Here is a 57,671-nt window from a genome sequence, read left to right on the forward strand (position 1 = left end):
GCCGTCGATCCCGCAGAGCTGGCCAAGTTCCACGGAGTTGGGCTTGACAAGGTCGGGAGCTGACTCGGGAAGTTCTGCAGACAGCTCTTGCAGGGGCTCGTCCGAGGTGTCGACGGCGACCTTGACGTCGGTTTCGTGCAGGCGACGGGTCATGGTGGCGTACCAGTTTGAGGGAACGCCGGGGGGCAGGGAACCGGACAGGACGACCCACTCGGCGCCGGTTGACCTCTCGAGGATGACTTCCTCGATGGCGGTCAATTCGTCGGGCGTGAGTACGGCTCCTGGCTCATTGATCTTGGTTGTGGTGCCGTCGGGTTCGGTGATGGTGAGGTTGGTCCTCGTCGGCGCGCAGATTGGGACGGCGACGTGCGGCAGCTTGTCCGTGGCGAGGCCGGTGACCAGTCGGTCCTTGGCTCCCGCCGGTATGACCGCGCAGGTGTCGACCCCGGCCCCCCACAACACTCGGGAGATGTTGACCCCTTTGCCGGCAGGGACCTCAGTGGCGTTGCCGAGTCGGTTCACCTGGCCGCGCCGCAGCGGCCCGGGTAAGGATGCAGTGCGGTCGATGCTCGGGTTAAGCGTGACAGTGACGATCACGGGGGACTCCTTCGTCGCATCTCCCAACAGCCCCTCGGGGATGAGTAACCCTTCAATGTTGGGATGTGTGACACGGTAGTCCATAAACACAGACGTAGCAACAGGAAAACACGAAAACCGACATTTGCGGTTGCGGGTGTGCCGGGGCGCCCGGAGTGGTGGTGTTCCCAGCCGGCCAGGAAGCGGGTCGTGGTGTGGTAATCGGTCGTATGAATGGGGATGCTGCCACCTGGGGTGGCGCGTGCCAACATCAGCAACTCAAACACCACGCCCGGTGCGGGTATGCGTCGGGGCGAACCGAGAGGAGAAGGTTTGCGGGTGTTCCGAGAGGAGGGCTGCCGGTGCCCTAGGGGGAGGCGAGCTGAGGGCGGGCCGACAGGACGGGGATGCCGGGGGCCCAGGAATGGCCCGGTGACCTCAGGCGATGACGATCTCGACGCCGGACTTCTGCAGCATCTCAACCTGGCGCGGGGTTATGCCGGAATCGGTGATAATGACGTCCACGTCGCCCAACTCGGCAAACCGCATCGTTGACTCTGCCCCCATCTTTCGGGAGTCGGCCAACACGACGACGTGGTGGGCACTTGCGATCATCGCCGCTTTGGTAGCGACCTCGTCGGAATCAGGGGTGGACAGGCCTTGTTCCGAAGAGATGCCGTTGGTGCCCATGAAGGCGACGTCAACGCGCAGCCGCGAAATGGCGTCGACATTTCCGACGGTGGCCTGGGTCGTTGGGCGTAGTCTCCCTCCCAACAGGTGCACGTCGCAGGAGCTGTGAGTGGCCATTGTGCTGGCGATGGGCGATGAGTTCGTGAAAACGGTGAAGTGCCTTGTGGGGGGCATGATTGCAGCGAGGCGACCGGTCGTCGATCCAGCGTCGAGGATGATTGATCCGTTGTCGGCAGGCAAGTGGGACAACGCCGCCCTGGCGATCTGTTCCTTCTGGCTCACCGCTGAGGAATCACGGGTGTCAAGAGGCTGATCGCCCAACAGGTCGAACTCGATCGGAATGGCGCCACCATGGACACGTCGGAGCATCTTCTGGCTGCACAGGTGATCGAGGTCGCGGCGAATGGTCTCGGGAACGACCCCGAGGGCGGCGGACGCATGAGACACCGACACTCGGCCAGTTTCACGGGCGGTGTCGATGAGCCACTTGTGTCTCTCGGCGGGATACACCGGCCCTCCTCAATGAAAGCTCCCCAGTGCCAACTGGCTAAAATACCTAGTCACACAGATGATGCGGGCATGACTGCGATGGCGGGAGCATAACACGAACTCGTTGCGGTGGTCGGCCCGGATACACTGGCGGGGTATCCGCGAATCCCAAGGAGTTCAGGAATGAAAATTGCCGTCGTCGCCATGGGCAAGATCGGGCTTCCCCTGGCCGTGCAGTTCGCCGAGAAGGGTCACGACGTCATCGGCGTCGACGTGCAGCAGCGCGTCGTGGACGAGATCAACAAGGGTAACGAGCCCTTCCCCGGTGAGGCCTACCTCGACGAGAAGCTGAAGAAGCTCGTCCCGGCTGGCAAGCTCACCGCCACCACCGACTACTCCAAGGCGATTCCTGGCGCCGACGCGATCGTCCTCGTCGTCCCGCTGTTCGTCAACGATGAGACGTGGGAGCCGGACTTCGGCTGGATGGAGTCCGCAACCAAGTCGCTGGCCGAGCACCTCACCCCCGGCACCCTCATCTCTTACGAGACCACCCTGCCGGTCGGTACCACCCGCAACCGGTGGAAGCCGATGATCGAGGAGATCTCCGGCCTGACCGAGGGCAAGGACTTCCACCTCGTCTTCTCACCCGAGCGCGTCCTCACCGGCCGCGTCTTCGCCGACCTGCGTCGCTACCCGAAGCTGGTCGGTGGTCTGAGCGACGAGGGCACCGCCAAGGGCATCGAGTTCTACCAGCAGGTCCTCGACTTCGACGACCGTGACGACCTGCCGCGCGCCAACGGCGTGTGGGACATGGGCACCGCTGAGGCTGCCGAGATGGCCAAGCTCGCCGAGACCACCTACCGTGACGTCAACATCGGCCTGGCCAACCAGTTCGGCAAGTACGCTGCCGCCAACGGGATCGACGTCTACAAGGTCATCGACGCCTGTAACTCGCAGCCCTACTCCCACATCCACCGTCCGGGCATTGCCGTCGGCGGCCACTGCATCCCGGTTTACCCGCGCCTCTACCTGTGGACCGACCCGGACGCCACCATTGTCCGTACCGCCCGCGAGGCCAATATGACGATGCCGCAGTACTGCGTCGACCAGGCCGCCTCGGTGCTGGGTGACCTGTCCGGCAAGAAGGTCGTCGTCCTCGGCGCCTCCTACCGTGGCAAGGTCAAGGAGACCGCCTTCTCCGGGGTGTTCCCGACCGTCGAGATCCTGGCCAAGGCCGGTGCCGACGTCAGCGTCCACGACCCGATGTTCACCGACGAGGAGCTCGTCAAGTTCGGCTTCAAGGCCTACCACGTGGGCGACCCCGTCGACGGAGCCCTCCTGCAAGCCGATCACCCCGAGTACGCCGAATTGACCCCGGCCGATCTGCCGGGCATCAAGGTTCTCGTTGACGGCCGCCACGTTGTCGACCCGGCCAAGTGGGACGGCGTCGAGGTTGTCGTCGTCGGTGACGGGGAGGCCTGAGTATGTCCCTTGCCCGTGTCTGTCACGTCTCCACCGTCCACAACCCGCGCGACGGCCGCATTTTCCGCAAGGAGTGCGCCAGTCTCGCCAGGCGCGGTGCCGATGTCTGGTTCATCGGTGCCCAGGACGGTGAAGAGATCGTCGACGGGGTGCACGTGGTGGGAATCGGCAAGGCCACCAATCGCATCGACCGGTTGACTCGCCGTCAGGCCAAGGTGTGGAAGGCCCTCGACCGGGTGAACCCCGATCTCGTCCACATCCACGACCCCGAGCTCATCCCGCTGGTGTGGGCCTGGAAGACGTTGCGTGGGCGGGCTGCCGTGTTTGATGCCCATGAGGACCTCGTTGCCCAGATCGACGGCAAGGAGTATCTGTCGCCGAGGGTCAAGCCGGTGGCTCGCGCGGTCGCCAAGGCCCTCGTCACCATGGCTGACAAGGGGTTTGACGGTGTGGTCGCGGTGACCGACGGGGTCGCTGAGGATTTCAGCCACCGTAACCTGAAGCTGGTCCACAACTACCCGCTGCTGTCGAGCTTCGACACCACGGTGGAGGGACAGAAGGTTCCCGGCCAGATCGTCTACGTCGGAATGCTGTCCAAGGGGCGCCAGACCGACAAGATGTTCGCCATGATGGACCTGATGGACGGTGATGCTCGTCTCGTCATCGCCGGCAAGCAGGACCCCGAGGTCGCCTACCTCTTCGACGAGCTCGACAAGCATCCGCGAGTTGACTACCGCGGCTCCATTCCGGTCGACGAAGTCCCCAGCCTGCTGGGTTCCTCGGTCATCGGACTGGTGTTCCTCGAGCCCCTGCCGAACTATGTCAACTCGCTGCCCACCAAGCTCTTCGAGTACATGGCGGCCGGGATCCCGTTCATCTCGACCGACCTGCCGTTCCTGGTCAACATGCTCGAGAAGTGGGACTGCGGAGTCTTCGTCGACACGTCACGCGACGCCAAGGCTGCGGCCGAGGCTGCCAAGGAGTTGCTGGCTGATCCGCAACGCTGCAAGCGTCTCGGTGAGAACGGGCGACGCGCCATCGCCGAGGAATTCAACTTCGAGGCTGACGCTGACGCTCTCATCGCAGTCGAGCAGCGCGCTCTCAAGCGTCAGGACTCCCAGATCGTCGAGGCATGACTCGGATTCTCATCCGTGTCTTGGTGGCCCTGCTGCCGCTGACGGTGCTCTTCGGCACCTATGCGGCAGTGGGGCCCTTGACGTCCTTCCGGGCGGTCGTGGCCGTGCTGGCCGTGGTGGCCCTCGCCAAGGGGACGTCGTGGCCGCGTCAGTGGCCGCTGATCATCGTTGGTGCTGCGTGGGTGGTCGTCGGTGTGGTGTCCGGGCTTGTCGTGTCCTGGACGCCGGCCTGGGGAGATCTCGCCAACCTTGTCGTGGGGTTGGTGCTGGTGTGGGCCCTGTCTCGGGTCAGGAGCGACGACACCCTGGGTGACCTGACCGTGGGGTGGGAGGTCGCCATCCTCATCAGCCTGCCGATCGCGGTGTGGGAGCACCGGACGACGCGACACCTGCCGCAGTTCATCGACGGTCTGTGGCGTGGCCGACCTCTGGTGTATCCGTTGCCGGGCACCTTCTTCCCGAACCCGAACTACTACGCCCTGTTTCTCGTGCTTGGGCTGGGGCTCATCGTGTGGCACGCCATGGTCACAGGCGGTTGGCAACGCTGGTGCCACGTCGTCATGGCCCTCGCCAGCGTCTACCTGTTGTGGCTGACGGGGTCGAAGCTTTGCCTCATGGGTGCGTTGTTGATGGCCATTGGCGCAGCTTTGACGTGGAAATACGGTCGGATGGCCGTCGGTGTGGTTGCGGTGGTCGTCGCGGTCCTGGCGCTCGGACCAGGTCGGGCGAGGCTGCTCTCGGCGTGCAATGACGTCGTCGCCGTGGTCATGCACCACGCCAATCTCGGCTCGCACTCCTGGCCGGTCAGGCTGTCGCTGCTTGGCTTCGGCCTGCACATCATTGGGACGCACCCGCTGCTAGGGGTCGGACCGGGTGGGTTCGCTCATCTGGCCCGTCACCCTGGTGTGTATTCCCTGCACCACAAGACCAATCCCCATAACGGACTCATCCATGTGGCCTGCGACTACGGTGTTGTCGTCGCTGCTGTGCTCGTCGTGGCGTGGGTGTGGGGGATTGTCCGTGGGTTCCAACGGTGTGCGCATCACCCGGGACACACCCGCCAGATCGCCAGGCTGTACATCGCGATGATGTTTGCGGTACCGGCACTCATGATGGCCAACAGCGTCTTCGTCGGGCCCAACGTCGTCGCCCTGTGGATGGCCGTGCTCGTCCTGCTTGACACCATGGTCGGGCCGCAGGAGAACGTGAAGCCCAAAAGACCCATGACGGTGGCTGATCGGGCCACGAACCGGGTTGTCGGCGGCGGAGACGATAGGCTGGGCTGACGTACGGTACGCGGCCAGGAAGGTTCATCAATGCGCGTCGTGAGCATCGTCGGGGCTCGTCCCCAGTTCGTGAAGTTGGCCCCGGTGGCCAAGGCCTTCGCGGCCGAGGGAATCGACCACAAGATCATTCACACCGGGCAGCACTACGACGTCAACATGTCCGACTCCTTCTTCATCGAGCTCGGCATCCCGAACCCGGACCTGCACCTGGGCGTTGGTGGCGGCTCCCATGGCGTCATGACCGGCCGGATGCTCGAACAGCTCGACCCTGTGCTGGAGGAGATGAACCCGGATTGGGTGCTCGTCTACGGCGACACCAACTCGACCATCGCCGGCACGCTCTCGGCGGTCAAGATGCACCTGTCGGTGGCTCACCTTGAGGCCGGCTTGCGTTCCTTCAACCGCCGCATGCCTGAGGAGCACAACCGGGTCCTCACCGACCATGCCGCTGATGTGTGCCTGGCCCCGACCGAGGTGGCCATGAAACACCTGGCCGACGAGGGGCTGGCGGACCGTTCGGTGCTCGTCGGTGACGTCATGACCGATGTCTGCCTGCAGGTGCGCGACTCCGTCCTTGCCGACCCGCGCCCAGTGCCCGGCGTGAAGGAGGGCGAGGAGTACGTCATGGCGACGATCCATCGCGCCGACAACACCGACGATCCCGGGCGTCTGTCCCGCATCCTCGACGCCCTCGGCGGCTTGGACCGTAAGGTCATCCTGCCGGTGCACCCGCGGCTGCGCGCCCGCGCCGAGGCCGATGGCATCACCATCGCTCGCGGCAACCTCACCACCATCGACCCGCTGGCTTACCCTGACATGGTCAATGCCGTCACCCATGCCGCCGGCGTCATCACCGACTCGGGCGGCCTGCAGAAGGAGGCCTTCCTGCTCGGCACGATCTGCACGACGGTGCGTACCGAGACCGAGTGGGTGGAGACCGTCGAGAACGGCTGGAACGTGCTTGATCCCGACGCCGAGCACCTTGCCGACTACGCCACTCGTCGGCACCCGGAGGGCGATCCCGGCCACCCGTACGGTGACGGCAAGGCTGCTGCCACCGTCGCCAAGGTACTGCTTGAGGCCGGCAAGAAGAACTGATGACCGGTTCTCCCCGAACGGGCCGGGTGGTGTCCTTGTCCACGGTGCACCACGGCCATGACAACCGAGTCTTCAACAAGGAGGCCCGGGCTCTGGTCGGAGCCGGCCACGACTATCACCTCGTCATCTCCGCTGAGCATGACGGGGTCGACCAGGGTATCCCGGTCGTTGCTTTGCACCGTGAGGAGGGGCGAGTCCGTCGTCTGGTCGTCAGTCAGCGGGAGGCCTGGCGACACCTGCAGGTCCTCCAGCCCGAGGTACTTCACATCCACGATCCTGAGCTCATCCCGTTGGCGCTGCTGTGGGGCCGTCGTCACCACTGCAAGGTCATCCACGACGCTCACGAGGATCTCATCGGCCAGGTCGACACCAAGCCGTATCTGGGAAAGGTGACGCGACCGCTGGCCCGGTTGGCTGCGCGGGGTCTCGTGGGGTTGGCCGACCGTGGGGCTGATGCCGTCGTTGCGGCGACCCCGACGGTGGGCCAGAGATTCCATCACGCCCCGGTGACGGTGGTGCGCAATTACCCGTGGCTGGGCAATTACGACGTGACGCCTGACCCGGTGCCGGGGAGGCTGGTTTACGTCGGGGATCTGTCGGAGGAGCGCAAGCTCTCCTTTATGATCGAGGTGACGCGCAGGGTCCGTCAGCAGGTACCGCAGGCTCACTTGGTGCTGGCTGGGCGAGTGCTGCCGCGTTGTCAGAACACCGTCGACCGCGCTGTGGGGCAGGGCTTCGTCACGCATCTGGGGCTGGTTGGACCGACTGAGGTGCCGCAGGTGTTGGCCAGCGGTCAGGTGGGGCTCGTGTTCCTCAAACCGCTGCCGAACTACGTAGCATCCCTGCCGACGAAGCTGTTCGAGTACATGGCTGCTCAGGTGCCGTTCGCGGCGTCCGACTTCCCGGCATGGCGGGAGATGTTCGATGGTTACGGTGCCGGAGTCTTTGTTGACACCGAGAACGTCGCCGCGTCCGCCGATGCCGTTGCTGCCTTGTTGTCCGATCCGCAGCGCTGCCGCGAGATGGGTCAGGCTGGGCGTCGAGCCGTCGAGTCGGGGCTGAACTTCGAGTCCCAGGCTGAGGCATTGACAGGGCTCGTTTCTCGCCTGCTCGAGGGCTGATCTTCCGGGTTCCGATGTGGTCGTCGCATGGCCCCGCCCCGACCCGTGTGGTGGTGATCGGGGTTGTGGGTGGGGGTGTTGCCAGTTCTCGTGACAGGCTGGTGTGTCATCACCCGGATCACCACCGCGGTGACCATGACCTACCCGGCTGGCCGACTGTTCCTGTGACCACCACCGCCTACCCACCTGACTGACCACCCCCTACCTGTGTGGTGGTGATCGGGGTTGTGGGTGGGGGTGTTGCCAGTTCAGGGAGCAGGGTCCCGCGTCACGAGGCGGTTGTCCACAGGGGGTTTGATGGCCCCAACCGTGGTTGTCCACAGATGTGAGATTGCCTGGCGGAAATCGGTTGGTCTGCCGATAACTATGGTTGTGAGAACCCTTCAAGAACGACTCGATCAACGCGGCGTGGCCCGTATCCATCGTCACAGCTACATCCGAGGCCAGGCCGACCGGGCAGTAGCTCGAGGAGACGCTGTGCGTATCCTGCCTGGCGTGGTCGCCGCCACAGCCCTGGCCAGACAACCCACCACGATCATGCAGGCGTTGCTGTTATGGCACCGCGACGTCGTGATCGTTGGCAAGGCCGCCCTTGTGCTGCTGGGGATGACGGCTCCTGGCACCACCAGACCCATGGATTTTCGAACCATCGATGAGGTTGAGGCGTTTTCCTCCACGCGCCGGGTGGCCCGCCCCGGTATTCGCGTGCATCGTTGGCATGTGCCAGGCCGGTTCATCACTGAGCGGCAACGGGTCCGCATCGCCACCGCTGAAGTATCCGTCCTCGTCCTGGCGATCCAGGGGCAGTGGGAGTGGGTCTGTGAAGCCCTTCGCCAACGGATCGTCACCCCCGAGTCATGTCGGCGGGCCCGTAAAAGCCTGACGGGCCGCTATCCCAAAGCCCAGGTCGAGGCCGCGTTGGCTGATATTGATCTCAACGCGTGGTCGGTTCCGGAGTTGGAGATGGCCCGAATGTTGCGTGCGGTGGGAGTGAGGGGTCATAAACCCAACCGGAAAGTGTGGGCAGGGGACCGCTCGTATTACCTGGATCAGGCCTTCGATGCTGAGAAAGTCGCGGTGGAGATTGATGGGCGGTCTGTGCACGGCACCGTTGAGGGATTCGAGGAGACGATGATGAGGTCGGCTCACCTGGACTGTCATGGCTGGAGGGTGCTCCACGTCACCCCGACCATGATGCGCAGGAATCCAAGGTTCGTGCTGGACTGGCTGGCCTCCCACCTCCACCGACGCCACCGACCCAGAACCATGTTCACCGAACCCGTCCTACGACAGATCATGGGCGGTGCCACGCCAGCCTGAACCGCCACTCATCACCTGGTCATAGCAACACACCAGCCCACCTCATCATGGGCCATCCCACAGGTGCCGACCTCGACACCCCTGCCCGACGTTCACCACACCGCGCTATGGAAAACCAGGCGCTGATAACCCCACCAACACCAAGACACACCACCATCAACCACTAGAAACCCCAACACCACAGGAGAAGGAAAGTACCTCTCATGGTTCGAGGCGCGGGTCATGAGATGCGCGGGAGCAAGGGCCACTGCCTTGTAGCGGAGACCCACCACCGACAGTCATGGTTCGAGGTGCGGGGCACGAGACTCCGACCTGCTGGCCCACGGAAAACGGTGGGGGCAACGCTTTCGCGTCACCCCCACCGTCAGGTGTTGTCACTTGTAGGAGTAAAAGGCCGGGGCGGTCGACACACGACCGGTGCCACCCATCGGGGTGGCGTGGCCATCAGCTCGCGGATCGCGGCGGGAAGCCCTCCGGCCACCTGAAGGCGTGCGCTTGGACAGGTCCTCGAACAAGGACGGGTCGTGGGATCCCGTCTTCTTGTCCTTGGATCCCTTGCGTCCTGCGATCAGCGCGATCCCGACGATGGCGACTGCGGCCACCGCGACGGCAACCAAGGAGCCCTTGTCGGTCTGTTCAGGATTGTTCTGTGATTTCCTCGCGCGCATCACTCACTTCTTCCCGTCGATGGGCTTGGCGCCCTTCTTGTCATCGTCGCGCAGAGCGTTGTCGTTCTTGTCTTGCTTGCCTTCCTCGGTGAGGATGTCGCCGACGATCGCTCCGGCCTCACGATGGAACGCGATGTAGCGAGCACCAAGGTTGATCATGGCCTGCAGACGGTTACGTCCGCCCAACAGGGTGTAAATGTGCACCGTCACCCAGGTCAGCCATGCGCCGATACCGGTGAACTTCAGCTTCTCGGACAGCTGGACGACAGCCGAGTTGCGGCCGATCGTCGCCATGGTGCCCTTGTCGTGGTACTCGAACTTCTCCAGCGGCTCGCCGAGTTCGAGATGGACGATCTGACGGGCGACGCACTCGCCACCCTGGATGGCGGGCTGAGCCAGCTGAGGCTTCGGATCCTCGGTGTTGATGGCACCGTCGCCGACGGCGAAGATGCGATCCTGCCCGTTGACGCGGAGGGTGCCGTCGGTGGCGATACGCCCGCCGCGTCCCTGCTCGAACCCCCAGTCGGCCACGGCCTTGTGGGCGCCGACGCCGGCAGCCCAGATGACCATGTCCGCGGGAAGAGTCTGGCCGTCCTTGAGAAGCACGGAATCCTCGCGCACCTCGGCGATGGCGGTCTTGGTGCGCACATCCACGCCGCGCTTTTGCAGCTGACGACGGGTGTAATGGCGCAGAGCCGGATCGAACGGCATGAGGAGGTGGTCAGCCATCTCGACGAGGGTGACGTGGACGCGGTCAATGGACACGTCCGGGAAGATTGCCGGAATGCCGATCGACTTCATCTCAGCCAAGGTGCCGGCCATCTCGACACCGCTCGGGCCACCGCCAACGATGATGACGTCGAAGGTCTTGTCACGCTTGGTGTCGAGGTCCTCGAGGTAGGTGAAGATGGCGTCGCGTGCGCGCAGCGAAGAGGCGCGAGTGTAGATGGTGTAGGAGTGCTCGGCGGCGCCCGGCATGCCGAAGAAGTTGGCTCCAACGCCTTGGGACAAGATGAGGTAGTCGTACGGGATCGGGTCACCGTTGTCGACGTTGACAAGTCGATTCTCGGCATCGATGCCGGTCACAGAGGCGCGACGGAAGTGGGTGCGAGGACCGTTCTGAGCCGCGAAGGAACGCAAGCGGTAGGTGACGTCACCAGGGTTCAGGCCACCGGTGGCGACCTGATACAGCAGCGGCTGGAACGTGGTGTACGGGTTGCGGTCGATGAGGGTGACGTCGCACCCTGCTTCGGCAGTCTTCTTGGCGGCCGCCAAGCCACCGAAACCAGCACCAACGATCACGACTCGAGGCTTGGAGTTCGCCAGAACTGGTTTACGACCCAGGCCCGGCAGGCCAATGTCCGACAACAGGGTATTGATGTCCATCTGATCCTCCGAATGACGGTGTGACATGCCGATTGTCCCAATGATGTGCTGTATTTCGCAATAACTTGAGTTCCAGTGGTAGTTCACGACCGGGTACTTCAGCTCACAGCGTGACAGGCTTGGACCATGCCACATCTCCACACCCAGCCCCACGGACACGACGTCACGATCAGCGCGTGGATCTTGAGGCGATTCCCGGCTGACAGCTCACGTGGCTGGCAGTGGAAAGCCCTCGTGCACAAGCACCGCAAGATGAACTTGTGGATTCAGCCCGGTGGGCACGTTGAGCACACTGAGAACCCTTGGCAGGCCCTTGTCCACGAGCTTCACGAGGAAGCCGGGTACCACATCGACCAGTTGAGCGTCTTGCAACCCTGGAAACGGCTTCCTGACGGGGTCCACGATCTCATGCACCCGACGCCGGTGCTCCTCAACACCCACAGCCCGTACCCAGGCCACTTCCACTCCGACATCGTCATGGCGCTGGTGGCTGATGGTGATCCAGCGGAGAAGCCGCGTCCTGGCGAGTCTCAGGAGCTTCAATGGGTCAGCCCCGACGAATTTGCCGCACTCCCGGACGCCGAGCCCGATGCCGTCATGATCATGACCATGATCGTCGAGCGGGTGGCCGATTCCTGGATCCCGATCCGGGCGACGGAGTGGTCCCTGGAGGACGCCCCCGCCGAGGCGATGACGAACCGTACGGTTGCCGAGGCCACCGCCCCCGACCCTCTGAACGACAGGGAGACCGAGGGGTGGGGTACGGCCCAGTGACACGCAGCCTTGACCTCGACGCGATAGGGGCCGGGCTTCCAGTCGCAGCTCACGGCGACGAGATCACCACAGCGTTGGATACAGGCAGGGCCGTCATCGTCGCCCCGCCCGGCACCGGCAAGACGACCTTCGTCCCGCCCCTGGTCGCGTCGCGGTATTCGGGTCGGGTCATCGTCACTCAGCCACGACGGGTGGCAGCCAGAGCCGCCGCACGCCGACTTTCCACCCTCACCCGGACCCGCCCCGGCGACATCGCCTCCCACACCGTGCGCGGGGAATCGACGACCACCCGCGACACCAGGGTCGAGTTCGTGACAACCGGGGTCCTGCTCCGCCGTCTGATGCGCGACCCTGACCTGACAGGGGTTGATGCCGTCATCCTCGATGAGGTCCACGAACGTCACCTCGACGCCGACCTCGTCGTCGCGATGGTCTGTGAGGTGGCGAAACTACGCGACGACCTCACCGTCGTCGCGATGTCAGCCACCGTCGACAGCTCCGGGTGGGCGAGCCTGCTCGGTGGGGACGAGCTCGCACCGGTCGTCGAGGTGCCCTCGGCCCTGCATGAACTTGAGATTGAGTGGGCTCCAGCCTCCGGGTCCCCTGTGGATTCTCGGGGTGTGACTCGCGAATTCCTCCGTCACGTTGGCAATGTCACTGTTGAGGCCCTCGATCACCACCCGGATGGCTCGGCCTTGGTCTTCGTGCCAGGGGCTCGCGAGGTGGATCACGTTGTCGCCGATTTGCGCTCCCGGCTCGAAGGCGTCGAGGTCGTCGGGTTGTCAGGGTCAATGTCAGCCAGCGAGCAGGATCATGCCTTGTCAGACCCAGGTTATGTGCGCCGGGTCATCGTCTCGACGGCGGTCGCGGAGTCCTCCCTGACGGTGCCTGGGGTCAGTCTCGTCGTTGATTCCGGCCTGTCCCGGGAACCGCGCCTCGATCGTGGTCGCGGCATGACGGGCCTGGTGACCGTCCGGGAGTCCCGGGCCTCGGCAACTCAACGTGCTGGGCGTGCAGCTCGCCTCGGCCCTGGCGTCGCGGTGCGGTGCCTGCGCGCCCAAGACTGGTCGGGGATGGCCGCCGACCCCGCCCCCGAGGTTGACCACGCCGACCTTGTGGCATCGCTGTTGTCACTGGCCGTTTGGGGCTGTCCACGTGGCGAAGGTATGGCTCTACCAACCCCGTTACCACAGGATCGGGTGGCTGAGGCCGAGGAGGAACTTCGTGAGCTGGGTGCCGTTGATTCTCAAGGAAGGGTCACCGAGAGAGGGCGTCAGTTAGCGACGGTTCCGGTCGACCCTCGGCTGGCAAGGGCTTTGGCCGACGGTGCGCCGATTGTCGGGTCCCGTCGGTGCGCCGAGATCGTGGCCATGCTCGGCCTCGACGACGGGCAGGTCGACCTGGTTGGGCAGTGGCGCCAGTTGCGGACCGGTCGTCACCCCGATGCGAAGACATGGCGTCGCGAGGCCGATCGACTCGCGCGCCTCACCGACGATCTGCCCGCCACCGACATCACCGACGACGATGCCGTCGCCACTGTCGTCTCCTTGGCCCGCCCAGGTTGGATCGCTCGCAGTCGGGGTGAGGGGTCGTCGTCCTATCTGTTGGCAGGTGGCACCGGGGTTGACCTGCCGCGTGACTGCCCACCTGGGTTGCTCGGACAACCGTGGTTGGCTGTCGCCCGGACCTCGCGCATCACGAGCGGTGCCCTCATTCGAGCAGCGGTCCCGCTGTCGGAGTCAGCGGCTCTGGACGCCGGGGCAGCAATGCTTGCGACCGAGACAACGGTTACCTGGGATGGTGGCAAGGCTCGCGGCCGGCGGGTTTCACGGCTTGGCGCCATTGAGTTGTCGTCCACCCCGGTTCAGCCTGGGCGCGCCGAGGCCCGCCGCGCGGTGCTGGAAACCGTGAGGTCGCGCGGGCTGAAGGTCGTAGGGCTGTCGAAGGACGCTGAGTACCTGAGGTGTCGGCTCGCCCTGGCCCACCGGGTACTCGGCGATCCCTGGCCCGATGTCAGCGAGGAGGCCCTGCTCTCCCGCGCCGAGGAATGGCTCGACCTGGACAGCCTGGCCGCAGGGCGGGGAAGTGACGCCACCTCTGGCCTTCGCGGCCTGCTGGGGTGGCAGGAATCGGCCCGCCTTGATGAGGTCCTCCCCGAGAGAATCACGGTCCCCAGCGGGTCGCGAATCCGCATTGACTACCCAGAACCCGGCAGTGACGCCGCCCCCGTGCTCGCGGTGAAGCTCCAGGAGTGTTTCGGCTGGACTGACGGCCCGACGATCTGTGATGGCCGTGTGAGGGTGGTGCTCCATCTCTTGTCCCCGGCTCGACGCCCCCTTGCCGTCACCGACGATCTCGCCAGTTTCTGGGCCAACGCCTACCCAATGGTGCGGGCGGAGAACCGCGGGCGATACTCCAAACATCCCTGGCCTGAAGATCCTTTGACAGCCATTCCCACGAAGCGCACCAATCGGGCGGTGGGGAACAGCTGACGACGGCCCCGGGCTCACTCCGAGTCGAATTTTCCAGCGCCTTCAGCCAGCAGACCCCCTGTGTCTACGCAAATGCGTGTGGTGATTGGGGTCCTGATGGCGGATGCTGCTGTGTGAGGTGGCACGACGCGGGTTCGTCACCCCGATTTCCACCAGGCGGGGGAGTACTCGACATTGCCGCAGCCCCCGCGACAGGCCCCCGCGCGTCGCAGCCCGCGCGCGACAGGCCCCCGCGTGACGGACCCTGCCTGAGGATTTGCGCACCTCTCACCAGGATCGCCGAACGCGTTGTGGGTGGAGACTTCCCGCCAACCGCGACTAAGATGGCCCTCAACGACAGGGGAGCATCACCAGGATGCTGAGAGTGGGCACCGCCCAGACCCTCGAACCTGAACCGGTTAGGACCGGCGTAGGGAGTCGGGCTCTTTGCGCATGCGCGCCCCCTTCCGAACGAACGGAAGGACTTCCATGACCAACGACAAACCCGCCATGCGGTACCGCACCATCGACATCGTCACCCCAGTCATGATCGCGGTGGCCTTCGGCGTCATCTTCCTCGGCTACAGCGCTCTTTACAGCCTTCTCAAACCAGTGACGTCCGTGTATCTGCCAGCTGAAGGCAGTCTCAGCGGCATCTGGTTCCTGCCTGCCCTCATCGCGGGTCTCATCGTCCGTAAGCCCGGTGCCCCCCTCCTCGCGGAGCTCCTCGCCGCATCCATCGAGGCTGCCCTCGGGGGCCAGTGGGGAGTCGGAACCCTCATCTCGGGCGTCCTGCAGAGTCTGCCGATGGAGCTGTGCCTGCTCGCCGTCGCCTACCGCAAGGCCGGACCCAAACTCGCCATCGTCGCTGGTGCCCTCACCGGTCTTGTCGAAGGTGTCTACGAGCGCATCTCCTACTATCCGATGTTTCGTTTCGGCGACACCGTCGTCTACGCCGTCCTCATGATTATCTCCGGCGCTCTGCTCGGCGGTCTGGTGGCCTGGGGAATCGTCCGTGGGTTGGCTGCAGCCGGCGCCCTCAACACCTTCGCCGTCTCCCGTGACCTGCGCGGCACCAAGACCGTCAAGGGTGCGACATCCCCGCGGAACCTGTCATGACTGACGTTTTGACCCGAGACGTCCGGGCTGATGAGTCTTCTGGTCCTCGCGCGATTCCGGTCGACGTCGAGGGGCTGATCGTCGGCGTCCCGGACCGTGAGGCTCCCATTCTCGGGCCCATCGACCTTCACCTGCCCGCCGGTGCAAGGGTGCTTGTCACAGGACCTTCAGGGGCTGGCAAGACGACCTTGGTGCACGCCATCGGCGGGTTGCTGGACAAGGAGAGTCACGACCTGTCGGGCCGAGTGAGCACATGGGATGGCGATGTCAGCGTTGGTCTCCTGCAGCAGGAACCGATTCATTCCGTCGTTGCTGCGACGTGTGGACGTGATATCGCTTTCGGGCCGGAGAATTATCGCGTCCCGCGTGAGGAAATCTGGCCGATCGTCGAGGATTCCCGACGCCGCTCCCGATTCACCATCCCGATCGACCACCCCACCACGAAGATGTCGGGCGGGCAGATGCAGCGCCTCGCCATCGCAGGCATCCTGGCCACCGATCCCGGGCTGCTCCTCCTCGACGAGCCGATCTCGATGCTTGACGAGGAATCAGCCACCGCTATCCGCGACGAGGTCGCCCGCATGGCCCATGACCGAACGGTGTTCGTCGTCGATCACCATCCTGAGCAGTGGCGCGGCATCCTCGACCAGGTCGTCGAGCTGACCGATCACGGCACCCTCAGCCAGATGTGGGATTTCGAGGACTACCTCGATTCGCGTGAGCCCATCGAAGTGCCGCCGCACGCTGACACTCCCGGCGGCACGGTCGCTCGTGCTGTCGCCCTCGACGTCCACCGTCCCGAGTCCGACGCGATGCTGCTTCGTGGTGTCGAGATGTCGGCCCGACGTGGTTGTGTCACCGTCCTGTCGGGCCCCAGCGGGGTGGGCAAGTCCACTCTCCTGAGGCTGCTGGCCGGCCTCGACGATCCCGCCGCCGGTGAGCTCACCCTCCCCGACCCAGGACATACCGCCTGGGTGCCGCAGAACCCGGAGAACTACCTCGTCGCCCGCACAGCTGCCGACGAACTCTTCGCATCCCCGCTGGTTCCCGAGGACGCCGACCTGCGCGACCTCGTCACGACCTTTGGCCTCACACCGATTCTCGACTCCCACCCCATGACCTGCTCGGGCGGGGAGAAGAGACGCCTGGCCATCGCAACCGCGCTCGCCCAGAACCCCGACCTGCTGCTTCTCGACGAGCCGACCGTCGGCCTCGACGACGACCGTGGTGCCAGCCTGCTGGCGGCCATCCGCGCCGCGGCGGATTCCGGGGCTGCCGTGGTCGTCTCTTCCCACGACCCCCAGGTCATTGAGATGGCTGACGAGGAGGTCGACGTCTCGTTGTATCGCCTCCCGGATCCTGCCCCCGACACGACGCAACAGCACACGCCGGCCTTCCTGACGACAATCAACCCCCTCGTCGTCCTGCTCATTGCCGTCGCGGGCATTGTCGGGTCCCTCTTCGTGAGGTCCACGCTCGTTGGAGCCATCGGTCTCATCCCGGCCGTCGTCATGGCCCCGATGTGCTCTCGCCGGGTCAAACCCCTGGTGGTTCGGACGGTTCCGGTTCTCATCGCCGCAGTGATGCTGGTGTGGACGACCTTGCTGCTCCACAACGGCTTCACCGACCCTGCGGTGTGGGGTGAGGCGGCCCGTCAAGGGCTGCGGATTCTCGTCTTCGTGCTGCCCGGGGCGCTGGCCTCGGCTGCGGTCGACCCCACCCGTCTCGGTGACGCCTTGGCCCAGCAGACCCGCCTTCCGCAACGCCCGGTGGTGGCGTCGGTGGCAGGTGTGGTTCGGATGGGGCACCTGGGAGACCAGTGGCGTATCCAGTCCGATGTACGCGCCCTGCGCGGGATGGGGCCGAAGCGGTCCCTGTCCTCCCGAGTCAGGTATCTGTCCTCGATGACCTTTGCGATGATGCTTTACGCCATGAGGTCATCGGAGGTGCTCAGCCGGGCAATGGACTCCCGCGGCTTTGCGACGGCGACTCGCCGGACCTACGCCGTCGAGTCGCGCTGGCTTAGACGAGACCTGTGGGGAGTCGCACTCGCTGCCCTGGTCGTCGCGGTCCCCGCCGTTGCGGCTGTGCTGGCCTGACGGTCCCTGGTAATGCACGAGCGGCCGGGGTTTCCCAGCCGCCCGGTCAGTGTCGTCAGCGGTACAGCGCCTTCTCCAACACGGTTTCGAGCTTGTCGACCGATGCCTGTAGGGAGTACTTGTTCGTCATGAGCTCGCGGGCCCGGTCGTGCCAGCGCTTCATGGTGGCCTCGTCGGCGTCACGCACCCGTTCGATGCCCGCGACGAGCTCGGTCGGGTCAACACAGGCGCCCACCTCGTCGTCACTGATGACGTCACGGATCGGCACCTTGGCATTCGAGACGACGGCCAGCCCGGCCGCCATGTAGTCGTACAGCTTGTTGGGGCTCATCCCCTTGTCAAAGACCGACTGCGGGGAAACGGTGTGCAAACCGACGTCACAGGCCGACAGGATGCGCACCAGCTCGGACTTGGGCACCTGGTCGTGGAAGGTGACGTTCGTCAGGCCCAGCTTCTTGACCTCATCGATGGCCCACTGCTTGCGAGCCCCGGCGCCGACGAGGAGGAAGTTGACGTCGGGCAGACGACGGGCAGCGTCGACGATGAGGTCCAGACCGACATAGTTGGCGTGGGTGCCGGAGAACACCGCGGTGAACCCCTCGATGCCGAACTCCTTGCGTAGGTCCTCGCGGGACTCATGCACCTCGTACTCGGCCAGGTCGGCGCCATTGGGGACGACGGTGACCTTGTCGACGTTGATGCCCAGTTCGCGGAAGTGGTCCTCCCAGCCCTTCGTCACGACGACGATCTGTCGGGCGTGGGCGTAGATGGTCTTCTCCAACCCCTGAAGGACCTTGTGGAGGGCCGATCCCTCCTTGAGGGCGCCGCCGGAGACCAAGGACTCGGGCCACAGGTCCCGCACCTCGACGACGAAGGGCTTGCGACGCAGACCGGCGACGACCATGCCTGCGGCCGGGGCCAGGATCTGTGGGGAGGAGGCGAAGATGACGTCGGCCGGACGCACCAGGGCGCGGGCACCGGCACCGGCGGCGAAGGCGATCCAGCCGAGGACACGCTTGACCCCGTTGCCCTTGTACTGGGGGATCGGGACGAGGGTGTAGCGCGGGTCGTCGACGGTCATCTGCTCGCCAGAGGTGTGGTTGATGTTGGCGGCGTAGAAGTGGGGCTGCCAGCCGCGCAACCGCGAGAACATGTCGAAGTTGCGGGTGATGCCACCCGACCCCGGCGGGAAGGCGTAGTGGTTGATCACGCTGACCTTGCGTTGGGGCATCGTTCCTCCTGGACGTCTCGTGCCGACAATCCTATCGGGCATTCCTCCCAGTTCCTTGTCATGCTTGTTCCACCCTGACAGGTGGACGATCGCGGCCGGTGGCTGATGTCGCCGGCCACGATCATGTCACGACGATGGTCTCGGTGGATGGGTTTGATGGCACCAACGGCGACGCCCAGCGTCTGTGTGGTGATTGCGGTCATGAACCGGGGTGGTGCTACCTGAGGTGGCAGCCGGCCCTTTCATCACCCCGATCACCACACGAGTGGGGGTAGTGAATGAGGGGAGGGGGAACCACCTGTGCGGCCGCGATGTATGCGGGGGTAGTGATGGGTGGGTACTCGCGTGGGGGTAGCGATGGGTGTGAGTAGTCACGACTGCGGGTGGCGACGACGACCGATGACACACAATGAGGGGCCGGTGGACATCGCCACCGGCCCCTCAGCCGTGAATTCGCAAATCAAGATCCGTAGGTCATCTTGGCCTTCTCGAGGGCCGCGACGTACCCGTTGCGCTCGTACTCCGCGGTCGAGGCATCGGCCGGGATGGTGAGCATGCCGCGCAGCGTGTCGAGGTCAAGCTCCTTGCGCTGCAGGTAGGACTCCAGACCCTTCTGCAGCTCGGCCGCATACCCGGCACCATGGCGCACCAACGCCGAGGTGGTCATGACGACGTCGGCACCGGCAAGCAGGTACTTGACGACATCGTCGGCGGTCTCAACACCCGAGGACGCAGCCAGCGAGGCATCGATACGACCCGACAGGGCGGCGATCCACGTCAGTGGCAGGCGGGCATCGGCCGGGGAGGACAACCACACACCAGGCTCGACCTGCATCTTCTCAATGTTGATGTCAGGCTGCAGGAAGCGGTTGAACATCACCAGCGCATCGGCTCCGGCGGCGTCCAGACGGGTGGCCATGTTGCCCAGGGCCGAGAAGAACGGCGAGACCTTGACGGCCACCGGGACGGTCACCGCATCCTTGACGGCCTGGATGATCTCGACGTGACGGTCCTCGACCTCCTCGGCGGACTGTTCGAGGTCACCGGGCACCATGTAGATGTTGCACTCGATGCCCGCAGCACCGGCATTCTCCATCCGTTTGGCGGTGTCGACCCAGCCGCCGTTCGTCGCCCCGTTCAGTGAGGCGATGACGGGGATGTCGACGGCCTTGGCGCTGGCCTCCAGATGGCTGAGGTAGCGCTCGGTGATACCGCCCTCGTTGCTGGCCACGGTCGGGAAGAAGGACAGTGACTCGGCGAACGAGTCCATGTACTCCAACTCGATCTCGGCTTGACGGGCCTCCTCATGCCTCACCTGCTCCTCGAACAGGGAGTACATGACGATGGCTCCGACTCCGGCGTCGGCGAGGGCCTTGACCCCGTCGACCTTCTGCTGGATGGGGCCGGCGGAGGCTACCAGCGGTGACCTCAGGGCGAGCCCCATGTACCTGGTGTGAAGATCAGTCATGACACGTCATTCCTTCGTGGGCTGTCAGGCGCGGTTGGATGAAGCGGCGAACTGGGACATGCGGGCGTCGACGGCGAAGTCCTCGGCAGTCCGGGAGGCCATCTCGGCGTACTCGGCGTAGCGACGCTCCACCTGGCGTTGACCCAGATCCAGCATACGTTCTGCCTCCTCCGGGTGAGCCTTGGCCAGCATCCGGTAGCGCAGCTCGAGCTTGGTGTACTCCCGCCACGTCTTGTCGGGCTTGGGGGAGTCGAGGAGGAACGGGTTTCGTCCCTCGTCGGCCAGCACCGGGTTGTACCTCATCAGCGGCCAGTGCCCACAGTGAACCGCCTTGTACTGCTGGTCGAGACCGTTGCGCAGGTCGTAGCCGTGGGCGATGCAGTGGCTGTAGGCGATGATGAGGCTCGGGCCCGGGTAGGCCTCGGCCTCGCGGAAGGCCCGCAGGGTCTGCTGTGGATCGGCTCCCAGGGCGACGCGAGCCACGTACACCGACCCGTAGGCGATGGCCTGCATGGCCATGTCCTTCTTGGCGGTCGGCTTGCCGGCTGACGCGAACTTCGCGACGGCGCCCAGCGGGGTCGACTTCGACGCCTGGCCGCCGGTGTTGGAGTACACCTCGGTGTCGAGCACGAGGACGTTGACGTCGCGTCCGGATGCGAGTACGTGGTCGACTCCGCCTGAACCGATGTCGTAGGCCCAACCGTCACCACCGATGATCCACACCGAGCGGCGCAGCAGGTGATCGGCGACGCTCATGAGGTCGCGCACCGCCGGGGTCTGCTCCAGGTCGGCGAGCCTGGCTTGCAGTTCCTTGACCCGACGCTGCTGGCTCTGCAGGTCGTGCTCGGTGAGCTGGGGGGAGTGCAGCAGGTCGTCGACGAGCTCGGGGTCGAGTTGGTCGGAAACCTCCTCGAGACGACGCTTGGCCAGGTCGGTCTGGACGTTGGCGGCCATTCGCATGCCCAGGCCAAACTCGGCGTTGTCCTCAAACAGGGAGTTCGACCATGCCGGGCCACGGCCCTCGGCGTTCTTGCCCCACGGCGTGGTCGGCAGGTTGCCGCCGTAGATCGAGGAGCATCCAGTGGCGTTGGCCACTTCGGCGCGGTCACCGAAGAGCTGGGTGATGAGCTTGACATACGGCGTCTCGCCACAGCCCGAGCAGGCCCCGGAGAACTCGAACAGCGGCTCCAGGAACTGGGTGCCGCGCACGGTGGCGAAGTCGACGCGGGAGCGGTCGTTGACCGGGATGGTCTCGAAGAACTCCACGTTCTCGCGCTGGACCGTCTTGTCGAGGTGCTCCTCGAGGTTGATGGCCTTGCGGTCGGGTTCGCCCACCGGGTGGGCCGGGCAGGCCTCGACGCACAGGCCGCACCCGGTGCACTGGTCGGGGACGACCTGCAGGGTGTAGCAGGATTCCGGCAGACCGGCGGCATTGAGCTCGGCGGACTGGAAGGATTCCGGGGCCCCTTCGAGCTGGGACTGCGGGTAGTACTTGGCGCGGATGACGCCGTGCGGGCACACGAAGGCACAGTTGCCGCACTGGATACAGGCCTTGGGGTCCCATGTTGCGATGACGTCGGACAACGTCCGCTGCTCGTACTTCGTGGTGCCTGCGGGGTAGGTGCCGTCGTCGGGTAGGGCCGAGACGGGCAGCAGGTCACCGAATCCCTCGATCATGCGAGCCGTGACGTTCTTGACGAACTCCGGGGAGTCCTCGCGCACGGCCGGGATGAGGCTGTGATCGGCGGTCATCTGTTCGGGCACCGTGACATGGTGCAGGTGCTCCAGGGATGCGTCGACGGCTGCGTGGTTCATTTCGACGATCTGCTGGGACTTCTTGCCGTAGGTCTTCTGGATCGAGTCCTTGATCTTGGCGATGGCCTCGTCCTTGGGCAGCACACCCGAGATCGCGAAGAAGCAGGTCTGCAGGATGGTGTTGGTGCGGTTGCGCAGACCCACTTTGCGGGCCACGGACAGGGCGTCGATGGTCCACAGGTCGAGGTGCTTGTCGAGGATCTGACGCTGCATGGTGTCTGGCAGCTTGTCCCACACCTCGTCGGCGTCGTAGGGGGAGTTCACCAGGACGGTGGTGCCCTCGCGGGCCATCGTCAGCACGTCGATGGACTCCAGGATTCCCCAGGCATGGATGCCGATGAATCCCGCCTGGCTGATGAGGTACGGGGCCTCGATCGGTTCAGGCCCGAACCTCAGGTGGGAGGTCGTCCTGGATCCGGATTTCTTGGAGTCGTAGACGAAGTAGCCCTGGGCGTAGGTGTTGGGGTCGGAGCCGAGGATCTTGATGGTGTTCTTGTTGGCGCCGACGGTACCGTCAGAACCCATGCCGTAGAACACGGCGCGGATGGTCTTGGGGTCCTCGATGTCGAGGGGCTCCCACGGCAGGGACAGGCCGGTGACGTCGTCATCGATGCCAATGGTGAAGCGGGGACGCGGACGCTCCAGCTCCAGTTCGGCGGCGATGCCGGCGACCATACCGGGGGTGAACTCCTTGGAGGAGATGCCGTAGCGGCCCCCCGAGACGATCGGCATGGTGGCGCGGGTGCCACGGGAGTGGGCCTCTGACAGGGCGGACAGCACGTCGAGGAAGAGGGGTTCGCCGTTGGAACCAGGCTCCTTGGTGCGGTCCAGCACGGCGACGGTGCGGGCGGTCTGCGGGATGGCCTTGACGATCTCGGCGGCTGGGAAGGGACGGAACAGGTGCAGTTCGACGAGGCCGAGCTTGTGCCCTTGGGAGTTGAGGTGGTTGATGGTGTGCTCGATGGTGCGGGCGCCAGAACCCATGCAGACCATGACCTCGGTGGCCTCGGGGTCGCCGTGGTACTCGACGAGGTGGTACTGACGACCGACAACCTGGGCGAACTCGTCCATGAGCGACTGGACGATGCCTGGCACCTTCTCGTAGTAGCTGTTGGCGGCCTCGCGGGCCTGGAAGTGGGTGTCGGGGTTCTGGGCGGTGCCGCGGATGAACGGGTGGGCCGGGGACAGGGCGCGCTCCCGGTGGGCGTGGACGAGGTCGTCAGTGATGAAGTGACGGATGTCGTCGTCGGACAGCATCTCGAGAACGTTGAGTTCGTGGGAGGTGCGGAAGCCTTCGAAGAAGTGCATGAACGGCACCCGGGAGTGCATCGTCGCAGCCTGGCTGATGAGGGCCAGGTCGTGGCATTCCTGCACCGTCGAGGAGCACAGCATGGCGAATCCGGTCTGACGGCAGGCCATGACGTCCTGATGATCACCAAAGATCGACAAACCCTGTGCGGCCAACGACCGGGCAGCCACGTGGAAGACCGTGCTGGTGAGCTCACCGGCGATCTTGTACATGTTCGGGATCATGAGGAGCAGGCCTTGGGAGGCCGTGAATGTGGTGCTCAGGGCGCCACCCTGCAGGGCGCCGTGCATGGCGCCGGCCGCACCGCCCTCGGACTGCATCTCCATGACGGTGGGGATGTCGCCCCAGATGTTCTTCCGTCCGGCGGCAGACCACTCGTCGGCGGTCTCGGCCATCGGGGAGGACGGGGTAATCGGGTAGATCGAGCACAGTTCGTTGCAGCGATAGGCGACCGAGGCGGCGGCGGTGTTGCCGTCGGCAATGGTGCGGAGGCGGGAGTCGGAGCTCGTTGCCATGGTCAGTCCTCCTTCTCAGTTCTCGGAATCGACGGTGAACTTCAGCGAAGCTGACCGTTGTGGATTGGGTTCAGGGCGCACGGCCCAGCCGGGGGTCGGGTTGCCCGATCCCTGCACGGTGGCCGGATCGGTGTCCTCGGGGATCATCTCGATGGCGTGGACCGGGCACTGGTCGAAGCAGGTGGCGCATCCAGTGCACTTGTCGTAGTCGAACTCGTAGCGGTGGCCCTTACCGAGCTTGATGATGGCGTCCTCGGGGCAGGAGCCGTAGCAGCCGTCACACTCGAAGCAGTTACCGCAGGACAGGCATCGTCCCGCCTCGAAGTGGGCCTGCTCCTCGTCGAGTCCTCCGACGACCTCGTCGAAGCCGAGGCGCTGGGTCGGGTCGAGCTCGGGTTGGTGACGACGCAGGTGGTCGCCGAAGTACCACAGGTTGAGGTCGTTGAAACCGACTGTGGTGTTCTTGGCAGTCGGATAGCCGGACTGACGGTGGAGCCACAGGTCAATCTGGCGGGCGGCACGCTTACCGTGGCCCACACCGATCGTCACAGTGCGCTCGGAGGGGACGGTGTCGCCACCGGCGAAGATGCCGGGAACGTCGGTCATGAGGGTCGAGGGGTTGACGTCGACGACGTCGTTGCGGAATCGCATGCCGGGCATCTTGTGCAGGAAGCCGGTGTCGGCGTCCTGTCCGACGGCCAGGATGACGGTGTCGGCCTCGAGCTTCTCGTACCGTCCGGTGCCGCGCGGCTTGCCGTTCTCGTCGAGTTCCATGACCTCGACGGTGAGGTCGTCACCAACGTCGGTGATGGTGCGCAGCCAGTTCATCTGGACGCCCTCGCGCTCGGCCTCCTCGCGCTCCTCCTCGTGGGCCGGCATCTGCTCGGCGGTGCGTCGGTAGACGACGATGGATTCCTCAGCACCCAGCCGCTTGGCCACGCGAGCAGCGTCCATGGCGGTGTTGCCACCACCGTAGACGGCCACGCGACGACCGATGAGAGGCTTTTCGCCGGCGGCGACGTTGTGCAGGAAGCTCACAGCGTCAACCATGCGGGATGCGTCGACGGTCGGGATGTCGACCCGCTTCGACAGGTGGGCGCCGATGGCCACGAAGACGGCGTCGAAACGTCCCTTGGCCTTCTCCTCCATGAGGTCGTTGACGGGGTGGTTGAGGACGATCTTGATGCCCAGATCGGTGAGACGCTCGACCTCGGCGTCGAGGACTTCGCGGGGCAGGCGGTATTCCGGGATGCCGTAGCGCATCATGCCGCCGACCTTGTCTCCGGCGTCGTGGATCTCGACGTCGTGTCCGAGCATGGCCAGGTGGTAGGCGGCGGACAGACCGGCTGGGCCAGCACCGATGATCAGGACGCGGTGTCCAGAGGCCTGGGCGGGTTTGATGAACTTCCAGCCCTTCTCGATGGCGAGGTCACCCAGGTAGCGCTCGACGGAGTGGATGGACACGGCCCCGTCGAGGTCGGCACGGTTGCAGGCCACCTCGCAGGGGTGGTAGCAGACGCGGCCGTGGATGGCAGGGAAGGGGTTGTCGGCAGTGAGCTGACGCCATGCCTTCTCCTCCTCGTGGGCCTTGATGAGACGCAACCATTCCTGGATGTTCTCGCCCGCTGGGCATCCGGCATTACACGGAGGAAGCATGTCGAGGTAGACGGGTTTACGGGTGCGGGTTGGGGTGACGCGACCCGTCGTGCGGGCGAGATCGGGACGGGGGGTGATGTCCTGGTTCTCCCTGATGACGTACCCGTTGTGGTCGGTTGTGTCACTCGTCGTGGTGTCGGTGCTCATACCTGGCTCTTCCTGTTGGAAATGCGGCATTTCGGTTTGTGAATGTGGGGTTCGCAAGCCGACTGCAATCGATGTTAGACCACATGTGAAAGGTCGTGCAGAGGAGGGTGGGGCGAGTGAAATATGGTGCAGGAACGTTTTCCTAAACCGCTTCCGCAATGACGTAATTACGCACCTTTTGTGTATCGAAAATCAAGGGTGGCGACGTTTCGCCTTGGTCGGTGGGTGCTGGTCGTTGGGGCCTGGTCTGTGGTGGGGTGTTCGCGAGTGGGTCAGCAGGGGCGTCGCCAGACGGTGCAAGACTGGGAGCATGATCGTTGCCTTCAGCCTTGTTCCCAGCGGTGGCCGAGTCTCCCGGGAGGACGGTGGCGTGGTTGACGCCGTCGCTGCCGCCGTGCGGGTCGTGCGCGAGTCTGGCCTGCCCAACCGCACTTCGTCCATGTTCACCGAGATCGAGGGTTCCTGGGATGAGGTCATGGACGTCGTCAAGAAAGCCACTGAAGCCGTGGGGGAGTACGGCTCGCGGGTGTCGCTGGTGCTCAAGGCTGACATCCGCCCCGGACGCACCGGTGAGATGGACGCCAAGCTTGAGCGGTTGGAGGCCGAGCTCGACAAGGAGCTGGGCTGAGCGAACGGGCCTGAGGTTGGCTCGTCGTCAGTCCCGTCCAACCAGGAGGGTCTTGTAGGCGTTGCGAATGTGAGCCTCGGTGGCCTCGGCTGCCCGCTCCGGGTCGCCGTTCTCGATCGCGGTGAGCATCTCCTCGTGATCGCAGACCAGCCCGTCACGCCAGCTCTCCCATCCGATGAGGGAGTGCTCGGCCTCCAGAATCGGGCGGTGCACGGCCTTGCGGATGGCCACCGTCAGGTTGCTCATGAGGCGGTTGTCCCCGGCCTCGGCGAGGGCGACGTGGAAAGCGGTGTCGAGGGCGTTGAAGGAGTCCGGCTGCATCGCGTCATGCATCTGGCCGAGGAGATCGGTGGCTCGCGCCAGGGGTCCTGGGGCGCGCACCTTTGCTGCCGCCGCGCAGGCAGCCTTCTCCAGGGCTACTCGGGTCTCAGTGAGGTCGGCAAAGGAGACGACGTCGAGGGCTAGCTGCAGGCGCAGGATGCGTCCCATGGCATCGGAAGGATGGGCATCGACGCGGGTCCCGTTGCCTCGTCCAGTGCCCGAGGTGAGAATGCCCTGGGCCTCGAGGGCGCGGATGGCTTCCCGGACGGCCCCCCGGCTGACGCCCAGGGAGGCGGCGAGCTCTCGTTCCGGGGGGAGGCGCGAACCATTCACCCATGTCCCAGCGAGGATCTCTTCATCAATGTGACGCATGACGACCGAGAATCCGCCGGATTTCGTAGCGGTGTCAGCGCCTTCGTCTGGCTGTGATTCCGGCGCCCAGCCTGGGGAGTGTGCGTCTGGCTGGGTGGAGTCCGCGTCGCGCGTCTGTGTCATGGCTGGGATCCTCGTTGGTGAGTGGCTTCATTGTCACCGAACATGCATCGTATGTCCAACGGTGACGTGACGTAGATCGTGCGTTGAAAGAGGGCCGCAAAAAGGCGAAAAAATTAGGTGACCCTTATTTCTTGCACAGACGTTTGATCGTTCGTTCAGCAATTGAACGGAAGTTCTTGACGCTTGCTGGAAATGGTCCTACCATACTAATGGTCGGACCAAATCGGCCCGGTCTTGCCAATGGTTCGCCGACCTGAGGCAATGGTTGAACAACGGAGTTCTTCGATGGTTCTTTTACAGACCTTCACCCCATCGGCCAACCCGCTCGGCACGCAGTGGCTCTCGGCCCTCCTTGCCGTGCTGCCAGTGCTGGCCATGCTCATCACCCTTGGTGCGCTGCGCTGGAAGGCGCATCTGGCTGGCCTCTTCTCGTGGGGCGTCGCCCTCGTCGTGGCAGTCACCGCATTTCACATGCCGATCGGTATGGCACTCTCCTCCAGCGTCCAGGGATTCCTCTACGGCTTGTTCCCGATCTCGTGGATTCTGCTGGGCGCCATCTGGATGTACCAGGTGACGGTCATCTCCGGTCGATTCGACGACCTGCGCCGCACCTTCTTCCTCATCAGTGACGACCCGCGAGTCCTCGGCATCCTCATTGCCTTCTGCTTCGGCGGTCTACTCGAGGCCCTCGCTGGATTCGGTGCCCCGGTCGCCATCGCCGCTGCCATGTTGATCGCCATTGGCTTCGGTAAGTTGCGCGGTGCCGTCACCGCCCTGGTCGCCAATACCGTCCCGGTGGCCTTCGGCGCCGTCGGTCTGCCGGTCCTCATGGCCGCCAAGACTGGTGGTCTGGACGTCGCGATGGTCGCCCCGGTGACCGCCCGTATCTGCGCCGTCCTGTGCCTCGTCGTCCCCTTCCTCATGCTGGCGATCATGGATGGCCGCAAGGGTGTTCGCGAGTGCTGGCCGTTCGGGCTGTTCGTCGGCGTCGTCTTCGGCGTCACCAAGGTCATCGTCGGTGGCACCCCGGTCTACAACCTCACCGAGATCTTCGCTGCCGTCGTCACCGTCGCCCTGTCCCTGCTCTTCCTCAAGGTCTGGAAGCCCAAGGGCGGCCGTGAGGCTGCTGAGCGCATCGGCATCCCGATGGACCCGGCCGTCGAGACCGAGCCCATCGAGGCTCAGGCGGTCGACACCTCCGATCTCACCGGCAATCGCATCTTCATGGCCCTGGTGCCCTACATCCTCGTCATCGTGGTATTCGGCATCGCCGCCATCCCGGCTGTCAAGGAGGGTCTGGCGGCCGCAGACACCAAGATGGCGTGGCCCGGCCTGTCTGGCCTCATGACCACGGGTGGAAAGGCCGCGGCCCACCAGTCCTACACCTGGCAGTGGCTGTCCCAGCCGGGCTTCCTGCTGGCCGTCGTCGCCATCATCGTCGGCCTCATATACAAGGTGTCCCTCTCCGACGTCTTCAAGGAGCTGTGGGTCAACGCCAAGAAGATGAAGTTCTCGATGCTGACCATCGGCCTGGTCGTCGCCCTGGCCTATGTCATGGGTGACTCCGGCCAGACCCTGGCTCTCGGCATGTTCATTGCTGGCGCTGGTGCGGTCTATCCGTTCCTCGCCCCGATCCTGGGCTGGATCGGCACCTACGTCACCGGATCTGACACCTCCGCCAACATCCTGTTCTCCGGCCTGCAGAGCGGCGTCGGTCAGCAGATCGGTGCCGGATCTCACCTCGGTGTCGAGGGCATGCGTCACCTGCTCGTCGGTGCCGGTGCTTCTGGTGGCGTCGTCGGCAAGATGATTTCCCCGCAGTCGCTGACCGTCGCGGCCACCGCGATCGGCTTGGCTGGCGGCGAGTCGGTCATCCTGCGCAAGGTCTTCAAGTTCTCGGTCATCCTGCTCGTCCTGATGTGCATCATCGTCGGCCTCATGTCGACCCCGGTGCTCGGATGGATGGTCCCCTGATTTTGCTGACGGTTGACACCGCCTGGCATCCGTTCATTACCAATGGAGGTCACCATGACAACCACTACGAGCCCTGGTACCAGGGCCGCCTCGCCCGGCTTGCCGGGGGCGGGCATGACCGTCGGGCTGTTCATCACGTGTATCAATGACGTGATGTTCCCCCAGACTGGCGTGGCCGTCACCACCCTGTTGGAGCGTCTGGGCTGCAAGGTTGAGTTCCCGCGGGAGCAGACCTGTTGCGGCCAGATGACGACCAATACCGGATATTTCGACGAGGGTGTTCCCACCGTCCGTCAATACGTGCGGGCCTTCGGGGACTACGACTACGTGGTCGCCCCGTCGGGATCCTGTGTCGCGGCCGTCCGCGATCAGCACCCGATGCTTGCCGAACACGCCGGGGACACCGGACTGCTCAAGGAGATCGAGCACACCAGCAAGACCATCTACGATCTGCCGGAGTTCCTCGTCGACATCCTCGGGGTCACCGACGTTGGCGCCTACTTCCCGCACCGAGTGACGTACCACCCGTCGTGCCACGGCAAGCGTCTGCTGGGTCTGGGAGATCGTCCCTACGAACTGCTCAAGAACGTCCGCGGCATGACCCTGGTCGACCTGCCGATGGCCGAGCAGTGCTGCGGGTTCGGCGGAACCTTCTGCATCAAGAACCCTGACATGAGCGCGGCCATGGCCAACGACAAGGCCCGCCACGTTCGTGAGACCGAGGCGGAGTACGTCGTCGCCGGCGACAACTCCTGCCTCATGAACATTGGTGGTGTGCTGTCTCGCCAGAACTCGGGCGTCAAACCGATTCACATCGCCGAAATCCTCGCCAACACTGAGGAGGACTGACCCATGAGCACGGAACTGCGTCGAGTCACCTACGGAAACCACGGCGTCGCCCGGCTGACCCCGGCCCCCGACAAGCCTGGCCCGTACATGGGTATGCCGAAGTTCTCGAAGGCCGTCAAGGATGAGCTGAACCTGTCGGTGCAGCGCAAGAACATGCGCAATGCCACCACGACGATTCGTAACAAGCGCGCCCTGCGCGTCTCCGAGTCCCCGGACTGGGACGATCTGCGCGACGCCGCCGAAGCCATCAAGAACCGTGTCGGCCGCCACCTGGACCACTACCTGGTCGAGGCCGAGAAGAACCTCACCGCCAACGGTGTCCACGTCCACTGGGCCCGTGACGGCGAGGAGGCCAACCGCATCGTCGCCCAGATCGCCAAGGACAAGGGGGCTGACGAGGTCGTCAAGATCAAGTCGATCACCAGCCAGGAGACCGACCTCAACGAGTACCTCGAGGAGCAGGGCATCGCGGCATGGGAGACCGACCTGGCCGAGCTCATCGTGCAGCTCGGACATGATCGTCCCTCCCACATCGTGGTGCCGGCCATCCACCGCAACCGTGCCGAGGTCCGCGAGATTTTCCTCCACGAGATGAAGAACTATGGCCGTCCGGCACCCGAGGACATCTCGGAGAACCCGCCGGAGCTGACCAACGCGGCCCGGCTGCACCTGCGCGAGAAGTTCCTGCGCGCCAAGATGGCGGTTTCGGGTGGCAATTTCGTTCTCGCCGACACCGGTTCCCTGGTGATCGTCGAGTCCGAGGGCAATGGCCGTATGTGCCTGACCCTGCCCGACACCCTGGTGTCCATCGTCGGCATCGAGAAGGTGCTGCCAACCTTCGACGACCTCGAGGTCTTCCTCAAGCTGCTGCCCCGCTCGGCCACCGGTGAGCGGATGAACCCGTACAACTCGGTGTGGAGCGGCGTGACCGACGGTGATGGCCCGCAGGAGCAGCACGTCATCTTCCTCGACAACGGTCGTACTGACGTGCTGGCCGACACCCTTGGCCGTGAGGCGCTGCGCTGCATTCGTTGCGCGTCGTGCATCAATATTTGCCCGGTTTACGAGCGCGCCGGTGGTCATGCCTACGGTTCGGTGTACCCCGGCCCGATTGGGGCGGTGCTTACTCCGCAACTGCGTGGCGTCGATCACCCGGTTGACCGTGGTCTGCCCTACGCCTGCTCGCTGTGTGGCGCCTGTAACGAGGTCTGCCCGGTGAAGATCCCCTTCACCGACATCCTCATCAAACTGCGCAACAAGGTTGTCGAGTCCGAGAAGTCCGACAAGATTCCCCAGGACTACGAGATTGCCGGCGAGATGGGGCTCATGAAGACCGCATCGTGGGCGTTCAGCGATTACAAGCACTTCGAGGCGATCCAGGTTGGTTCGCGTGGTATGGGACGTGTCCTGCGCGGCAAGAAGGTGGGGCCGGTTCCGGTGCCGGTGGCGCAGCGGTGGCTCAAGTACCGCGACGTCGATGCGCCCCCGAGCGACACGTTCCGCACCTGGTGGGAGAAGAATAGGGAGGAAAAGCGATGACCACCATCAGCACTGATCCTGTGGCGCGTACTGAGATCCTTGCCCGGATTCGCCGTGCCAGCACCGACATCACCAACCCCGATCCGGTCACCGATGTGCCGGTCGAGTGGAAGTACGGCACTGGCATCGAGATGGACGACGTCGTCGGAACCTTTGTCCAGAAGGTCACCGACTACAAGGCCACCGTCGTGCGAGTCAAGGCGGCTGACGTTCCCAAGGCCATCGTCGAGGGGCTCAAGGCCACCGGTGCACAGCGCAGCGCAGTCGTCCCGGTTGGGCTGGACAAGTCCTGGGTCGAGGCGATCAAGGGTGCCGGTATCGACGCCCGGGCCGACGAGCCCCAGTTGTCCAAGGAGGAGCTCAATGGCACTGACGCCGTTGTCACTGCATCGGCGGTCGGCATTGCTGACACCGGTTCGATCGTCCTGACCCATGTCGAGGACCAGGGGCGGCGGGCCATCACCCTCGTCCCGGACCGCCACGTCTGCGTCATCAAGGCCAGTCAGGTCGTCTCCGACGTCCCGGAGGCCATCCAGATCGTCAAGCCGTCGGTGCACGATGGTCACCCGTTGACCTTCATCTCGGGTGGTTCGGCAACCTCCGACATCGAGTTGGCACGTGTCGATGGCGTCCATGGGCCCCGCAAGCTCTACGTCATCGTCGTGGACGATCAGTGATTCGGACCCTGGCGTGATGAGGCACGCCAGGTAGTTCACACGCGTCCAGGCCAGGCGGTCCCCGGTTTGACCGGGGCCGCCTGGTCGTGTGTCGGTGTGTGGTGATGCGGGTTCTGCGTGCCGGTGGTGCCATCTCTCGTGGCACGGGTCCGTGTCAGGAGCGCGAATACCACACGGGGGTGGGAACAGGGCAGGGCCGTGGGGTGGGGGCGTATTGCGTGCGGGGCTGGCGGGAGGCGCTTGCGTCAATGAGAGTCCGAGCTTCCACTACGTGCGGTGGCAACATCAATGACCCCTGACGCGAGGCCGATCACAGCGAACGGGATGTAGATCCACCAGTGCGTGCCGTGGGTGAGCGCATCGGTGATTTTGACGACGAAGAAACCGGCGACAAGCCAGCCGACGAAGGTCAGGAAGGCGTCGCGCAAAGTGTGTTGAGACATGGTTAGAACCCCTTTAACTAGTGTAGACAGCCGCTGACAGCGTCACCAACGCGGACCCAGCCTTGTGCGTCGGAGCGGCACCAAGCCCAGGCGGTCCCGGTTTACCCGGGCCGCCTGGTCGTGTGTCGGCGTGTGGTGATGCGGGTTCTGCGTGCCGGTGGTGCCATCTCTCGTGGCACGGGTCCGTGTCAGAAGCGGGAATACCACACGGGTGTGGGAGCAGGACAGGACCGTGGGGTGGGGGCGCGCGAGGCGGGAGGAGGAAGACGGCGGCCCGTTAGACTTCCCACACCCGGTCACATCGGGCCATGACAGCGGGGTCGTGGGTGATGACGAGCTTGGCGGCATGGGGGGTCGAGGCCCACAGGTCGTCCATGATGGCGGTGGCCGTCTCGACGTCGAGGTGCTCGCTGGGTTCGTCGAGGATGAGCACATCATGGGCCGAAGGGTCTTCGGATGTGTCGTGGTTGACGAGCACCCGGGCGAGGGAGAGCCGTTGTGCCTCGCCACCGGACAATGTTCCACCGTCCTCGGCCACCATACGGTCGGGGGACATGACGAGTCCGGCTCGCTCCAGCGCGGTGACGACCTCGGCCTCGGTGGCCTCCTTGCAGCCGATGCGCACGTTCTCACTGATTGATGTTGCGAAGACGTGGGCATCCTGGGCCAGGTACCTCACCCGTCCGGTCGTCGTAACCCTCCCGGCGACCGGGGGAATGAGGCCCATGACGGTCGCGGCCAGGGTCGTCTTGCCAATCCCCGACCGTCCGACGACGGCCACCGACTCCCCGGCAGCGACCGTCAGGTTGACGTCCTCCAGCACCGGGCGACCGCCAGGCCACCCGACGGTCAAACCCTCGATGACCAGGGACGGCTCGTCTTCAGATGCTCCGGCGGTGGGAGAGTCTCCTGTCCCGACCTGGGGGGCATCCAACACCTCGACGACCCGCAGCAGGGCTGCCTTGGCCCGGGTATGGGTCTGGGCAGCTCCGGTGAAGGCACCGAACACCTCGTGGAGGGCCAGTGGGGTCAGGACCAGCACGGCCAGGGTGCGCCCACCAATGCGTCCATCAGCAACCGCATTGCCACCGATCCACAGGGCCGAGACGACGGCCACTCCGGCTGCCAGGATCTGTCCGGCGGTGCCGAGACCGCGTCCCCAGGCTGCTTTGCGCTCTGCGGCTCGCAGCCGGGAGTCGACCTCCAGCACGGAGCCCAGGATGGCATCCTGGGCTCCGTAAGCGACCAGGTCAGGGGCACAGTGAGCCAGTTCACGGGTGCGGGATGCGAGCTCACCGCGTAGCGGCACCACAGCAGAGTCGGCGGAGTGGGACACACGCTTGGTGATGGCCGGCATGACGACGGCGGCCAGCAGCGCCGACAGCAGCAGCACCGCAGCCGAGGCCAGCGAGAACTGGGCCAGCAGCGCCGTCGTCGCAATGATGACAAGGCTTGACGCACACGCCGGCACGATGACCCGCACGACCATGTCAAGCACCGCGTCGACGTCCGCCGTCACTCGAACCAGCAGGTCGCCACGGCGTCGTCCCACCAAGGTCGTGCGTGACAGCCGGTCGTAGACCCGCATTCGCAGCGCCCCTTGCATCCGCAGGGCCAGATCGTGGCCGACCAGGCGCTCGGCGTAGCGGAACACTCCTCGGGAGATGCCGAAGAATCGCACCCCGACAGCGGCGGCTTCCAGGTACAACACCGGCGGTAGTTCTGCGGCTCGCGACAACAACCATGCCGAGACACCCATGAGGGCCACCGATGCGCCGGATGCACATGCGGCCAGCAGGGTGGACAGGACGAGCAACCAACGGCCGCGTGGTACGTCCTTGAGCAGAGTTTTCAGCAACTGGGCGGTCCGCGCGTTCATGCGGCCACCCCCGTTGCGAGGTCGACAACAGTGTCAGCCGCCTCGAGGACATTGTGACGATGGGTCACGACCAGCACCGAGGCTCCCGACGCCCGCACGGCCTGCAACACGGCTGCCTCGGTGGTGGCATCCAGACCTGCGGTCGGCTCGTCGAGGACCAGCAGACCGGCACCGGCCTGTTCGACTCGCACCAGGGCGCGTGCCAGAGCGACACGGCGTCTCTCCCCGGCAGACAGTCCTTCGGCGTCGTCGTCGACTCTCTTGTCCAACGGGATGGACGCGCCGCCACACCGGTCCAGGGACTCACGTAACACGGCGTCAGGGGCTTCCGGGTAGCCCAGCCGCACATTCTGGGCCACCGTCCCGGCCATCATCGCCGGTACTTGGGGCACGTAGGCCAGTTGACGACGCCACGCCTGCCACACCGACTCGTCAGCCCCGACGAGTTCTCGGTCACCCACGAGGATGGACCCGGCGTCGGGGTCGATGAATCCCAACAGGCACGACAGGGTGGTCGTTTTGCCGCCGCCGGAATGTCCAGCCAGGGCGACGAGGTGCCCCGGGTCGATACGTAGGGAAAGGTTGTCGGGGGCGGGCCGATCAGCCCCGTCATAGGTGTGAGTCAGCCCACTGACGACCACCGGCGCATTCCTTGGGGAGGGCATCTCGACGTCGCCGGTCGAGGCCACCGGCCGTCCTGACTCGATGAGTCCGAAGGACACCTCGGCGGCAGCCATCCCGTCGGCGGCGTCGTGGAAGAGGGTGCCCACCTGTCGCACCGGCAGGAACACCTCGGGGGCGAGGATGAGGATGAACAGGGATGTGCGCAGGTCCATGCCGCCTGCGGCCACCCGGAATCCGATGGTGACCGCGACGAGGGCCACTGACAGGGTGGCCAGCAGTTCCAGGACGAAGGAGGACAGGAAGCTGATGCGCAGGGTGCGCATGGTCTCGTCGCGGTTGGCAGCCTCGGTGCGGCGCAGTCCCTCGAGCTGGGCGCGGGCCCGTCCGAAGACCTGCAGGGTCGGCAGGCCGGCGACAAGATCGGAGAAGTGATTGGCCAGCCGGGTGGCGACCTTGAACCGCTTGGCCACGGCCGCCTCGGTGCGCCACCCGATGAGGGCCATGAAGATGGGGATGAGCGGGATCGTCACGACGACGATGATGAGGCTCGTGATGTCCTCAAATCCGATCGCGGTCGCGAGTACCACCGGCACGATGACGGCCAGCACGAGCTGGGGAAGGTACTTCGAGTAGTACCCGTCCAGGGCGTCAAGGCCCGTCGTCACCACGTTGATGAGGGTTCCCGATGGCATCGTTGCCTCGGTGGGGCGAGACAACCTGGCGCTCAAGATGTCGCGTCGCAACTGGGACTTGACCGACGCTGACGCCCGATGGGCCAGGGACTCCTGCAGCCACGCCAGACCGGCGCGGCCACCGAACACCGCAGCGAGCAGTCCGCACCAGCCTGCGATGCCGTCGAGACGGTGGGTGGTGAAGACCGAGGAGATGCCACGGGACAACAACCAGGCCTGTGCGAGGATGAGCACGGCTGTCGCCACGCCCACCACGCACAGACCTGCGAGGAAGACAAGAGTGGCCCGCGCCCGGCGAACCAGGCGCGGGTCAAGTGGAGCTGCCACGGATCAGGCGGCCACCGCAGTGTCCGGGATGGCTTCACGGGTGAGGCGCTTGCGGAACACCCAGTAGCTCCAGATCTGGTAGGCCAGCACGATCGGCACGAAGACACAGGCGCTGATGGTCATGATCTTCAGGGTGTACGGCGTCGACGAGGCGATCCACATGTCGAAGGCGATCCCCGACGGGCGGTAACCGAGGTTGCCGTACATGGCGATCATGCAGGCAACGATCATGAGGGCGATACCCACACCGGTGCACAGGAAGGCCAGACCCTCGCGTCCCTTGGCGACGACTGTCGAACCGCCGGCCAGCAGCACGACGACGAGCAGGCAGAGGATCCAGGTCAGCACCTGGCGCCCGTCATTGGTGACGTACATGATGTTGAACATCAGGGCCCACACCAGAGCAACGGCGGTGGCGATCCAGCCCAGCTTGGCCGAGGTCTTGCGAGCCCGGTCGTGCATGTCACCCATCGTCTTGAGAGCGACGAAATTGGCCCCGTGGGCGCAGAAGAGCACCACGAACAGGATGCCGCCGATGAGGGCGAACGGGGTGAACAGCCCCCAGAAGGAGGTCGTCACCAGCGGGGCGACCTCGCCGTCAGGGGTCGGGTGCGGGCCGACGGCCAGGCCGCGGACGAAGTTCGCGAAGCCGACGCCAAGCACCAGGGTGGGCAGGAAGGACCCGATGGTGGCCATCCAGTCGAAGGTGTTGCGCCATGTCGAGGACGGGTGCTTCGAGCGGTACTCGAAGGAGACACCACGGATGATGAGGCCGAGCAGCACCAGCAGCAGCGGCAGGTAGAGGCCGGAGAACATCGTCGCGTACCAGCCGGGGAAGGCCGCGAAGGTGGCGCCACCAGCGGTGAGCAGCCACACCTCGTTGCCGTCCCAAGTCGGGCCGATGGTGTTGACCATGAGGCGACGGTCCTTGTCGTCACGTCCCATGAAGGGAAGTAGCATCGCGACGCCGAAGTCGAAGCCTTCGAGGAAGAAGAATCCAACCCACAGGACGGTGATGAGGATGAACCACACGATCGTCAGGGGCGAATGAGCAGCAGTTTCAAGCACAGGAAACATGTCGGTGACCTCCTCAGTATGCGAAGGACAGCGGAGTGTCCTCGCCCTCGACAGCAGGTTGACGACTCGAGGGCAGTTCGGGCAGGCCCTTCTTGAGGGTCTTCCAGAACAGGCTCACCTCGACGACGGCCAAGATGCCGTACACCGCCGTGTAGACGATGGTCGAGAAGAGCACGCTGCCGGCAGAAACACCGGGTGAGACAGCCGCCGTGGTGGGCAGCACACCGGCGACGATCCAGGGCTGACGTCCCATTTCGGAGAAGATCCAGCCGATGGAGTTGCCGAACAGCGGCAGCAGTGGCAGGCAGATCATGAAGAAGGTCAGCCAGCCGTGCCGCTTCGGGTTACGGTCACCGCGCATCGAGATGAGCATGATGAGACCGATGAGCCCGCCGATCAAACCGAGGGCGATCATCATTCGGAAGGTCCAGTAGGAGACCGGGATGTTCGGCTCCAGTTCGATGCCATTGGCGTCAATCTTCTGGCGCAGCACCTCCTGGTAGGAGGACTGCAGGGAGGTCTGCGAGCCGTCCTTGCGGTGGTAGGTGTACTCGTGAACTTGGTAGTTGCTGAGCTCGTTGATGCCCTTGATCGTTGACCCCCACTCGCCATTGCTGAGGAAGCCGAGCATGCCGGGGATCTTGATGGCCCACACCTCTTCGTCACCGTTCTTGTCGCCGATGGTCAGCAGCGAGAAGTCCGAGGTTGTGTCGAAGGCGCCTTCAGCGGCGGCCATCTTCATGGGCTGGGCGTCGGTCATGACCTTGCCCTGGTAGTCACCGCTGAGCACGATGCCGACGCAGGCGACGACGAGCACCCAGGCTCCGAACTTGGAAGCCCAACGCCAGGTGCGCACGGTCTCGGCCTCCTCGGCGTCAGAAATCTGGGAGGTGCGACGTCCCTTGGCGACCTTGGCCAGGTGCCAGAAGGCGATTGCGGCGATGAGGGCTCCTGCGACCATGTAGCACGCGGAAATCTGGTGCAGGAAGGTTGCCTTGAAGACCGGATTGGTGAGAACGGCACCGAAATCGGTCAACTCAGCCCGGTGAGTGGTGGGGTTGTACGTGGCACCTACGGGGTTTTGCATCCACGAGTTGGCCGCCAGGATGAACACCGCGGAAATCATGGTGCCAACGGCGGCCAGATAGATGCACGCCAGGTGCACTCCCTTGGGAAGCTTCTCCCATCCGAAGATCCACAGGCCGATGAAGGTTGACTCCATGAAGAAGGCAAGCAGAGCCTCGAGGGCCAGCGGGGCGCCGAAGATGTCTCCGACGAATCGGGAGTACTCCGACCAGTTCATGCCGAACTGGAACTCCTGCACGATGCCGGTGACGACGCCAAGGGCGAAGTTGATGAGGAAGAGCTTGCCGTAGAACTTGGTCAGGCGAAGGTAACGGTCGTTGCGGGTCTTGAGCCACACCGTCTGCATCACTGCCACGAGCATCGATAGCGCGATCGTGATCGGGACGAAGAAGAAGTGGTAGACCGTCGTGATCCCGAATTGCCATCGGGCGATCAGTTGGGCATCCATGGCGCGCACCCTACTATTCGACACCCACGGTTTTGGTACGCGGGGTCGCGTTGCGCCAAAACGGACGAAAAATTGTGTACCAACGTCTGTCGACAGCGGCTTGGCGAGGCGCAGCACGTCGGGTTCCGGGTGTCGGTAGGCTGTGAGACACCGAATCCGCTGTGTCGTGAGAGGTGACGATGAGACCCAAGCTGGCCCTCGTGGTGGCGGGGGTGCTTCTCGTCGGCGCAGCCGCGTGCTCACGGGCGTCGATCCCATTTGCCAAACACAGTTCCGACAACTCGGTCGAGGTGTGGCATCGGATGTCCATGGGCTCTGATCTGCCGAGCCTGGAGAGCGCCGGTCACGAGTATCAGCGTCGCAATCCTGGTGTGAACCTCTCCGTGCACGCGATGTCGTCGACGACTGAGGAGTACCTCGCCACCTTGGAGACGTCGGTTGAGGAGGGCAAGGCTCCCTGTATGGCCCAGGTGCCGAGCGCATCGGTGGCGAAGTTGGCTCATGACGGGATGCTGGAGGACGTCACCCAGTACGCCGAGCAGTACCGCGACAAGTATGACCGTGGCCCGATGTCACAGGTCGCCTATCAGGGGCGGACGTACGGGCTGCCGATGGACACCTCCCCGATGGTCCTGTTCTACGATTCCGACGCTTGGGCCCAGGCCCAGGTGTCTCCCCCGACCAACTGGCAGGAGTTCCGCGCGGCAGCGACGACGTTGGCGTCGCGGGGTAAGGCGGTCTCAGATCTGCCGATGGACCAGACCGGCTGGCTGGCAGCCATGTCTGACACAACGGGGTCCCCATGGTTCGTCCCGGTCGATGACACCACATGGCGGGTTGGGATTGATTCTGAGGGGGTGCGCACGCTCACCGATCAGTTACAGCAGATGGTCGACGCCAAACAGCTCGTCGTCTCCCGCGGATGGGAGTCGGTGCACGCGGATTTCTCCTCCGGGAAGATCGTCGGGCACATTGGCGTTCCTGCGGATCTTCCGGACCTCAAGGCTGCTGTTGGGGCCGGGCAGCATCACTGGAAAGTTGCCACAATTCCTCCGCTGGACGGTCATGATTCGCGAGTGTCGTCGTATCAGAGTTCGTCGTGGGTGATCCTCAAAGGGTGCACGAGTCCGCGAGAGGCACTGGGTTTTGCTGATGCTCTCGACAGTGAGCCTGATGTGCTGACGGGACGTGGGCTCATTCCTGCTGGTCAGATCGAGGACATGACCACACCGGCATCGTTGGAGACATTGGTGGGTGACGAAGATGTCGTCGGGGACCTGGCTGATGTGGGCCGCAAGATTGGCGATGACTCCTCGACCTCGCCGGTGTGGGATGAGGTTGTGGCGGCCTGGCACCCCGCTGCGACACTGTGGGGGACGAAGACGAAGGTCTCTGGGAAGCTGCCGGGGTTGGCCGCGACAGCCAGGAGTGCCCTGGTCGCTGCTGGGTTGCACGTGTCCGAAGGGTGACGTGGCCGCTCATCTGGGGGTCTGGCGTGGGGTGGCGCTGAAACGGCGCAGACGGAATCGTCGCCTTGACTGCTGTTCGATAGAATTCCCCGGTGAGTTCTGACACCGTTTCCAGCCAGTCCCCTGAGGTCTCCGAGCAGATGCAGGTCCGTCTCGACAAGCGGGCCCGGATCATCGCCGATGGAGGCCAGGCCTATCCGGTTGACCTGCTGCGTGACCACACCCTGGCCCAGATCCGTCAGAAGTACACCGACGACAACGGCGAGTTGACCCTAGCTGCGGGGGAGGAGACGACCGACGAGGTCACCATCGGCGGGCGCGTCGTCTTCGTCCGCAACACCGGAAAGCTCTGCTTCGCCAGCTTGCAGGACGGGTTCACTGAAACCTCCAACGGTGAGCGTCTGCAGGTCATGGTTTCCAAGGCTGAGGTGGGCGAGGAGTCCTTGGCTGCCTGGAAGACCGACGTCGACCTGGGTGACCACGTGTGGGTGCGCGGCCGTGTCGTCGTTTCGCGTCGGGGTGAGCTGTCCATCATGGCCTCCGAGTGGCGGATGGCCTCCAAGGCCCTGCGTCCCCTGCCGACCCTCCACAAGGAGCTCTCCGAGGAGACCCGGGTCCGCCGTCGCTACGCCGACATGGTGGTGCGCGACGAGTCTCGTCAGATGGTGCGCACCCGCGCCATCATCACCCGCGCGGTGCGTCACGCCCTCGATGATCGTGGCTTCCTGGAGATCGAGACCCCGATTCTGCAGCTGGTCCACGGTGGTGCCGCGGCTCGTCCGTTCAACACCCACCTCAATGCTTTCGACATCGACATGAGCCTGCGCATCGCCCTCGAGCTCTACCTCAAGCGCGCGATGGTTGGCGGCACCGACCGGGTCTACGAGATGGGGCGTGTCTTCCGCAACGAGGGCATTGATTCCAGCCATTCCGCTGAGTTCTCCATGCTTGAGGCCTACATGAGCTGGGGCAACCAGTTCACCATCGCCGAGGTCATCAAGGACATCATCATGGAGGTCGCCGATGCCCTCGACGTCCACCAGATCGAGACCCCGAAGGGCACCATCGATCTCGACGGGGAATGGCGCTGGGTCAGCGTCTACCCGGGGCTGTCCGAGAAGCTGGGACGCGAGGTCACCCTCGACACCCCGTTGGAGGAACTGCAGGCCATCGCGGCCGAGCACCAGATCGAGCTCGACCCCTCCTGGGAGGCCGGCAAGGTCGTCATGGAGCTCTTCGGCGAGCTGGTCGAGCCCGAACTCATCAACCCGACCTTCGTCTGTGACTACCCTGCCATTGCGCAGCCGCTGGCCCGCCCGCACCGCGACGATCCCCGCATGGTCGAGGCCTGGGACCTCATCATCGGTGGCATGGAGCGCGGTACTGGGTTCTCCGAGCTTGTCGATCCCGTCATCCAGCGTGAGGTGCTCACCAAGCAGTCCCTGGCTGCTGCGGCCGGCGACCCGGAGGCCATGCAGCTCGACGAGGACTTCCTCGAGGCCCTCGAGTTCGGCTGCCCGCCCATGGGTGGTCTGGGACTAGGCCTGGACCGCTTGGTGATGCTGTTCACCAATGCCGGTATCCGTGAGACGATCCTGTTCCCGCTGCTCAAGCCCGAGCGCTGACATGTGAGGCCCGTCGGGAATGTCCCGGCGGGCCTTCTTGTGGGGTGGCTCGGTAGGTGTGGGTGGCACTGGAGTTGTGGTGTGGTCCTGGAGTTGTGAGGGCCAGCCGCGTCCAGGGCGGATCCAACCAAGGAAAGGGATCTGTCGCGCTCAGGGATCCGCGCTTTCCTGCCCTCCCGTTTCACCTGCGCCAGTTGTGCCTCACCTGCGCCAGAAAAATTGGCGCAGGTGAGGCACAACTGGCGCAGCTGGGTAGGAAGGCGCAGGTAGGTAGAACTGGCGCGCCGTTTGCGTCAGCTCACTTCCACAAGGTGGCGACGCCGAAACCGGCAGCCATGAGGCACATGCCGATGAGGACGTTCCAGTCGCCAAGGTCTTTCATGCCAGGGATCTGATTACCGGCAATGTAATAGACGATCAGCCACAGCACGCCGAGCAGGAAGAGGGGGACGAACACCTTCGGCACCCAGGAACGGTCGACCGGTGCGGCCTTCTTCTCGGTCCGGCGCTCCTCGGCCTTGACCCGGTTCTTGGCCTGGGCCTTCTTCTTGGCTTGCGGTCTGACCTTGGATTCGGGCACGGTGACTACTCCTGGGGTTTCGAGGACACGCCCACCGAGCGTGATGGGACAAGTCTTACTTGACTAGCCTAGAGGACGATCGCCGATCGCGGCGACACGGGTCAACCTGCGAGGAGGGACGATGAGCGAGGACAACGACCCTGAAGACCCCGAGGACGCCATTGGTGGCCCCCTCATCCAGGACATTCGCTCAGATTCCCGGCACCCACGTCTGGCCAGGGTCGCCACCGTGCTGGTCACGGCAATGGCTGGCTTCATGATGACGACGGCAGCGGTCAATTCCCGTGGTCACGACCTTCGCCCCGAACGCGACACCGACATGGCGACCCTCGTCCGAAACCAAGCCAGCCACAATGCTGCCCTGCACAAGGAGGCGGCCAGTCTGAGAGCCCAGGTTGACCAGCTCTCCAAGGCCGAGCAGACCCCAGGCGTCACGTCCTCGGTCGTCTCATCGGCCTCAGCGCTGGCGCCCGAAGTAGGGCTGGGAGCCGTCAGCGGCAAGGCCCTGCGGGTCACCCTTGATGACGCCCCCCTCAGCGAGAATCCCGACGGCGTCGACGCCAACATGCTCGTCGTCCACCAGCAGGACATCCAGATGGTCGTCAACACGCTGTGGGCCGGGGGAGCGGAAGCCATGACCATCCAGGGACAACGGGTCATCTCCACGACTGCCGTCAAATGTGTCGGCAATACCGTCGTCCTCCACGGGGTCGCCTATGCCCCTCCGTACGTCATCGAGGCGATTGGTGACCGCGACGCCATGGAGGAAGCCCTCGACAGCTCCGAGGCGGTGCGCATCTACAAGGAGTACGTGAGCGCCTACCAGTTGGGATGGTCGGTGGAAAGGCTGGGAACGGTCACGGCTCCCGCCTACACCGGCACGGTCCCCATGGACTACGCCACCCCTCGCTGACTCAGCCGTGAGTTGACGGGCTGGTCGGCGGTTCCGGAGCCGGTGCGATTGACGCCGAGGTGCCCTCGCTCGGAGCGGAGGTCGTCGGTGCCGCTTGAGTCGGTTCCGGGGGTGCCTCGGCGACGACCACCTTGATGGCGGTCGACCTCTTGGCGACGGCCCCGTAATCCGGTTCCTGCCTGAAGATCGTTCCCGGTGTGGCTGACGTAGTCGTCTGGCGCTCCACGGAGATGGAGAATCCGCTCGAACTGGCGGCGGAGTTGGCCTCGTCGATGCTCATACCCTTGAGGTTGGGCACAATTGAGTTGCCGGTCGCGATCGTCAACGTCACCTGCTGGTCAGGGGTCAGAGACGTTCCCGCGGCGGGGCTGACGGAGTCAACCGCGCCTGCTTTGGCGGTGTTTGGCTCGGTTGAGGGGTCATCGTTGGCAATCTTGATCTGATCCCTGGAGAATCCGGCGTCCTCAAGGGCCTTGATGGCATCCGACTTCGGCATACCGACGATGTTCTGCGGGATCGTCAGCTTCTTGGGCCCGTCATTGACGGTGACCGTCACCTCGCTGCCCTCGGGAACCTTCTGGTTGGCAGCAGGCTTTTGGGAGATGACCTGGTTGGCCGTCGACTCGTCCTTCTGGACGTGCTGGACCTTCACCTTGAGGCCGGCGTTCTCCAAGGTCGAGGTGGCTCCTTGCTGACTCAGACCAGTGACTGCCGGGACGTCGACCATCTTGATGGTAGGAGATGGCGTCGGAGACGGCGAGGAATTCGAGGAAGGCCCGAGTATCTTGTACAACCCGAATCCGAGGAGGGCGACCAACACCACTGTCAGGATTGTGACGAGGGCCACCGGCCAGCGTTTGCGTCGTGGCTCCTCGGGTTCCGAGGGACTTGTGGCTCGAGCAGGACTGGCCTCCCGCTCTTCGGGCGACGCGGTGGCCGGGGCCATGCGAGTTGAGGCGGCAGGTGCCACAGCAGGCGGGATGAGGTGAGTCTCCTGCTGGGTGTCAGCCTCCGGATCGGCGTGTGTCTGCATCGCCAGCGGCTCGCGCCCTGACAGCAGGCGATCAATGTCATCACGCATCTGCTTGGCAGTCTGGTAGCGATCAGCCGGTTCCTTGGCCAGCGCCTTGAGTGCGATGGCGTCCATCTCTCGAGTGATCTCGGAATCCAGCGAGGATGGCGGGGTCGGGATCTCGCGGACGTGTTGGTAGGCCACCGAGACGGGGGAATCGCCGACGAAGGGCGGGCGTCCGACGAGTAACTCGTACAACAGGCAGCCGGTGGCATAGATGTCGGCTCGATTGTCGACGGTTTCGCCGCGAGCCTGCTCCGGGGAGAGGTACTGGGCGGTCCCGATGACGGCAGCCGTCTGGGTCATGGTGGCCGAGGTGTCGGCAACCGCCCGGGCGATGCCGAAGTCCATCACCTTGACGTATCCCTCGCGGGTGAGCATGACGTTGGCCGGCTTGATGTCACGGTGAACGATGCCGGCGGCGTGGGAGTAGCTCAGCGCATCGAGCACACCTTGGGTGAACTCCAGGGCGCGGCGGGGAAGGATCTTGCGACCGTCGCGCAGCACATCGCGCAGGGTGTGACCGTCAATGAGTTCCATGACGATGTAGGGCACCTGCAGGCCGGTGGCCGGATCCTTCGTCTCACCGGTGTCATAGACGGCAACGATGTTCGGATGATTGAGGCGTGCAGCCGACTGCGCCTCACGCTGGAACCGTGCCTGGAAGGTGTCGTCACTGGCGAGGTCGGTGCGCAGCCTCTTGACCGCGACGTCACGACCGAGACGGTGGTCGCGGGCCTTCCAGACATCGGCCATGCCGCCACGGCCGATGATGGTCTGCAGTTCGTAACGCCCGGAGAGCCAACTCTCAGTGCTCATTGAGGGACCTCCTTGGTGGTGAGACGTGATGGAACGTTCTGGATGGATGTCTGATGGTCATCGCATCGCCTCGATGACATCTTTGGCGATGGGTGCTGCGAGTCGGCCTCCGGAGACCTCGTCGATGGCGGTGTCCGAGGATTGGATGAACACCGCTACTGCGACGTGGGGCTTGTCCGACCACCCCACGAACCACGCGTAGGGCGCTTTGCCCTTCATCGTCTGCGCAGTACCTGTCTTGCCGCCGACGGTGACCCCGTCGATGCGTGCCCTCTTCCCCGTGCCGTTGTTGACCACCGAGACCATCATCGACTTCAGTTGCTCGGCCGACTCCTTCGTCATCGGCTCAGACATCTGCTTGGGACGATGTTCGGAGACCACCTGAAGGTTCGATGCTCGAACCTGGGCGGTGAGATAGGGGGTCATGAGTTTGCCACCGTTGGCGATGCCGGCCGTCACCATCGCCATTTGAAGAGGAGAGGTCGCGACGTCGAACTGGCCGATGGAGCTTTGTGCGAGCTGGGCGTCGGTGAGGTCCTCGGGGAACTTCGAGGCAACCGACGAGATGTCGGAGTCGATGACCTTGCCGAACCCGAATTTCTCGGCCTGACCACGGATCTTGTCCTGACCCAGGCCCACGCCAAGCTTGCCGAAGGCGGTATTGCACGATACCTCGAGGGCATGGGTCAATGTGATCTGATTGCCCCCGCAGTTGGTCTCGTTGGTCAATGGGGTGCGGGTGCCTGGCAGGATCCAATTGTTCGGTGCATCGATCTTGGAGTTCGGGTCGTAGCCGTTCTGCAAGGCTGCCGCAGCCGTCACCAGTTTGAAGGTTGAACCGGGTGCGTAGATCTCCCTGGTGGCACGGTTGGACAGCGGAGACGACTTGTCCGCAACGAGTTCCTTCCACGCCTCGGTGGTCTCATTGAGGTGATGGGATGCCAGTCTGTTGGGGTCGTAGGAGGGGGAGGACGCCATCACCAGCACCGCGCCGGTGGTGTAATCGATGGCGACGACAGCGCCCTTCTTGCCTTTGAGGCCCCGCCACGCGGCGTCCTGGGCCTTGGCGTTGATGGTCGTCGTGACAGACCCGCCCTCAGGTTTGCGACCCGACAGGGTACCCGTGATCCGAGACAGCCACTGGGCATCGGAGGTTCCGGTCAGCTGTGCGTTCTGGGTCTGCTCCAGCATGGAACGTCCGTAGTAGTACGAGTAGTACCCGGTGATCGGGGCATACTCGGGCCCTGAGGGGTAGACGCGCTGGTAGGCGAACTTGCCGTCGCTCGACCTGGTCGTCGCGATGGGCATTGAACCGACGAGGATGTCGCCACGGTTCTGGGAGTACTCGGCGTCGCGCACCCGAACGTTGCGCGGATCGTTGTTGAGGCTGGCCTGCCGGAAGATGGCCGATCCGGTGAGGTTGATCATGAGGGCCAGGAACATTAGTCCGGCGAGCAGGGATACCCCGCGAATGGGCTTGTTCATCGCGCGCCCCCATTCGTGATGACGGTGGTGGTCTGGGCTTGAGAATCAGCGGGCACGGTCGCCACGAAGTCGTCGGCCGGTTTTCGATTCCGGTGCGAGACGATCATGATGATGGCGACGATGACCCAGTTGGCCACCAGAGACGACCCGCCTTGGCTCATGAATGGCGTCGTCAGGCCGGTCAGGGGCAGGAGCCGGGTGACGCCACCGATGATGGCGAAGACCTGGAGAGCAAGGGTGAAGGACAGTCCTGCGACCATGAGCTTGCCGAAGTCGTCGCGACATCCCAGGGCGGTGCGCATGCCGCGAGCAGTGAAGATGAAGAACATGACGATGACGGCCATGAGGCCAGTGACGCCGAGTTCCTCGCCGATCGAGGTCGCGATGAAGTCGCTCCATGCCAGGGGCACCATGCCCGGGCGTCCCAGCCCCCAGCCGCGCCCTGCCAGACCGCCCCACGCCAACCCGAACTGGGCCTGGATAATCTGGTAATTCTGGCTGTAATCGGTGAAGGGATGCAGCCAGGAGTCGAAACGGATGCGGACATGTCCGAAGAAGGCGTACGCCAGTGCGGCACCGCCGAGGAGGCTGATCGCTCCCAGTATCGCCCATCCGATTCGCTCGGTCGTGATGTACAGCATGACGACGAACATGCCGTAGAAGAGCATTCCGGTACCCAGGTCGTTCTGGTAGACGATGACGAGCATCGTTGCCACCCACATCACCGCGATCGGGCCGAGGTCACGGGCCCGTGGCAGGGTGATCCCAAGGATGGTGTGGCCAGCGCGGGAGAGTACGTCGCGGTTGTCGACGAGGTAGGCCGCGAAAGCGATGGCCAGGACTACTTTCGACACCTCGGCAGGCTGGAAACTGTAGGAGCCGATATGGATCCACACTCGCGAACCCAGCACCGACATGCCCAGGCCGGGGACCAGAGGTAGGAGCAGGAATCCCAGTCCGACGATGAACAACACGTAGGGGTACTTCTGCAGTTTGCGGTGATCGCGCAGGATGAGCAGGGTCGCCACGAACAAGGTGATGCCCAGGGCCGTCCACAGGGCCTGAGTCTCCATCCGATGATGGTGTGGGTCGGAAATGAGATCGATGCGGTGAATCATGGCGAGCCCGAGCCCGTTGAGGGCGAAGACGATGGGCAGAATCACCGGGTCGGCGTAGGGAATGGCGATCCTCACGAAGATGTGCGCGACGACAGCCACTCCCAGCCACACGCCGCCCACCATCATCCAGGTCTCGGGCAGTTCGTGGTTGATGTTGAACTCAGTGAGTACCCACCCGCCAAAGCCGATGGCCCATGCGATGAGAAGCATGAAAAGCTCTGTCCAACGCCTCTTGGCCTGGACGACGACGGTGCCGTCGTCGAATTCCTGTCCGATACTCATCAGCAGTCACCCGAACTGACGGCAGGCAGATCCACCTCATGTCCTGAGGCACTCGGGGAGGGCATCGCAGAGGTTGGTGACGGGATGGCAGGGGTCGGTACTGCGGATGGATGAGGAGCACCGGAACCGCTGGCAGACGGTTGTGGGGTCATCGACGGTGTGATCAGGGCGGCAGTCGGGGTTGCAGCCTTGTTGCGCACCGCCTTGCACTGCTGCGCTCCGGTACGCAGCTCAGCGACCGTGGCGTGGGCGGACTCCATCGAGGAGACGCGGATGTTCTCCGAGACTCGATCCCGGTAGTAGTGGGGAAGATCAGTGGTCTTGATGTCTGTCGTCTCGACGACGTGGGAGAGGTGAATCCACGCCAGGCTGTCCGGTGACCCTTGGTAGATCGCCACCGCGTTGCCGTCAGTACCGACGTAGTACTGGGTGTTGAGGTAGGCGCGAGTGCCGAAGATACCGCCGGTGACGATGGCGGCCAGGGCAAGGATGACCACCGGCCACAGCCAGTGGCGACGTCGGCGATTCTGGGAATCAACGGGCGCATAGCGCATCGATTCCTCGGCCTCGGAGTCGAACAGCACGGTTGACTCGCCGGCGTCCTTCCTCGTTGCCGATGGGTGGTCAACACTCAGTGGGGCAGTGACCTCGTGTTCGGGGACCTTGCGGGTTGTCGCCGCTCCGATGATGTGGGGTTGTGAGGCGTCCAGGGCGGGGTCGGCCTCAACGACTTCGGCGACGACGATGGTGATGTTGTCAGTACCGCCGCCGGCGTGAGCATCTGTGGTCAACAGATCGACGACGTCGTCCAAGGTGGCGGTGTTGAGATGCTCGGCGATCGTCTCGTCGTCGACGAGGCCGCACAGTCCGTCAGAGCAGAAGAGGATGCGGTCTCCCAGTCGAAGGTCCACGATCTGGGTGTCCGGGACGTGCTGGGGCTGGCCGTTGAGCACCTTGAGGAGCAGGGACCGATGCGGATGGACCGCAGCCTCCTCAGGGGTGATACGCCCTTCGTCGATGAGGGACTGCACCCACGAGTGGTCATGAGTCATCCGTTTCATGCGGCCTTGACGCAGTAGGTACCCCCGGGAGTCACCGATGTGGACCACACCGAGCTGGGTGCCGGAGAACATCGCGCCGCAAAAAGTGGTTCCCATCCCTTCCAAGGAGGAGTCCCAGGCCACGAGGTCGGCCAGCTCATCGTTGGCGTCAGCTACCGCGCCAGCCAGGATGGTGAGCATCTCCTCGCCCTGAGGGCGGCTCGGGGAGTCCTCGCCAGCGAACCTCTCATCGGCCAGAGCGACGTGACGCACGGCGACGGTGGAGGCAAGGTCACCAGCGGCGGCCCCGCCCATGCCGTCGGCGACGACCAGCATTCGCGGGGAGACGTACCCCGAGTCCTGGTTGTTGCGACGAACCAGGCCAATTTCGGAGTGGGATCGCACATCGAGGGAGAAGGTCATGGCTCACCGCCCGCCGGTGACGGTCATGACGGTCCTGCCGATTCGCACTTCGTCACCCACCGACAGGCGCGTCGGATTCTCGATGCGCTCACCGTTGACGTGGGTGCCATTGGTCGAGGCGAGGTCCTCGACGAACCATGCCCCGTCAATGCCCGGGCTGAACTCGGCGTGACGGGTGGAGGCGTAGTCGTCGTCAATGGGAAGGGTGCAGTCGTTGCCGCGCCCCACGGTGACGCCATTGGCCAACGGAACATACGTACCCGCCCTGGTGCCGGAGATGACCTGTAGACCAGACGGTGCTGCGGCGACTTCGCGGCGACGAGCCTTGCGGCTCTTGCGGCCCTTGTGACGTTGCCGGGGCGCCACGGCAACGGTCTCGGCATTGCGAGGAACGCGGTGACCATAGATGTCGGTACGAATGACGTTGGTGACGAGCAGGATGAAGATCCACAGCACCGCCAAGTAGGCAATGCGTAACACTGCGACGAGGAATTCGCTCACGATCACATCCCCGTCGGAGAGTGGACCAGCATCCGCGTGGAGCCGATCTCGATGCGTGACCCATCGCCCAGTTCAGTGCTGGACACCTTGACTCCGTTGACCATCACGCCATTGGTGGAGTCAAGGTCCTCGATGGACACGCCAATTCCATCGCCCTGAGGCCAGACGTTGACACGCGCGTGGAGACGCGAAATGCCCGGATCGTTGATGCGAATGTCAGCGTCGGAGCCGCGACCGATCGTCAGGCCCGGGGGAGTGAGGGGATGTCGCACCCCATTGACCTCCAAGACCAACGGCGCACGACGCTGCGAGGATTTCTTGGCGTGGTCTTCGCCGGTCAGGACGGTGAACTTGCCGACCGGCAGGGACTCGTCGAGGTCGTAGCGGATGTGGATGGGACCGTTGAAGACGTAATGACGCTCACTGGCGTGGTCACGCAGGGTCGGGATGATCTCGGCGTTGAGAGTCTTGGTGTAGGGAACCAGACGCTCGTAATCGTGGCTGGACAGCCGGACCACGAAATCATTGGGAACCAGTGACTTGTCGCGGGACAGGATCTGCGCTTCGGAGTCGAGTTCGCGCTGCAGCCGACCGGCGATCTCCACCGGTTCGACCTCACCACGGAAGGCGCGCGCGAAGACACCGCTGACGGCGCCTTCGATCGACTTCTCGACCTTGTCCAGGAAACCCACCCGGCTCCTCCTTCCGGCTGACATGACGGGCTGGGCGGCCCGCTTCACACGGGCTACCACCATGCGAGTGTACCCAGAAGGTCCGACGACGCCCCGCGACGACCGTGCTCCGCGTGGCGAACGTCGTGTCCTGAACCGGCTTCGGAAGCGCCATTGGCGCCGCTGAGAGGGTCAGCGGCGGCTGCGCTGTACGTTGAACATGAGGTCGAGCCATGCGTGGCCGATCTTCGAACTGTCATGGTCGGAGACGACCTGGGCCACAGACTCGCGTTGGATGCGACGTAGCGGGGCATCGGCCATGCCCTGGCTCAGAGCGCTGGCCAGTTCGTCCGTGGTCGTGGCCGGATATCCGCAGCGAGCCAGGATGTCAGCTGCTGCAGGGGTGTCGGCGTAGGCGACGGCGGGCAGGCCAGCTCCGGCGGCGTCGAGGATCCGGGAGGCCAGGTCCTCCTCGCGGGTCAGCACGAGGGCCAACTCGCTCTGGTTCATGATGATGTTCTCGGATCCAGCCGGGTGGATCCCGACGTCACGACGGGCTGCCACCACACCGTGAGCGCGGGTCTCGTCGTCCAGGCACACCTCCAGGGACCAGCCCGGGACAACCTGGCAGGCCCGGTCAAAGGTGGTCAGAGCATCCGACAGCTCCTCGTCGGTGCACGGGCCGAGCAGGACGACTCGCTTCGGGCGCTCGCCAGGGGCAGGGCTGCCACCTGCGGCTGGCACGCCAATGGAGTGGACCGGCACGCTGAGGCCCTCCCAGCGAGCAGTCGGGGGATTCGGGGTGACGACGAGGTCGACGAGCGGGGGCAGTTCGTCGAGGGCCGTGTCTGGGTCAGTGGCCAGCAACACGACGACCGGGCGGTCAGTCCGGCCGGCGTCCTGGAGATCAGCGAACTCATCGAGACGTCTGGGATCAGTCACGATGATGGCGGACTGGTGGTCGAGGCTGTCCTTGAGGTCCTGGCGAGCCTTCTCGTGACGGCGATGCGACCAGTTCTTGAAGACCTTGCGAGCCGGGGCTGGGAGCGCCGAAGTGGCCGTGATGTCCTGTGATCCGTCGACCGGAAGCTGGGACACCTCGATTCCACGGCGGGAGAACTCGTCGGCCAGATCGGTGACGAGACGATTGGGACGGTCGTTTCCGGAGGCGGTCACCATGACGATGCGGCGGAATCCGCGGGTGACGTGGGTTGCGCGTTTGATGGTCTGGCTGAGGCCGAGATCGAGGTGCATGGTATTCATTCTGCCGCGCGACGGGGCTTCACGGGGGTCAGCATGTGTTCCAGATCCTCGAGAAGTCCGTCCAACTCGTCGGCGCAGGCGCGGACGACCTCGGCGCTCTGACGGTAAGGGTCCTCGATGTCGTGGGTGGTACCAACGGCAGAACGGTGCTGAAATGCCTTGTCAACGACCTGTCGAGGGCCCATTGTGGGATCGTCCCAGGTGAGTCCACTGGCGATGGCGACGAATTGCGGCAGGGTGAAGGTCCGTTTCATCACCTGTGGCCACCATCCCACGATGGCGTCACGCTGGTCAGCCGTCATGGTGAGGATGAGATCGGCGCTCTGGACGGCGTCGATCGTCGTCTGAGTCGAGGAGGTGGCGGGCACCTCAGATTGGCGGTGCTTGAGCTCACGACGCATCCGCCCCCACATCGGCACGCCTTCCTCGGCCTGGATGCCGGAACTGGAGACCTCAAAGCGGGAGGGATTGAACAAGTGAGCTGCCCGGGCCTGGCAGTACGCCGAGCGGCAGATGTTGGCGGTGCACACGAAATGGATCCGCAACGGGCCCGCCGAATATGCGTGTTCGGTCATGATCGTCACCCTTTCGCGATCACGATACCGAGGAACTCCAGGTGACGCAGGTAACTCATGACGTCCTCACAGATGTGGTCGGCGGACACCTGAGCCGCGGAGGCGACATCGACGACGATCTGGTCGGTCGTCGCTCCCGGGTGCTCAACGAGGGCATCCCAGATGATTCGGCCGCTGCCGTCGAGGCGATAGACCTGGGTGTCGGGGACCGTTGCGACAGCCACGGCATCCTCATCGTACGTCCACGCCACGTGGGGGCTGATGCTCCAGTTCATCGGTGTCCTTTTCGACGCCGAGAGCGTAACTGCGTCCGGGCCTGTTCCCGGGCTACCTGGTAGACCTCCTGGGAAGCCTTGAGGGTGCGGTTCCAGTAGCCGCGGGCGACGTCAACCCGGCTGAGGTCATGTCCCAGATCCATGCGCAGGTGTGGGCGGTTGAGGGCAAGGGCATTCAGAGCCACCTTGACGGCGTCCTTGCGGGTGGGAGCGGCCCGGACCCGAGCGCGCCACTCGTGCAGACGGCTGGGGTCACCGGTCGAGAAGTGCCGCCACAGGTCATAGGTGCGGTGTCCGCGGAATTGGTCCAGCTCACCGATGGCGGCGGCCAACGCAACCTGGGCATCGAGATCGCGGGCCAGGGCACGCACCGCGCGGCGCTCCTGGTTGTCAGCATTGTCCCAGCAGCGCACCTTGTCGGGGTGGTTCGTGGTGCCACTGCGGGCTGCGTGCAGCAGGAGGATGAGCCGTTGGTCGGTCACGCTGGGGGTGTGGATGAGGGTGTGTGCGATATCGATCCGTTGACGACGGGTCCACAAAGCTTGGAAGGCTTGCGAGGGTGCGATGTCAATGCCAGGGAATTGACGGTGGACGTCGACGTAGCCGAGCAGGTCGTGCCAGTAATTGGCGGCATGGCCGAAGGCGGAGCCGTCATTGAAGCTAGCCACCTTGCGCCACCCGTGCTTGGCCAGTATGGACTCGAACTGAGTGAGGTGATCGGGGCGCACGAGGACGTCTGCGTCGGTGGATCCGCGCGGGATGACGGTCCGTTTGCCGTCGACGATGCGATGCTCCAAGAGCTCGGGGGACACGGCGGGACCCTTGACGTGCAGCAGGTCGGCCCCGCACATGTCCGCAAGCCGTTGCAGGACACCGTGGGTCACCTCGACCCTGCTCGCAGTGCCGATCAGCGTCTCCCCGGTCACGTCCCTCACGAGCCCGGATGATACCAATTCGAGCCGTCACGACACCGTCACGACGTGGTGACGGGACAAATCCTCCACGAAGGTGGTGAGGATTTCAGACATGGCGCCCTGCGGAGGGGGACCGATGAGGGCCTCGAGTTGGCGGCCCAGTTCCTCCAGTTCCAGCGGAGTCTCGAGAAGATTCCAAATGGTCACAGCCAATGGGCTCAAGCGGATGACGGAGTCCTCGACGATGGCGAGAGCCTCATCCTCGTCGAACCAGATGTCAGTGACGTCGGCGCGACAGATCAGCATGGCGCTCCCAGCGCATCGTCGATGAAGGGTTCGAGGGTCTGGCACTCAGCGTATCGGGCTGTCCAGACCTGGCCGACGTGATCGATGAGATCGGCCAGCGTATGTAGTGGCTTGGGGAGTTTGTGGACAGACGACGACTGTTCGGCCATCGTCACCATGGCGTCAAGACGCCGTTCGGGGGTGATGAGGGTCTCGTGGGAGTCGTCTCGGGCCAGTAGCACGAGGTGGCTGACGTGGGGTTCGGGATGGCAGGGCTGCAGCCCCAGGTCGTCGGGGCTCAGTTCTGCCTTTTCCCCGACCAGATCGGGACGACGGGTGGACAGCGGCTTGGGGTACGGGAAGATCCGCCACGTACCCGGTTCGATGGCCACCGTCTCGTCAGTGATGTAGCCGTAGCGGCGCCCCAGGTGGGTGGCGAGGGTGGTTTTCCCAGTCCTGCCAGGGGCGATGAAGACCACCGAGTCCCCGGTGACGGGGTGGCACACCGCCCCTGCATGGAACATGAGGAGGCTGCCGATCTGACGGGAGATGAGTTTTCGGGTGATCTCCTGGGTCAGGGACGATGCCGTCATCGGTCCGGGGGTGAGCACAGTGGGCTGGGGGTCGGGGTCCGAGAGGCACCGGGCCCACGCATGGCGCAGCACCTGCTCGTCCAGTCCTGTCTCGGAGACGTCGACCTGCACCGTGGTGCCGAGGGCGGCGAGATCCATCACTTGGCCACGCCCAGGTGTTCGCGTAGCCGGTCAGCGGCCGTGGCCGGGACGAATCCAGTGGCCTCGATGCGCGACAGGTCGAGGGTGGAATGGGTGGGACGGGGGGCCAGATTCTTGCCCTTGCCCCATTCGGCGGCGCTCGTCGGGGTGACGGTGCCTTCGGCTCCCAACAGGGTGAAGATGTCGTTGGCGATGTCGAACCAGGTCTGCGTCGGTCCCTCGTTGGAGACGTTGTAGGTGCCGTAAGGGGAGTTTGTGTCGACGAGGTGGACGATGGCGGCGGCCAGGTCACCAGTGAAGGTGAGGCGGCCGTGCTGGTCGCAGACGACCTGCGGGCTGATGCCGCGGCGGGCCAGATTCGCCATGGTGTCGACGAAGTTGCCTCCCTCGCCGACGACCCAGCTGGTGCGCAGCAGGTAGTGACGCGGATAGGCGGCGACGATCTCGTCGGCAGCGGCCTTGGTGATGCCGTAGATGCCCAGTGGGCTGAAGGATTCGTCCTCGGTGTGCAGCGGATTGGTGCCGTCGAAGACGTAGTCACTGGAGACGTGGACCAGGACGGCTCGCTGCGATGCCGCGATGCGGGCCAGGTGCGCGACCCCGGAAACGTTGGCCGCCCAGACGGTGGTCCGGTTGGCTGGGTCCTCGGCGGCGTCGACGGCGGTGTAGGCGGCGGCGTTGATGATGGTGCCGACCCCATTCCAGTCGAAGGCGTCCAGGCTGGCCGGAATGGACAGGTCGAGAGTTTCGCGGGTGGTGAACTCGGCGTCAGGTAGGAGCTGACGCAGGGCCTTGCCGAGCTGGCCGTTGGAGCCCAGCACGACGGTGCGTGGTTTGCGGAACGGGGTGACCTCGCTCAACGGCGGATGGTGACGGTCAGCCTCGGACAGCTCGGCCTGCTCCAGGCTGATCGGCCACTCGATGCCCAAGGCCGGATCGGCGAGATTGACGAAGGTGTAGGACTTCTTGGCCTCGGCCGACCAGTGGTCATTGACGAGGTAGGTGTACGTCGTGTCGTCCTCGAGGGCCTGGTAGCCGTTGGCAACACCCTGGGGGACGAAGACGGCGGTCTCGGGGCCCATCTCGACGGTGACGACGGCGCCGAAGGAGTCGCCGTCACGCAGATCGACCCAGGCGCCCAGGATGCGCCCGTTGGCCACCGAGACGAGCTTGTCCCAGGGCTCGGCGTGCATGCCGCGGGTGACCCCGGCCTGGGAGTTGTGGGACATGTTGTTCTGGACCGGCCCGAAGTCGGGCAGCCCGAGGGAGGTCATCTTCTCGCGCTGCCAGTTCTCCTTGAACCAGCCGCGGTTGTCGCCGTGCAGGGGCAAATGCAGGACGAGGAGGCCGGGAATGTCAGTGGTGTCGATGCTCAGGTCGCCCATCACTGCCCCTTTGCCGCGTAGGCGGCCTCGGTGGCGGCTTTCTGGGGACGCCACCACGACTCGTTGTTGCGGTACCAGTCGATGGTGGCCGCCAGTCCGTCACGGAAGTTGGTGTACTCAGGCTGCCAGCCCAGTTCCTCACGCAACATGGTGGCGTCAATGGCGTAGCGCAGGTCGTGTCCGGGGCGGTCGTTGACGTGGTCGTATGCGTCGGTGGGCTGGCCCATGAGCTCGAGGATGAGTTCGATGACGGTCTTGTTGTCGAGCTCCCCGTCGGCACCGATGAGGTAGGTCTCACCGAGTCGACCGGATTCCAGGATCGTCCACACGGCCGAGTTGTGGTCGTCGACGTGGATCCAGTCGCGGACGTTGAGGCCGGCCCCGTAGAGCTTGGGGCGTCGTCCCTCCAAGATCTCGGTGATCTGGCGGGGTATGAGCTTTTCGACGTGCTGGCGGGGGCCGTAGTTGTTCGAGCAGTTGGAGATGGTGGCTTGAACGCCGAAGGAGCGAACCCAGGCGCGCACCAGCAGGTCTGAGGAGGCCTTGGATGCCGAGTAGGGCGACGACGGGTTGTACCGGGTCTGCGGGGTGAACTTTGCCGGATCATCGAGTTCGAGGTCGCCGTAGACCTCGTCGGTGGAGATGTGGTGGAGGCGGACGTCATGTTTGCGGACCGCCTGCAGCAGGATGAAGGTGCCGACGATGTTGGTCTGGATGAACGGGGCCGGGCCGTCCAGGGAATTGTCATTGTGAGACTCGGCGGCGAAGTGGACGACGGCGTCATGGCGGGAGACGAGTTCGTCGACGAGGTCGGCGTCACAGACCGATCCACGAACCAGCTGGAAACGGTTCTCGGGCAGTCCTGCCAGGGAAGCCTCGTTGGCGGCGTAGGTCATGGCGTCCAACACGGTGACGGTGGCGTCGGTGTTGGCGAGGACCCAGTGGGCGAAGTTGCTGCCGATGAAACCGGCCCCACCGGTGATGAGGATGGAGGTCATGGGGCCAGTCTATGGAGAACATGACCAGAATGCGCTACTCGTCGTGGCATCGCCTGATTGCCGAGAAGGGAAGGAGCGCTGGTCTACGCTGCAGTGTGGCATGATGTGAGGGCGTCGGGCGAGGTGATAAGCCCCCGATGAGTCGCCTGCCGGATTTACCATGAAGTTCTGGACCCATGACTGATGTCACCGTGATCATCCCCGTTTCGCAGGACTGGGGTTGCCTTCCCCGTCAGCTACAGGCGTTGGCCAATCAGAATGACGCACCGAAGTTCGAGATTCTGGTGGCAGACGCGGGGTGTCCACGCGGTGTCGCTGAGCTTGTCGAA

At 64.5% G+C, this 57,671-nt stretch carries 48 protein-coding genes and 1 riboswitch (2 of these 49 running past the window's edge); of the genes, 19 read left to right on the top strand and 29 right to left on the bottom strand.

From position 1 onward, the window contains the following. Both O6R08_RS00475 and O6R08_RS00480 read right to left on the bottom strand, forming a co-directional pair. Positions 1-597: the 5' portion of a 1-phosphofructokinase family hexose kinase gene (locus O6R08_RS00475; RefSeq protein WP_271418260.1), read on the bottom strand. Its footprint begins 354 nt before the window's first position; only the first 597 of its 951 coding nucleotides appear in the window; it begins with the start codon at positions 595-597; its stop codon lies off the left edge, out of view. A 417-nt stretch (positions 598-1,014) separates the two neighbouring features. Continuing rightward, positions 1,015-1,776, bottom strand: a complete 762-nt coding sequence (locus O6R08_RS00480; protein ID WP_271418261.1) for a DeoR/GlpR family DNA-binding transcription regulator — start codon at positions 1,774-1,776, stop codon at positions 1,015-1,017. A 162-nt stretch (positions 1,777-1,938) separates the two neighbouring features. Here O6R08_RS00480 and O6R08_RS00485 point away from each other — a divergent pair, with 162 nt between their 5' ends. The 6 genes from O6R08_RS00485 to O6R08_RS00510 all read left to right on the top strand — a co-directional run bounded on the left by O6R08_RS00485 (position 1,939) and on the right by O6R08_RS00510 (position 9,198). Further along, entirely contained in the window at positions 1,939-3,237 is a 1,299-nt protein-coding gene (locus tag O6R08_RS00485; RefSeq protein ID WP_271418262.1) for a nucleotide sugar dehydrogenase, read from the top strand. Between the two features lie 2 nt (positions 3,238-3,239). Next, positions 3,240-4,373: a glycosyltransferase gene (locus O6R08_RS00490; RefSeq protein ID WP_271418263.1), complete on the top strand. Its 1,134-nt coding sequence runs from the start codon at positions 3,240-3,242 to the stop codon at positions 4,371-4,373. After that, positions 4,370-5,659, top strand: a complete 1,290-nt coding sequence (locus O6R08_RS00495; protein ID WP_271418264.1) for an O-antigen ligase family protein — start codon at positions 4,370-4,372, stop codon at positions 5,657-5,659. Before O6R08_RS00490 ends, O6R08_RS00495 begins: the two co-directional genes overlap by 4 nt. Positions 5,660-5,689: 30 nt before the next feature. Further along, on the top strand, positions 5,690-6,757 hold the full coding sequence (wecB, locus tag O6R08_RS00500; RefSeq protein ID WP_271418265.1) for a non-hydrolyzing UDP-N-acetylglucosamine 2-epimerase: 1,068 nt from the start codon (positions 5,690-5,692) through the stop codon (positions 6,755-6,757). After that, positions 6,757-7,878, top strand: a complete 1,122-nt coding sequence (locus O6R08_RS00505) for a glycosyltransferase (RefSeq protein WP_271418266.1) — start codon at positions 6,757-6,759, stop codon at positions 7,876-7,878. The genes wecB and O6R08_RS00505 overlap by 1 nt, the downstream gene beginning before the upstream one ends. Positions 7,879-8,244: 366 nt before the next feature. Further along, positions 8,245-9,198: an endonuclease domain-containing protein gene (locus O6R08_RS00510; protein ID WP_271418267.1), complete on the top strand. Its 954-nt coding sequence runs from the start codon at positions 8,245-8,247 to the stop codon at positions 9,196-9,198. Between the two features lie 374 nt (positions 9,199-9,572). Here the strand turns inward: O6R08_RS00510 and O6R08_RS00515 are convergent, their stop codons facing one another. Continuing rightward, positions 9,573-9,866: a hypothetical protein gene (locus tag O6R08_RS00515; RefSeq protein ID WP_408640114.1), complete on the bottom strand. Its 294-nt coding sequence runs from the start codon at positions 9,864-9,866 to the stop codon at positions 9,573-9,575. Between the two features lie 3 nt (positions 9,867-9,869). Then, positions 9,870-11,252 (bottom strand): NAD(P)/FAD-dependent oxidoreductase, encoded by a 1,383-nt coding sequence (locus O6R08_RS00520; protein ID WP_271418269.1) that lies wholly within the window; start codon positions 11,250-11,252, stop codon positions 9,870-9,872. 126 nt (positions 11,253-11,378) lie between these two features. Here O6R08_RS00520 and O6R08_RS00525 point away from each other — a divergent pair, with 126 nt between their 5' ends. The 4 genes from O6R08_RS00525 (at position 11,379) to O6R08_RS00540 (ending at position 17,715) form a co-directional block, all read left to right on the top strand. Then, complete coding sequence (locus O6R08_RS00525) at positions 11,379-12,026, top strand: NUDIX hydrolase (protein WP_271418270.1); 648 nt, start codon at positions 11,379-11,381, stop codon at positions 12,024-12,026. Continuing rightward, on the top strand, positions 12,008-14,518 hold the full coding sequence (hrpB, locus tag O6R08_RS00530) for an ATP-dependent helicase HrpB (RefSeq protein ID WP_408640115.1): 2,511 nt from the start codon (positions 12,008-12,010) through the stop codon (positions 14,516-14,518). The genes O6R08_RS00525 and hrpB overlap by 19 nt, the downstream gene beginning before the upstream one ends. A 328-nt stretch (positions 14,519-14,846) precedes the next feature. Further along, a riboswitch (TPP riboswitch) is annotated at positions 14,847-14,951 on the top strand. 35 nt (positions 14,952-14,986) lie between these two features. After that, positions 14,987-15,616 (top strand): ECF transporter S component, encoded by a 630-nt coding sequence (locus O6R08_RS00535; RefSeq protein WP_271418272.1) that lies wholly within the window; start codon positions 14,987-14,989, stop codon positions 15,614-15,616. Then, positions 15,613-17,715, top strand: coding sequence for an ATP-binding cassette domain-containing protein (locus tag O6R08_RS00540; RefSeq protein WP_271418273.1), 2,103 nt, complete (start codon positions 15,613-15,615; stop codon positions 17,713-17,715). Before O6R08_RS00535 ends, O6R08_RS00540 begins: the two co-directional genes overlap by 4 nt. Before the next feature lie 55 nt (positions 17,716-17,770). Here O6R08_RS00540 and O6R08_RS00545 read toward each other — a convergent pair whose 3' ends face one another. The 4 genes from O6R08_RS00545 to O6R08_RS00560 all read right to left on the bottom strand — a co-directional run bounded on the left by O6R08_RS00545 (position 17,771) and on the right by O6R08_RS00560 (position 25,886). Continuing rightward, positions 17,771-18,946 (bottom strand): glycosyltransferase family 4 protein, encoded by a 1,176-nt coding sequence (locus O6R08_RS00545; RefSeq protein ID WP_271418274.1) that lies wholly within the window; start codon positions 18,944-18,946, stop codon positions 17,771-17,773. 460 nt (positions 18,947-19,406) lie between these two features. Continuing rightward, positions 19,407-20,414, bottom strand: a complete 1,008-nt coding sequence (locus tag O6R08_RS00550) for a dihydroorotate dehydrogenase-like protein (RefSeq protein WP_271418275.1) — start codon at positions 20,412-20,414, stop codon at positions 19,407-19,409. A 24-nt stretch (positions 20,415-20,438) separates the two neighbouring features. Beyond that, entirely contained in the window at positions 20,439-24,053 is a 3,615-nt protein-coding gene (nifJ, locus tag O6R08_RS00555; RefSeq protein WP_271418276.1) for a pyruvate:ferredoxin (flavodoxin) oxidoreductase, read from the bottom strand. Between the two features lie 15 nt (positions 24,054-24,068). Further along, entirely contained in the window at positions 24,069-25,886 is a 1,818-nt protein-coding gene (locus O6R08_RS00560; protein ID WP_271418277.1) for an NAD(P)-binding protein, read from the bottom strand. A 280-nt stretch (positions 25,887-26,166) separates the two neighbouring features. Between O6R08_RS00560 and O6R08_RS00565 the strand changes: the two genes are divergently transcribed. Continuing rightward, positions 26,167-26,484 carry a thiamine-binding protein gene (locus O6R08_RS00565; RefSeq protein ID WP_271418278.1) on the top strand — a complete coding sequence of 106 codons (318 nt, stop codon included), beginning with the start codon at positions 26,167-26,169 and terminating at the stop codon, positions 26,482-26,484. Between the two features lie 27 nt (positions 26,485-26,511). Here the strand turns inward: O6R08_RS00565 and O6R08_RS00570 are convergent, their stop codons facing one another. Next, on the bottom strand, positions 26,512-27,177 hold the full coding sequence (locus O6R08_RS00570; protein WP_271419133.1) for a FadR/GntR family transcriptional regulator: 666 nt from the start codon (positions 27,175-27,177) through the stop codon (positions 26,512-26,514). 408 nt (positions 27,178-27,585) lie between these two features. Between O6R08_RS00570 and O6R08_RS00575 the strand changes: the two genes are divergently transcribed. From O6R08_RS00575 to O6R08_RS00590, 4 genes are read left to right on the top strand one after another with little or no spacing between them, the layout of a single operon-like run. Continuing rightward, positions 27,586-29,274 (top strand): L-lactate permease, encoded by a 1,689-nt coding sequence (locus O6R08_RS00575; protein ID WP_271418279.1) that lies wholly within the window; start codon positions 27,586-27,588, stop codon positions 29,272-29,274. A 42-nt stretch (positions 29,275-29,316) separates the two neighbouring features. Continuing rightward, positions 29,317-30,123, top strand: coding sequence for a (Fe-S)-binding protein (locus O6R08_RS00580; RefSeq protein ID WP_271418280.1), 807 nt, complete (start codon positions 29,317-29,319; stop codon positions 30,121-30,123). A 3-nt stretch (positions 30,124-30,126) separates the two neighbouring features. Continuing rightward, entirely contained in the window at positions 30,127-31,662 is a 1,536-nt protein-coding gene (locus tag O6R08_RS00585; RefSeq protein WP_271418281.1) for a LutB/LldF family L-lactate oxidation iron-sulfur protein, read from the top strand. After that, positions 31,659-32,339, top strand: coding sequence for a LutC/YkgG family protein (locus O6R08_RS00590; RefSeq protein WP_271418282.1), 681 nt, complete (start codon positions 31,659-31,661; stop codon positions 32,337-32,339). Before O6R08_RS00585 ends, O6R08_RS00590 begins: the two co-directional genes overlap by 4 nt. 245 nt (positions 32,340-32,584) lie before the next feature. On the opposite strand, the gene O6R08_RS00595 is transcribed toward O6R08_RS00590, so the two are convergent. The 5 genes from O6R08_RS00595 to O6R08_RS00615 all read right to left on the bottom strand — a co-directional run bounded on the left by O6R08_RS00595 (position 32,585) and on the right by O6R08_RS00615 (position 38,915). Next, positions 32,585-32,782, bottom strand: a complete 198-nt coding sequence (locus O6R08_RS00595) for a hypothetical protein (RefSeq protein ID WP_271418283.1) — start codon at positions 32,780-32,782, stop codon at positions 32,585-32,587. Positions 32,783-33,059: 277 nt separating this feature from the next. Then, a complete protein-coding gene (gene cydC / locus O6R08_RS00600; RefSeq protein ID WP_271418284.1) occupies positions 33,060-34,661 on the bottom strand; it encodes a thiol reductant ABC exporter subunit CydC in 1,602 nt (533 codons plus the stop codon). After that, positions 34,658-36,232: a thiol reductant ABC exporter subunit CydD gene (gene cydD, locus O6R08_RS00605; protein ID WP_271419134.1), complete on the bottom strand. Its 1,575-nt coding sequence runs from the start codon at positions 36,230-36,232 to the stop codon at positions 34,658-34,660. The genes cydC and cydD overlap by 4 nt, the downstream gene beginning before the upstream one ends. Before the next feature lie 75 nt (positions 36,233-36,307). Continuing rightward, positions 36,308-37,381 (bottom strand): cytochrome d ubiquinol oxidase subunit II, encoded by a 1,074-nt coding sequence (gene cydB, locus O6R08_RS00610; RefSeq protein WP_271418285.1) that lies wholly within the window; start codon positions 37,379-37,381, stop codon positions 36,308-36,310. 13 nt (positions 37,382-37,394) lie between these two features. Further along, positions 37,395-38,915 carry a cytochrome ubiquinol oxidase subunit I gene (locus O6R08_RS00615; protein ID WP_271418286.1) on the bottom strand — a complete coding sequence of 507 codons (1,521 nt, stop codon included), beginning with the start codon at positions 38,913-38,915 and terminating at the stop codon, positions 37,395-37,397. 179 nt (positions 38,916-39,094) lie between these two features. Here O6R08_RS00615 and O6R08_RS00620 point away from each other — a divergent pair, with 179 nt between their 5' ends. Both O6R08_RS00620 and lysS read left to right on the top strand, forming a co-directional pair. Beyond that, the gene (locus tag O6R08_RS00620) at positions 39,095-40,384 is read left to right on the top strand and encodes an ABC transporter substrate-binding protein (RefSeq protein ID WP_271418287.1); all 1,290 of its coding nucleotides are present in this window, start codon (positions 39,095-39,097) and stop codon (positions 40,382-40,384) included. 92 nt (positions 40,385-40,476) lie between these two features. Beyond that, entirely contained in the window at positions 40,477-42,009 is a 1,533-nt protein-coding gene (gene lysS, locus O6R08_RS00625) for a lysine--tRNA ligase (RefSeq protein WP_333907902.1), read from the top strand. 298 nt (positions 42,010-42,307) lie between these two features. Here lysS and O6R08_RS00630 read toward each other — a convergent pair whose 3' ends face one another. Further along, complete coding sequence (locus tag O6R08_RS00630; protein ID WP_271418288.1) at positions 42,308-42,589, bottom strand: cell division protein CrgA; 282 nt, start codon at positions 42,587-42,589, stop codon at positions 42,308-42,310. Between the two features lie 121 nt (positions 42,590-42,710). Here O6R08_RS00630 and O6R08_RS00635 point away from each other — a divergent pair, with 121 nt between their 5' ends. Continuing rightward, positions 42,711-43,502 (top strand): DUF881 domain-containing protein, encoded by a 792-nt coding sequence (locus O6R08_RS00635; RefSeq protein ID WP_271418289.1) that lies wholly within the window; start codon positions 42,711-42,713, stop codon positions 43,500-43,502. A 1-nt stretch (position 43,503) separates the two neighbouring features. Here the strand turns inward: O6R08_RS00635 and pknB are convergent, their stop codons facing one another. From pknB to rfbB, 14 genes are all read right to left on the bottom strand, one after another. After that, on the bottom strand, positions 43,504-45,393 hold the full coding sequence (gene pknB, locus O6R08_RS00640; protein ID WP_271418290.1) for a Stk1 family PASTA domain-containing Ser/Thr kinase: 1,890 nt from the start codon (positions 45,391-45,393) through the stop codon (positions 43,504-43,506). A gap of 57 nt (positions 45,394-45,450) precedes the next feature. Continuing rightward, a complete protein-coding gene (locus O6R08_RS00645; RefSeq protein ID WP_271418291.1) occupies positions 45,451-46,878 on the bottom strand; it encodes a peptidoglycan D,D-transpeptidase FtsI family protein in 1,428 nt (475 codons plus the stop codon). After that, positions 46,875-48,278, bottom strand: a complete 1,404-nt coding sequence (locus O6R08_RS00650; RefSeq protein WP_271418292.1) for an FtsW/RodA/SpoVE family cell cycle protein — start codon at positions 48,276-48,278, stop codon at positions 46,875-46,877. Before O6R08_RS00650 ends, O6R08_RS00645 begins: the two co-directional genes overlap by 4 nt. Next, positions 48,278-49,741 (bottom strand): protein phosphatase 2C domain-containing protein, encoded by a 1,464-nt coding sequence (locus O6R08_RS00655; RefSeq protein ID WP_271418293.1) that lies wholly within the window; start codon positions 49,739-49,741, stop codon positions 48,278-48,280. The genes O6R08_RS00650 and O6R08_RS00655 overlap by 1 nt, the downstream gene beginning before the upstream one ends. Before the next feature lie 3 nt (positions 49,742-49,744). Beyond that, on the bottom strand, positions 49,745-50,242 hold the full coding sequence (locus tag O6R08_RS00660) for an FHA domain-containing protein FhaB/FipA (protein WP_271418294.1): 498 nt from the start codon (positions 50,240-50,242) through the stop codon (positions 49,745-49,747). A 2-nt stretch (positions 50,243-50,244) separates the two neighbouring features. Further along, positions 50,245-50,934 carry an FhaA domain-containing protein gene (locus O6R08_RS00665; protein WP_271418295.1) on the bottom strand — a complete coding sequence of 230 codons (690 nt, stop codon included), beginning with the start codon at positions 50,932-50,934 and terminating at the stop codon, positions 50,245-50,247. A gap of 171 nt (positions 50,935-51,105) precedes the next feature. Next, positions 51,106-52,167: a glycosyltransferase family 1 protein gene (locus O6R08_RS00670; RefSeq protein WP_271418296.1), complete on the bottom strand. Its 1,062-nt coding sequence runs from the start codon at positions 52,165-52,167 to the stop codon at positions 51,106-51,108. Between the two features lie 5 nt (positions 52,168-52,172). Further along, positions 52,173-52,751 (bottom strand): arsenate reductase/protein-tyrosine-phosphatase family protein, encoded by a 579-nt coding sequence (locus O6R08_RS00675; protein WP_271418297.1) that lies wholly within the window; start codon positions 52,749-52,751, stop codon positions 52,173-52,175. Between the two features lie 5 nt (positions 52,752-52,756). Then, positions 52,757-53,026 carry a PqqD family peptide modification chaperone gene (locus tag O6R08_RS00680; protein ID WP_271418298.1) on the bottom strand — a complete coding sequence of 90 codons (270 nt, stop codon included), beginning with the start codon at positions 53,024-53,026 and terminating at the stop codon, positions 52,757-52,759. Continuing rightward, complete coding sequence (locus tag O6R08_RS00685) at positions 53,023-53,961, bottom strand: nucleotidyltransferase family protein (protein WP_271418299.1); 939 nt, start codon at positions 53,959-53,961, stop codon at positions 53,023-53,025. Before O6R08_RS00685 ends, O6R08_RS00680 begins: the two co-directional genes overlap by 4 nt. A 27-nt stretch (positions 53,962-53,988) precedes the next feature. Continuing rightward, entirely contained in the window at positions 53,989-54,246 is a 258-nt protein-coding gene (locus tag O6R08_RS00690; RefSeq protein ID WP_271418300.1) for a nitrate ABC transporter, read from the bottom strand. Continuing rightward, positions 54,240-54,956 (bottom strand): hypothetical protein, encoded by a 717-nt coding sequence (locus O6R08_RS00695; protein ID WP_271419136.1) that lies wholly within the window; start codon positions 54,954-54,956, stop codon positions 54,240-54,242. The genes O6R08_RS00690 and O6R08_RS00695 overlap by 7 nt, the downstream gene beginning before the upstream one ends. Further along, on the bottom strand, positions 54,956-56,344 hold the full coding sequence (locus O6R08_RS00700) for a bifunctional dTDP-4-dehydrorhamnose 3,5-epimerase family protein/NAD(P)-dependent oxidoreductase (protein ID WP_271418301.1): 1,389 nt from the start codon (positions 56,342-56,344) through the stop codon (positions 54,956-54,958). The genes O6R08_RS00695 and O6R08_RS00700 overlap by 1 nt, the downstream gene beginning before the upstream one ends. Next, entirely contained in the window at positions 56,344-57,342 is a 999-nt protein-coding gene (gene rfbB / locus O6R08_RS00705) for a dTDP-glucose 4,6-dehydratase (RefSeq protein ID WP_271418302.1), read from the bottom strand. Before rfbB ends, O6R08_RS00700 begins: the two co-directional genes overlap by 1 nt. Before the next feature lie 176 nt (positions 57,343-57,518). Here rfbB and O6R08_RS00710 point away from each other — a divergent pair, with 176 nt between their 5' ends. Next, positions 57,519-57,671: the beginning of a glycosyltransferase family 2 protein gene (locus O6R08_RS00710; RefSeq protein WP_271418303.1), read on the top strand. It continues 2,028 nt past the right edge of the window; 153 of the gene's 2,181 nt are visible here — the first part of the coding sequence; its start codon is at positions 57,519-57,521; the stop codon falls past the right edge of the window.

This window comes from Cutibacterium equinum (genome assembly GCF_028021195.1).
Lineage (GTDB): Bacteria > Actinomycetota > Actinomycetes > Propionibacteriales > Propionibacteriaceae > Cutibacterium > Cutibacterium equinum.

Bases quoted from the DNA above. Each gene is read 5' to 3' on its own strand.
- O6R08_RS00545 (WP_271418274.1), bottom strand. From the start codon at position 18,946: ATGCCCCAACGCAAGGTCAGCGTGATCAACCACTACGCCTTCCCGCCG.
- O6R08_RS00680 (WP_271418298.1), bottom strand. From the start codon at position 53,026: ATGAACTGGAGCATCAGCCCCCACGTGGCGTGGACGTACGATGAGGAT.
- O6R08_RS00695 (WP_271419136.1), bottom strand. From the start codon at position 54,956: ATGGATCTCGCCGCCCTCGGCACCACGGTGCAGGTCGACGTCTCCGAG.
- O6R08_RS00575 (WP_271418279.1), top strand. From the start codon at position 27,586: ATGGTTCTTTTACAGACCTTCACCCCATCGGCCAACCCGCTCGGCACG.
- rfbB (WP_271418302.1), bottom strand. From the start codon at position 57,342: ATGACCTCCATCCTCATCACCGGTGGGGCCGGTTTCATCGGCAGCAAC.
- O6R08_RS00645 (WP_271418291.1), bottom strand. From the start codon at position 46,878: ATGAACAAGCCCATTCGCGGGGTATCCCTGCTCGCCGGACTAATGTTC.
- cydC (WP_271418284.1), bottom strand. From the start codon at position 34,661: ATGAACGCGCGGACCGCCCAGTTGCTGAAAACTCTGCTCAAGGACGTA.
- O6R08_RS00670 (WP_271418296.1), bottom strand. From the start codon at position 52,167: ATGCACCTCGATCTCGGCCTCAGCCAGACCATCAAACGCGCAACCCAC.
- O6R08_RS00520 (WP_271418269.1), bottom strand. From the start codon at position 11,252: ATGGACATCAATACCCTGTTGTCGGACATTGGCCTGCCGGGCCTGGGT.
- O6R08_RS00675 (WP_271418297.1), bottom strand. From the start codon at position 52,751: ATGACCGAACACGCATATTCGGCGGGCCCGTTGCGGATCCATTTCGTG.
- O6R08_RS00540 (WP_271418273.1), top strand. From the start codon at position 15,613: ATGACTGACGTTTTGACCCGAGACGTCCGGGCTGATGAGTCTTCTGGT.
- O6R08_RS00595 (WP_271418283.1), bottom strand. From the start codon at position 32,782: ATGTCTCAACACACTTTGCGCGACGCCTTCCTGACCTTCGTCGGCTGG.
- O6R08_RS00615 (WP_271418286.1), bottom strand. From the start codon at position 38,915: ATGGATGCCCAACTGATCGCCCGATGGCAATTCGGGATCACGACGGTC.
- O6R08_RS00635 (WP_271418289.1), top strand. From the start codon at position 42,711: ATGAGCGAGGACAACGACCCTGAAGACCCCGAGGACGCCATTGGTGGC.
- O6R08_RS00565 (WP_271418278.1), top strand. From the start codon at position 26,167: ATGATCGTTGCCTTCAGCCTTGTTCCCAGCGGTGGCCGAGTCTCCCGG.
- O6R08_RS00580 (WP_271418280.1), top strand. From the start codon at position 29,317: ATGGAGGTCACCATGACAACCACTACGAGCCCTGGTACCAGGGCCGCC.
- O6R08_RS00495 (WP_271418264.1), top strand. From the start codon at position 4,370: ATGACTCGGATTCTCATCCGTGTCTTGGTGGCCCTGCTGCCGCTGACG.
- O6R08_RS00650 (WP_271418292.1), bottom strand. From the start codon at position 48,278: ATGAGTATCGGACAGGAATTCGACGACGGCACCGTCGTCGTCCAGGCC.
- O6R08_RS00490 (WP_271418263.1), top strand. From the start codon at position 3,240: ATGTCCCTTGCCCGTGTCTGTCACGTCTCCACCGTCCACAACCCGCGC.
- nifJ (WP_271418276.1), bottom strand. From the start codon at position 24,053: ATGGCAACGAGCTCCGACTCCCGCCTCCGCACCATTGCCGACGGCAAC.
- O6R08_RS00690 (WP_271418300.1), bottom strand. From the start codon at position 54,246: ATGCTGATCTGTCGCGCCGACGTCACTGACATCTGGTTCGACGAGGAT.
- O6R08_RS00505 (WP_271418266.1), top strand. From the start codon at position 6,757: ATGACCGGTTCTCCCCGAACGGGCCGGGTGGTGTCCTTGTCCACGGTG.
- O6R08_RS00550 (WP_271418275.1), bottom strand. From the start codon at position 20,414: ATGACTGATCTTCACACCAGGTACATGGGGCTCGCCCTGAGGTCACCG.
- O6R08_RS00485 (WP_271418262.1), top strand. From the start codon at position 1,939: ATGAAAATTGCCGTCGTCGCCATGGGCAAGATCGGGCTTCCCCTGGCC.
- O6R08_RS00535 (WP_271418272.1), top strand. From the start codon at position 14,987: ATGACCAACGACAAACCCGCCATGCGGTACCGCACCATCGACATCGTC.
- cydB (WP_271418285.1), bottom strand. From the start codon at position 37,381: ATGTTTCCTGTGCTTGAAACTGCTGCTCATTCGCCCCTGACGATCGTG.
- O6R08_RS00510 (WP_271418267.1), top strand. From the start codon at position 8,245: ATGGTTGTGAGAACCCTTCAAGAACGACTCGATCAACGCGGCGTGGCC.
- O6R08_RS00515 (WP_408640114.1), bottom strand. From the start codon at position 9,866: ATGCGCGCGAGGAAATCACAGAACAATCCTGAACAGACCGACAAGGGC.
- O6R08_RS00570 (WP_271419133.1), bottom strand. From the start codon at position 27,177: ATGCGTCACATTGATGAAGAGATCCTCGCTGGGACATGGGTGAATGGT.
- O6R08_RS00525 (WP_271418270.1), top strand. From the start codon at position 11,379: ATGCCACATCTCCACACCCAGCCCCACGGACACGACGTCACGATCAGC.
- O6R08_RS00585 (WP_271418281.1), top strand. From the start codon at position 30,127: ATGAGCACGGAACTGCGTCGAGTCACCTACGGAAACCACGGCGTCGCC.
- O6R08_RS00560 (WP_271418277.1), bottom strand. From the start codon at position 25,886: ATGCCGCATTTCCAACAGGAAGAGCCAGGTATGAGCACCGACACCACG.
- O6R08_RS00655 (WP_271418293.1), bottom strand. From the start codon at position 49,741: ATGACCTTCTCCCTCGATGTGCGATCCCACTCCGAAATTGGCCTGGTT.
- O6R08_RS00620 (WP_271418287.1), top strand. From the start codon at position 39,095: ATGAGACCCAAGCTGGCCCTCGTGGTGGCGGGGGTGCTTCTCGTCGGC.
- O6R08_RS00700 (WP_271418301.1), bottom strand. From the start codon at position 56,344: ATGGGCGACCTGAGCATCGACACCACTGACATTCCCGGCCTCCTCGTC.
- O6R08_RS00590 (WP_271418282.1), top strand. From the start codon at position 31,659: ATGACCACCATCAGCACTGATCCTGTGGCGCGTACTGAGATCCTTGCC.
- wecB (WP_271418265.1), top strand. From the start codon at position 5,690: ATGCGCGTCGTGAGCATCGTCGGGGCTCGTCCCCAGTTCGTGAAGTTG.
- pknB (WP_271418290.1), bottom strand. From the start codon at position 45,393: ATGAGCACTGAGAGTTGGCTCTCCGGGCGTTACGAACTGCAGACCATC.